This window comes from Nostoc sp. (assembly GCF_036917675.1).
Classification (GTDB): domain Bacteria; phylum Cyanobacteriota; class Cyanobacteriia; order Cyanobacteriales; family Nostocaceae; genus Nostoc.
Window position 1 is genome coordinate 115343 of record NZ_JBALCT010000061.1, and the last position, 57671, is coordinate 173013.

The window sequence follows — 57671 nt, forward strand, 5'->3', positions numbered from 1 at the left end:
AGTTTCTTGGAAGCAAGTGAATCACTACAACATTGTGAAAACTTTTTTGAGCTGTTACCTACCCATTGCTGGTCAAGCAAAATGCTAGCCACATTCTTTTATTCCTGGAAAGCTACACACTTGAAAATGTTAGCTATATATGGGCTATCTTGCCGTTTACAACGTCTTGCTTTAAGCAGAGATACTCAAGAACGGGAACAATTATTTTTAGCTAGCGCTTTCAATGCTGAAACTAGTCACGAAGATTTGGGATTAGACTATGAAGGTGTAACTCACGCTGCACTCTATGAAGATTTGGCTAACAGCTTTTTAGGAAATTACACTTGGCAATTAGATGAATACTGTTTACCACAAGCGCGTGATTTTCAGAAATGGATATATCATAACATGGTGGTAGATGATATTTCCAAAGGGTTACTCACAAATATGTTTTCAGAAATTTATAACCACGGTGAGTATACGCGAGCCTTATTTGCTTTTTCAGAATTAATTGACAAATATTACCACTTTTCCCCTGAAGAAAAAAAGAAAGCTCTGTTCTATATCAGTGTTCATGTTGCAGATGAAACGGAAGTGGCTCACTTTCAAGTAGTTGTCAAAGCCTTGAATGAATATAGCAAAGCTACTAATACTTCAATTGACTATACACAGGCAAAACTTTTGTTTAAGGAGTACCTGACTCGGTTAGGTGCTGTAATGCAAGCATTAACTATAGAGATGAGACAAGAAATAAATGCAGCAAAACATCTGCTATCCGTGTCTTAAACCTCAAGCTCAACATTTTTTTGACAATGCTCAACAAGCTATTACTGCAACTTTAGATTTTCGACGACATCTGTATGCGATCGCTCAAAACAAAAAGCTACGCTCAGAAGCTGTTGAGGATCAAAGTTACCCCACTGAAGTGATTGTGCTCAGACCAAAACAGACTCAAGCGCCTCCTTTACTACTATTGGGCGGAATGGGGCCTTTAGCAGGTTTGGGAGCTTTTGAGGTAGCCTGTCAGATGTTCCAGAACAGTAGGGAAATTCTTCTGTTTCAAGCTTGTTCACTGCCTAATCGGACTACGGCCATTCAACAAAAGACTCAAATTGGTACATCTCAAGAGCCAGATTTGGTAGTGATGCTGGCGATCGCTATCCGAGAAGCGATGCAGTATATTTGCTCTAGTATTGAACCTGTTGAGTTGATCGTTCTGTGCAATGGCGCTCATTATTTCTTACCTGAAGTGATGCAGCAACTCCTGCTTGATTATTCAAAGATTTTTTTCAGACTGCAATGGATCTCTTTGATTGACACTACAATACAGCACTTGCAACAACAAAACTTTTATCAGCCTTTAATTCTATGTACTACAGCAACGCGGCTAGGGTGTGTTTACTCTCGACCACTTCTTGAAGTGGGCATTGTTTATTTAGAACCTAACGATGAGTTGCAATCAATATTAATGCAATCTATTTATCAAGGAGTAAAAACATCTGACTACAATTTCGCCTGTCAAGTCGGTGAACTTTTTTTTACTGAGCTACTCAAGCTCCAGCCTACTGTTGACTGTATCATCGCTGGATGTAGCGAAATTCCCTACTTGCTGGAATGGTTGAAAACTAACTCTTCTAAGCAAGTGAAGGGGTTCTTATCAAAATTGGAAATTATTGATCCTGTACAACTAACTTTGAACAGCAGACTTAAATCCTTGCAGCATTTGGGGACAGTGAGTCATTAACACCAAGAAAAATTAAATAACTCTAATTATGAAAACCAACGATGAATAACCCGTTGCAACAGTTAATTCAGAAACATCATGTCCATCCAAATAACCCCTTTGTAAAGTTCGACAAGAAAGATGTTGAACTATCGGTTCCTGAGCGCTTTCAAAAACAAGTACATATGTATCCTGAGCAGATTGCTGTTAAGACTGGGGAGCAGATGTTCACATATGATGCCCTGAATCAGTTCGCCAATCGGATAGCCAGGGCTATCTTAATCAAGCGCGATCGCCTTCGGCGCAGCGAAGCTGAACGCCAAGCAGAACCGATTGCAATATTATTTGAGAGTGGTGCTTCGATAATTGCTGCAATATTGGGTATATTGAAAGTTGGTAAGTTTTATGTACCACTAGATACCTCGCTGCCACAATCAAGGATTAGCTATATTCTCAAAGATTCACAAGCAGGTTTATTGCTAACAGATAGCAAAAATATCTCATTTGCCAAAAAATTGCAAATCAGCGGCTTAGAAATACTCAATATTGACGAGATAGATTCCAGCATTTCTTGTGAAAATCTAGATATACCTCTGCAACCAGATGATTTTGCCTACATCATTTATACTTCTGGATCAACAGGGCAGCCCAAAGGCGTGATCCAAAACCATCGTTATGTTTTGCATTTGACGATGAACTATACCAACAGCGGTCATATTTGTGCCAATGATAAGCTAGCGCTTTTATACTCCCCAAATTTTGCTGGTGCTGTAAGGGATATCTTCTGCTCGTTGCTCAATGGTGCAACTCTTCTGCCATATGACGTTAAACAAGAAGGGTTAATAGGTTTAAGTAGCTGGCTGAACCAGCAAGAAATAACCATCTTTTTTGCAGTGGCGACTATGTTTCGCCATTTTGTCAACACCTTAACTCAACAAGATAAGTTCCCTAAATTGCGTTTAATTCAGGTAGGGAGTGAGACAGTTTATAAAAAAGATGTAGAACTTTACAAGCAGCATTTCTCTAATGACTGTATTTTTGTTGCCAATTTAGGAGGTTCAGAAATTAGCCCAATTCGGCAGTACTTTGTTGATCGGAAAACAGAAATTATTGGCAGTACTGTACCAGCTGGCTACGCAGTTGAGGATCATGAGGTTTTGTTAATTGATGATGAAGGTAAAGCAGTTGAGTTTAATCAGATTGGTGAAATTGTAGTCAGAAGTCGTTATCTCTTTTGTGGTTATTGGCAAAGACCAGACCTGACCGAAGCAGTACTTTTGAAAAATGTCCAAGAAGAAAATAAGCTGTTATATAAAACTGGCGACTTAGGCTGTATGTTGCCAGATGGCTGCCTTTTGCACTTAGGCAGAAAAGACTTCCAGGTGAAAGTCAGGGGCTACCGCATCGACGTTTCGGAAGTCGAGATGGCATTGATCAATACCAACCTCATCCGAGAGGCTGCTGTCGTAGCATCACCTGATAATCTAGGTTTAAGAGCGTACATTGTGCCGCTCGTTCCTCAACAAGTACTCTCATTCCGAGAACTACGAAGTCTGCTTTTAGAAAGCCTACCAGACTACATGGTTCCCTCAACTTTTATGACTTTAGAAGCGCTACCCCTAACGCCCAATGGCAAAGTTGACCGTTTGGGTTTACCCGCTTTCAGTCAGATCCAAAGAGCGCCGTTAGAAAGTTTATTGCCTCACACTCCTACTGAGGAAATACTGGTTGACATCTGGACTCAAATTCTCAGGGTAGAAGAAATTGGAATTCATGATAACTTTTTTGAATTAGGGGGTCATTCCCTACTTGTTAATCAACTTATTGCACAATTATTTAACGCTTTCTCAATAAATATTCCTTTAGTTACTGTATTTGAATTACCAACGATTGCTCAACTAGCCAAACGTATTGAAAACACTTGTCGGATAACATTAATACAAAAGAATGTGCTTGATAGCACAGATGATTGTGAAGAAGGGATGCTATGAAAACACTTGATGAACTGTTGTTAGAACTTGGTCGCCTCAATATCAAAGTCTGGGTTGATGGCAACAACCTTCGCTATCAAGCACCTAAAGGTATCCTAACTTCAGATATACTGGCTCAAATAAAAATATACAAAACAGAAATTTTAGCATTTCTAAATCAATCAACAATTGAATCACAATCAATTATTAAACCCGTTGATGCAACTATAAAAAATGATGGTTTGCCTTTATCCTTTACTCAACAACAATTTTGGCTACTCCATCACCTAGAAGAGTCAAATTATATCTACAACATGGTGAGGGCGTTTCGCTTAGAAGGAGACCTGGATATTCCCAACTTCGAGCGAGCAATCCAATGTTTGATTGCGCGTCATTCCATTCTTCGGACTGGGTTCAAGGTGGTGAATGGTTCGCCAGTACAGGTCATTACACCTCAGATGACCTTTGACATTCCTGTAATTGACTTGCAGAACTTATCAGAAACTGAGCGTATTTCTCAAGCACAACGACTTCTTTTCCAAGAGCGTACCCGTGCTTTTGATTTGAATCAGTCTCCTGTATGGCGAGTAACTTTAATCCGTCTTCATTCTCAGACTCACTTGTTGATGTTCAATTTGCACCACATTATCTGTGATGATTGGTCAATCCAGATATTTTTGCGGGAATTATCAGCCCTGTATCAAGAAGTTTCAACAGGAAAAACAGCTTCTTTACCAGAACTCCCTATTCAATATACTGATTTTGCTCATTGGCAAAATCAACAGACCACTCTTGAGAATTTTCACCGACAGTTAAACTACTGGCAGCAACAGTTGGCAGACGTTGTGCCTGTTTTGGAACTGCCCTACTTAAGCGATTCTCCTTTAAAGACGCTAGGCGATCGCAATGATAACGTAAAGCAAGCGTTTCAATCTGGTATAGTACCGTTGTCTGTGAGTGCTGAGGTAACTGGCAAGTTGAAGCAGTTAAGTCAACAGTCTGGGACAACCCTTTTTACCACCCTCCTGACTGCTTTCGCTATCTTACTTTCCCGCTACACCCATCAGGAAGATTTAGTTATTGGAACTGGTATTGCTAATCGCACCTCAGCGCAAATAAACCCACTTATTGGTGCTTTTGTCAATACACTTGCCTTACGTATTCAGATTCCTGATAATCCTACCTTTCGAGAACTGTTAACTGAAGTACAAAAGGTTGTTTTAGAAGCGTATGCTCATAGTGAGGTTCCCTTTATTAAAGTTATTGAAGCTCTGAAAATAGATCGCAAATCGGGTAATAATCCCCTTTTGCAAGTGATGTTTACTCTAGAAACTATCAACCAGGAGAAATTGCAACTTCCAGGAGTCATTACAACGGAACTGGAGTTGAATAAACCAACAGCCGGAGCAACCTTTGATTTAACCTTAAACTTATGGGAAACAAATTCAGAACTGCAAGGGAAACTAGAGTACAACGCCTATCTGTTTGATGAAGAAATAATCCAGCGCATCAGTGGACATTTTCAGACTTTGCTAGCAAGAATTGTTGAATCTCCAAATCAGCGTATCGGCAATTTGTCAATACTCAGCGCTACAGAAAGGGAGCAGTTGCTAGGGAAAGAAATACAGGGGATTGAGTCTGAGTTTTTGTGTTTGCATGAGTTGTTTGAAGCACAGGTGGAGAAGACACCAGAAGCTGTAGCACTTAAGTTTGAAGGACAACAGCTAACTTATCGGGAATTGAATCAGCAGGCTAATCAACTGGCACATCACTTGCAAACTCTGGGTGTAAAACCAGAAACATTAGTAGGCATTTGCGTAGAACGTTCACTAGAAATGATCGTGGGTATATTGGGAATACTCAAAGCCGGAGGGGCATATGTACCACTAGATCCCAGTAATCCGCAAGAACGGTTGAACCACATACTAGAAGATGCACAAGTGCAAGTATTGGTAACGAATTCGCAATTACGCAACACTCTAGACCAAAGCAATTTTGTTGTCTATTTAGATAAAGAGGCAGACAAAATTGCTCAGTACTCCCAAAATAACTTAGTCAGTGGTGTGCAGGGTGATAACCTAGCGTACATGATTTATACATCCGGCTCTACAGGAAAGCCCAAAGGAGTATTAATCACTCATCACAATGTCGTTCGGTTATTCAAATCAACGGAAGATTGGTATCAGTTTAATCAAACGGATGTATGGACTCTGTTCCACTCGTTTGCATTTGACTTTTCGGTTTGGGAACTGTGGGGAGGCTTGCTGTATGGCGGGTGTGTTGTGGTTGTGTCTTACGAGGTGAGCCGAGACTCGCAAGCATTCTACAACTTACTGGTTGCTGAGGAAGTAACTGTTCTCAACCAAACTCCATCCGCTTTTTACCAACTAATTCAAGTTGATGAATATTCCAAGACAACAGAAAAATTGAGTTTACGGGTAGTGATATTTGGCGGAGAAGCACTCTCGTTACCTTTGTTGCAGCCTTGGTTTGAGCGGCATGGGGATCAACTACCCCAATTGGTAAATATGTATGGCATTACAGAAACAACGGTTCATGTGACAATCCGTCGTTTAACCCTAGCTGATGTGAAAGCCACAAGTAGCTTAATTGGGCTGCCGATTTCCGACTTACAGATTTATCTTCTGGACAAATACCAACAACCTGTACCGATTGGAGTGGTCGGAGAACTTTATGTTGGTGGAGGTGGTGTGGCGAGGGGTTATTGGCGGCGCAGTGAACTGACCCAGGAGCGGTTTGTACCCAATCCCTTTAGTAATCAGCAGCAAGGGCGTTTATACAAAACAGGGGATTTAGCACGATATTTGCCTACAGGTGAGCTTGAGTATAAAGGACGGATCGATCATCAAGTCAAAATTCGGGGCTTTCGGATTGAGTTAGGAGAAATTAAAGCACTACTTTCTGGGCACCAAGCTGTACAAGATTGTGTTGTACTTGCCAGAGAGGATGAACCTAATAATAAGCGATTAGTAGCCTATATTGTTCCTGACCAAATCCAAGCTTCAACTATTTTCAATTTGGTGCATTTAAGAGAGCAGGGTATACTAGGCGATCGCTCTCTCTATGAGTTACCCAATGCGATGACGATTGCTCATCTCAATAAAACAGAAACAGAATTTCTTTATCAGGAAATATTTACCGATCAATCCTATTTACAACATGGGATTACCCTTGATGAAGGAGACTGCATTTTTGATGTCGGGGCGAATATCGGTTTGTTTAGTTTATTTGCTGCTCAAGCTTGCCCAAAAGTAAAAATCTATGCTTTTGAACCTATTCCCCCTATCTTTGAATTGTTACGCTTGAATGCAGAACTTTACAATCTTGATGCCAAAGTCTTTAATATTGGTCTTTCTGGGGAAACTAAATCTGCTGAATTTACCTATTCTCCCAATGTTTCCGTCATTTCTGGACGCTTTGCTGACGCATCTGAGGAAAAAGAAGTTGTCAAATCCTTTTTGCTCAAGCAACATGCGGGAACAGGCAATGGGACAACTGGATCACAGGAAGTACTGGATGAATTATTAGTTGAACGCTTGCAGAGTGAGCAATTTACCTGTCAGTTAAAAACAATTTCTCAGATCATCGAAGAAAATCAAATTGAGCGCATTGATTTACTCAAAATTGATGTGGAAAAAAGTGAACGGGATGTATTAGCAGGAATTCAAGAAAGAGATTGGTTAAAAATCCAGCAAATTATTGTTGAGGTTCATGATATTAATGGCAGACTTACTGAAATTACGGAGTTGCTGAAATTTCATGGATATGATTTGACCATTGATCAGGACAAATTACTCGAAGCAACCCCCCTCTATAATATTTATGGGAGACGGACAACAATAAAGCAGCGTTTCCCTCAAAAAACGGGATCAAAAAGTATAGGCGATCGCCAATCGACTTGGAACAGTTTAGAGACATATATTCAAGACCTTCGCCACTATCTCAATGAAAGACTGCCTGAGTACATGATTCCATCTGCCTTTGTTGTCCTAGAAAAGTTTCCCTTAACGTCCAATGGAAAAGTTGATAGCCGCGCTCTACCCATACCGGAAAATTTCAAGAGTAGACTAGAATCTAGCTTTATACTACCGAGCACCCCCACCCAAGAAATTTTAGCTAACCTTTGGGCTGCGATTCTCAATATTGAGAAAGTCGGGATTTACGATAACTTTTTTGATTTGGGAGGACATTCTCTGCTGGCGACCTCACTTATCTTCCGAATTCGCCAAGCCTTTGCGATTGATTTTCCCCTGCGGTGTCTGTTTGAAACCCCGACAATCGCCGCCCTCAGCAAGTTAATTGAGTCGTTCAAAGCCCATCCAACACTCAGTTCAAATGGGATTCCCTCTACCATGCTAGCCATGTCTGGCTTAGAGAGAAGCCCATCTACATGTGTGCCACTATCGCTATCACAGCAGGGCTTGTGGTCACTGCATCAATCAGCAAGTACGGTTGCAACTCTCAATAGTTCGACTCTGATGCGAGTTAAGGGTTCCTTCTTACCAGAGGTCGTCGAGCAAAGTTTTAATGAAATTATCCGCCGTCATGAGAATCTCCGCACGGTCTTCACTGTCATCAACGATCAGCCGATGCAGATCGTTTTACCTCACCTGCACCTGCCGTTAGTCTATGAAAATCTACAGCACCTACCCCCAGAGGCGCGTGAGTCGGAAGCGGTTAGTTTGGGAATTAAAATACGTCAGCAGCCCTTCAACTTGGCTGTTGCTCCCCTGATCAGAACTGCCTTATTACAACTGAATCCGGATGAGCATTGGCTGGTGATTACCATGCACCATCTGATCACAGATGGTTGGTCATTTGGTATACTTCTGCAAGAATTAGACGCATTGATGCAGGCTTTCACCAATGGGCGACCTTCGCCCCTGCCAGCCCGATCATGCCAATATGCAGACTTTGCCTTGTGGCAGCAGCAAGTCTACAACGAGTCCGCGATCGCACAGCAACTCAGCTATTGGCAACGCAAACTCGTTGATGACGAGTTACACCCCTCACCAAGTCTGATGCTGTCTAGTAAACAGGCAGGGCACCGTTTTATCCACTTACCTGAGTCTCTCGTTCGTTCGATTGAAGGGCTGGGTCGTTCACAGAGGGTGACGAGTTTTGTCATCTTGTTGAGCGCTTTCAAACTTGTTTTAGCGAAGTGGAACCAACAAAATGAGATTTTGATTCTGGCAACGCTCGGCAACCGCACCGGGCCAGACACAGAGCAGATGATTGGCTGCTTTATCAATGACGTGATTCTGCGATCGCTAATCTTGCCGGAACAGACTGGCTCGACCGTAATTAAACAACTTCAAGAAACTGTCAATGAAGCGATCGAACATAAAGAGGTGCCGCTGCATCGGGTGCTTAACCAGATCCAACACTTACGTCCCCTGAATCTGCTGGCAAGCATTACCATGACCCCCTCGGTTCAAGATCAAATGCCAGGTTGGGAAGCGATCGCACCGGAACAATGGGGCGATATACCAATGGAACTGTATGGCAAAACACCTCCGTTGGAGTTTTACGTCGAATTGTCGAAAACAATCCGAATCAGGGCTAAATATGGTACTGAGAAATTTACAGCAGAGACAATTGATCGTCTATTAAACAACTATCAGGAGATTTTGATGCAGCTTGTTAGCCATCCAGAAATAACTGTTTCAGACCTCTTTAAGACAGTACATTCAAGTCCTATCAAATAGTCCTATGCTAAGAATTCACGTAGCAGGTATTAACTAGGGGGGTGAAAAAGCACTACCCAGATTGGAGATTCAAGAGAAGGCACTGGAGACGAAGTAAAATGAATTCTCTCAATATACTTCATATTAATAACTGGTTTGGCTTAGGTGGTGCATTTATTGCTGCCTACAATCTTCATCAAGGTTTATCCAGAGCCGGTATTCAATCTTTCTTTGCCTACAAAGATGAAATTGATGGTGTGTTTCAGGAAAAAGCTAATAATTTTAAAAATACGGTACAGATTGTCCAAAGAAAAAATCAGTTTATTGATTTAGCAAACTCAATTACAAGACGAATTGGCTTAAATTACGTTGCCAATCCCTCAATTGCTGCTCTTAAACATCAAGCCTGTTATCAGAATGCTGCTTTACTCAACTTTCACCTGCTTCATGATGATTATTTTTCCTATCTCATGCTTCCCTCATTAACGAGAGATAAACCTGCGGTTTACACGCTACATGATATGTGGAGTTTCACGGGACACTGTGCCTACAGTTATGACTGTTCAAAATGGCAAACTGGTTGTGGAAAATGTCCTTATCCTAATGCGTTACCTCCGATTCAACGAGATGCCACATCTCTAGAGTGGAAGTTAAAGAATTGGGCATATCAACACTCCAACTTAACGATCGTGGCTCCTAGTCGCTGGTTGGCTGAATGCGCTAAACAGAGTATGCTCAACTGTTTCCCCATTCATCACATTCCCTACGGAATTGATACAGTAGCCTATCAACCACTCGATCAACAGCAGTGTCAATCTGAACTGGGAATTCCCCAGCATAAAAAAGTTCTCATATTTGGAGCACAAGACATGACCAATCGGCGTAAAGGTGGCGATCTATTGCTCAAAGCTCTTTCTCGCATACCTAAATCGCTCAAAGCTGAAACCGTGTTGCTGACTTTTGGGGATGAAGCGAAGGCAATCTCAAATGCCGCAGAAATAGAAGTACTGCACCTTGGCTATATTAGCAGCGATCGCTTAAAAGCCATTGCCTATTCTGCCGCCGATTTATTTCTGTTTCCAACCCGTGCTGATGTTTGCGGATTAGTCGGTGTGGAGGCAGCAGCTTGTGGTACGCCGACAGTTGCCTTCAATGTTGGTGGCGTTCCAGATTATGTCCGTTCTGGTATCACTGGCTATTTAGCAAAACCTGAAGATGCTGATGATTTCTGTAATGGGATTGTCCAACTATTAGAAAACGTTAATTTACGTGATCGGATGAATCAAAATTGCCGCAAGGTTTCGGTTGAAGAGTACTCGTTAGAGGTGCAAGCCCAGCGGTACGTTCAGTTGTACCAGCAAATTCTTAACTTATAGGGGTAGAAGTAACCAAACTAGCTACTTAAAAACTAAATATTCTGTCGCTTGTGAAGTTTATCTGACTTAGCCTGGCTTGGGCCGATTTTAAGTGATTAATTCATCAACTCAGTTTATGATTCATTCCTCGCAATCACACTATGTACATTTCCCAGAAAACGGTATTATACGCTGCTATTTTCTCGCGATCGCAAAACTTTTCTGTTTACTGAAATTATCAAGCGATCACGTCCTTATAATTCAATACCGTTCAGGTAAGTATTATTTTTGCGTGTAGAGAGCGGAGGTGTAATACCATTTCACGAAATTATTGATACAAATTACTTTTCTTACTTCCCCTGCCTCAAGAGCCTCCCCTGCTCAATAACAGCTTGCCATCTGTATCAATTTTAAGGTGAAACGGTATAACGTCTTTACAAAGCTGTTCAGCTATCAAGGTAAATTTAGAGATACCACTTGGAATGGTTTAACTTGTATCGCAGATATTGGGAGCGTTCCCGAATGAACTTAGCAGCAACACCGCCTACCATTGTGTAAGGTGCCACATCTTTTGTCACTACTGCGCCGGAGGCTACCACCGCGCCTTTACCAATACGAACACCTGGCAAAATGATAACGCAAGTACCGATATAAGCATAATCCTCAATTACGACTGGTGCGCCAGTTGTTTCAAAAAAGGGGTCATCAATATCATGTTGCATCGTATAAATGCGAGTTTCCGACGCCAGATTGACACATGAACCAATAGAGATGCCTTGGCGTGCATCGAAAATGCAATCATGCCCTATAGCTGTATGCTCATCTATAGAAAGTGCTTGAGGATTCATGAAACGAGTGCGCGAGAGGATCGAGCTAGTTTGGGCAAGCTTAACTCCAAAAGAGCGATAGACAAAGTTACGAAAGAAGTGCGACGGTACATAACCCGTTAAGTTGAGTAGATAAGAACTCCAACCATTACAAAACTCTCTGAACCACCTACAAGCTTTTAGCAAGGGAGATAGTAGCTTACTAGTAACTTGTGGCTGCTGTGGCTTGGGGGATACTGTCATTAGCTTATTATCCTAAATTTATGTACTTCAAAAACTCTGGTCGCTTTTACTATTTTTTTAACGTTACTCTTGTAATGATATAATGTTATGTGCTTTATTTTAAATGAAATCACAATTAATAAAAAAATGAAATAGTTCGAGTAGAGAAAGTTCCACCGTTGCACTTAATAAATCCTAAAATAATTATGTAAAGCTACTTGAAAATTTCTCTAGTCCTTATTTGTTTATGGGTTGGTGTTTTTGTAGATTGGTAGCTTTTGAGATGGCTCAATTGTTGCAATCGCAAAATTAAAAAACTGCCTTTTTACTAAAAATTGAATTTTTTAAATACAGAGAAACAAAATATGTTCAATAACAGCAGCATAAGTCAATCTATCTTCTATCCCCGATTTCGAGATTCAGAACCATTAATTGCATCAAAATATTATGCTGAAAAGTATAACTGTGACTTGGCAATCCCTAGTTATCTCGGAATAGGAAGTTGTGTCTGTTATACACCATTACTCGAAGCATTATCTTTAAACAAAGGGCGACTCATAAAATTATTGACTGCTCCTTTAAACTACTATAAAAATGCTCAGGAAAACGGGTATTCCATCTGGGAGAACAATCCATATATTGAGACAATTATCAATGCCGATGACATAGACCCGAATATCATGGTAGAACTGTCCATTGAGTCAGATAATTTTTGTCAAAGCCGTCATATCATAGAAAATATCTGTTTTGCTCATGGACTGCGGCCTCGTCAATTAAGGGGTTCTTTATTTTTATCTCACGCAGAAATGCAGTGGGGATTAAAAACCCTTGCTCACCTCAAACGTCCCGTTGTTTGTATCTGTCCCTATGGGACTTCATCGAGTACTAAAGACTCACCTTGGCACTTAGATTATTGGCTGGAATTAGTCGATTACTTGAAAAACAAAGTAAGTTTTTTACATATTGGCAATAATGACTTTGAGCAAAAGTCGCTTTCTATTTTTGCACCTAAAACAACCATTAGACAAGCAATGGCTCTGATTTGGGCAAGTGATTTATATGTAGGATTTGATACTGGGCCTTCTCATATTGCCACTGCATTTCAGAAACCAACACTGGTTTTATGGGATGCTGTGAGAAAAGCTTCTTTAGAAGAAGAAAAGCAGGAAGGATTTAGCATTGCCCATCTGCGTCGATGGTCTTATCCTCAAAATCAGAATCTAGTTATTCTTGGTGAGAAAAAGAAGGAAGTCCTTGAAGACTGCTTGGAATTCATTCTTGAACAACTCAACTCCTTTAATCGACTCAGTAAACTAATCACGAATTGATAAAACTAAGAGAATGTTTGGAAAATTGTTGTCAGGCATCATCTAAAAATAACTTGAAAAATTTGTAAGAAATCCGTAATATGCAGGTCTTTGTCGATCAATCCTTACGCTCCCACCCCCATCTTGCCGTGTTCGGCTCCAGCAAGGTTGGCAATTATGTAGTAATTACCCCCTTGCTGCGAGGTCTGAAAGAAAAATATCCAGATTGCACGTTGGATTTTTTTGGCAGTGACGTAACCCAAGATTTTGAACTCTATTGTCCCTACATTGATTGGCGCTTTTCTCTGTATAGCGATCGTGATGATATCTTAGTGCAGTTAGCGCAAGTAGTGCATCAACGGCAACAAGTTGCAGGCTCTTACGATTTAGCGATTAATTGTGATGAATTCAGCCCCATCAACCTAGTGATGACAACTGCCCTACGTCCCCTGTATGTGACAGGAGCGGCTTTGACACAAGACTTTCAGAAAAAGCTTGATGGAGGTGAAAATGCGAATTCAATTCAACGCCTCCTCCAGGATCAAGATTGGAATAGTTCTAAATTGGTCAAACGGCATCAAGGCGTGATTCAGAGCAACTACATTGGGGAAATCTTCTGTCGTTTAGCCTATGTTGAAACCGACTTTTTCAAGCTAGAACTGCCCAGTCAGCAACCTAATTTTCCTGTACCTGATGTGCTAATTCATGTGACAGCCACCCGACCTGCTAAACTCTGGCCGATTCACGCTTGGCAGCAAGTTATCCAGTGGTGTGCGGTACAAGGATTGAGTGTCGGTTTAGTGGGTAGTGCGCCGAAGATACAGAAAACGCTATACAATGCAGGTTCTATAGAGGACGAGTTATTACAAACTACTGCTTTGATTGATCTCAGAGGTCAGACATCTCTGTTAGAATTGGCAGGCGCATTTCTTCAAACCAAAGCCTTCATCTCAGTGGATGCAGGGCCATTGCATATTGCAGCTGCGGTGGGATGCCATACAATTGCTCTCTTCGGTAATGATGTTGACGGCGATGGAGCCAGTCCAATACATTTGTGGAAACCAAGACAACCTCACGTACATTTAGCGCTTTCAACCTTCAAATGTACCTTGTGTCAGGAGCATAGTTTTAGCAATAAGTCCTGTCTTGTGCCAGACCACCCCTGTATGAGCCATCTGTCTTCTAAGCAAGTTATCGATTATCTCCAGTGCCTGCTAAAGAAACACGACTAGGACTTACGCATTAACAAAGTGGCAAAAGAGTGGATTGATAAAAAGTATCATCCACTGACTAGGTATCGGACAATCAGAGAAATCAGCAAACCCTCCACAGCACAATGCAATTTGGAACATTACACGCTGTTTTTGTTATCAGAACCAAAACATGGGGGATGTTGTAGATTAGCAGAGATATTAGAAAACGTGTCACACGACAGTGTGAACAGTTTTGGTTCTTCCTGTTCGCGTTCGCCAACGGCATAGATCCGCTTAGAGCGAGTCCGCGAGCGTCATTACGAATTACGAATTACGAATTACGAATTACGAATTAAGTATTGTCCACAACCCCTAAACGCAACGCAATCCGCTTGTATTTCGTTGCATCATAGGGTGTACCTCTGTGCATCACCTGTGAGTTGTCCCAAAAAATAATATCTCCTGGCTGCCAAACATGGGAGTAGACTGGTGTGCAGTCCAGAACAGTCCTAAATAAATCTTGCCAGAAACGTTTTGCTTCCTCTGGTCTATCTTCCATACCAACTGCGATCGCAGTGTCCGAACCTAGATATAATCCCTTTTTACCAGTGACTTTGTGAGTAGACACAATCGGCTGCACTTTCCTCGGTATATCAGTCTCTACATTGATATTCTTATAAAACATTGGTGGTGAATGATACATCGACATCTGTTCTAACTGCTGCTGATGTTGATGATCTAGGTTATTATAAGCCTCTATCATGTCGAGAAACTCTGTGGTATGGGGCTGCCCATTTACACCTTCTGCAGCCAATTCCACACCATAAAGCATGACAACATATAGGGCATTCATATCCAGTCTCTCTGTGCGGGGGACGCCATCTTTATCATGATGCCATTCCCAAGCAATCTTCCCTACTGGTGTTTGAGTAAGTCCCTTGGGATTACCCAAGATAGCCACATATTGGCTTTGGAGGTCTGGACTAATATCGGGATCTAATGTTTTGGTTTGGGAATAGGCAAACATTAAGTCACCAAAGGTCTTCCTGGCAAATTCTTCTAACTGCTTTGCGGTGAGGTGTTGCTGTCTAACTACCACAACGCCATGTTTCCAAAGTGATTCCTTTAATTCACGCGACTCTAGATTTGTGAGATTGCTAAGATTGCAATCCCGCAGGACTTCAACTCCGAGTCTTGGTTGGTGTTTAGTTATTGGAGTCATTGCTATGCAAGTATTTTTGGAGCAAACTATTCCGATCCCAAATAATTATATAAAATTTATGTAAAGTTTAAGTGTTATTAAGCAAAAAAATTCTCGATTAATATATTAATAAAACTTATATATTTAACAAGGTATTTCTTTAACATCAGATTTTTTTGTAAAAAAAGGATATTTGTGACAAAAAAATCTGATGTTGAAATTTAACTTAACAACTATCCGGTGTTTATCTGAAAAATATCGCAATATTCACCAAAAAAATTAGGAGGTTTAAACAATAATTAATTAACTGTTATACACATATTTAAATCTATTATCAATCGCACTTATTAATAATTTAAACTTTTGATAAAGAAAATGATGTAACCTTGTACTTCATGGTAATTAAATAATTACAGCGTCAGTTAAAAAAGTTTAGAAAAAGAAGCAAAATATTTGACCTAATTACTTACCATTTTGGTAATCAATTAAGGGATTTTCAAAAAAGAAATTATCTAATTTTGTAGAGTATGGGTCTCGCCCACACTAACAAAAGGCGGACTTTTAGGTTCAGCCCCCAATCAGTAATTGGATATTTTTCTTGAGAAGTTCCTAAGCAAATAATTAATTTTTTCTAACTTAGATTATGCAAATGGCAAGTAATCTATAAACAACTATTCATTAGCTCTTTGACTGAGGCTGAACTTACGTATTAGTGAGAAATTCAGGAGAGATAAAATGGCAGTTATTTTTGGCACTACAGGAAACGACACTCTAAACGGTTTTGCAGGCAATGACACCTTCAAGGGCAGTAAGGGAAACGACAGCATTAATGGCGGAGATGGCATTGATACCGCAGACTACAGTCAACTAGGTCAAACCATTACCTTGTCGCGTGTCGGAACCATTCAAAAAACTGGGGGATTTGGGCAAGACCAACTCTTTAAAGTAGAAAAGATTATTGCGAATGCTAATGTTGCCAACAACACCATAGATGCATCCCAATCTTCGGCTGGAGTATCTATCACCGTTAATCTGCAAGCCCAAAGTTTGAGTGCCAATAACATTCCTGGTTTGGGAAAATTGTCATTTACTGCGGTCAACTTTGATAATGTCATCGGCACAAATGCAAATGACAGCATTATTGGCGACAACCAAAATAACCAATTATTTGGTAATAATGGCAATGATACACTTGATGGGGGCTTGGGTACTGACATTTTAAATGGGGGAGCAGGTAACGACACTTATATCATTGACAGCGCTAGTGACACGATTATAGAGGCCGCTAATTTAGATATAGATATCGTCCGGTCTTCTATCACCTACACACTGGTTGCGAATGTGGAGAATCTGAGGCTGACGGGAACTAGCGCCATCGACGGGACAGGTAACAGTCTTGACAACTTCATCTTTGGTAATCTTGCTAACAACACTCTGAATGGCGCAGGAGGCAATGACACACTAGATGGTAATTTCGGTAATGATATCCTCAATGCTGGCAACGGCAATGATAGTCTACAGGGCGGACCCGGCAATGACGTACTCAATGGGGGGCCTGGAAACGATATCCTCATCGGTGTTTTCCCCGGTAGTCCGCTTCCACCTGGATTCGGGGAAACTGATACCTTGATTGGTGGCGCTGGGGCAGATAGATTTATCCTGGGGGACGCTGTAAATGTTTTCTACGACGATAACAACACTACGAGTCCTGGTTTTGGGGACTTGGCTATTATTACTGATTTCGACTCTAGTCAAGATCGAATTCAACTCAAAGGAAGTCCACAGGACTACCTGCTGCAAGTTGTTGGAAGCAATACACGAATATTCTTAGACAAACTGGGAGGAGAGCAAAATGAAATCATAGGTCTTGTGCAGGGGGTAGTGGGTCTTAGCCTTGAGAGTAACAATTTCACTTTTATATGAGCGGGAAAATGCTGGAACTCAAACAAATTTTGGAGTAATTCAACTAGGGTATTTCAATTTCTTGACCTTGACAATCACGGGAAATAACTTCTTGAAATCGTCCACGCTTTTCTAAGGCTTTGCGAACATTAGTAGTAAGGCAATCTGAAAGAAAACCTATCACATCAAAAAAAGTAGTCTTGCCACGGGAGCAACGCGATTTGGTGAGGTGCTGAAACCTGGGACGTATACAGCTTGTTTCAGGATGCGTAGGCGCAGCCCGCCGTAGGCATCGCAACTAAAAAACCAGGTTTTGTTGAGAATATAGGGGTATAATTGAGAACCAAACCCCGATCTCACTTTTTCGCGTTGCTCCCTCTTGCCACTACCATTAGGACCAAGAAAAATGGAAAAAGGTTTGATATCTTTTAGGATAATATTTTGGAGAACTCTATAGTTTTTGACTGAAATTTCTTCAATTCTTGCCATTACAAAATCACTTCCATAACTTTGGCCGCATGGTTGCAAAAATATTAACAAAAATAGTAAGGGCACAGTATCCCGTACCCTTACTAAATTTGCAATCAATTAGCTGATGTTAACAATAGCTTAAGAGCTAACTTTCTTAAGCATCATCCAAAGCCGCAATTCCAGGCAATACTTTGCCTTCAAGTAACTCCAAACTAGCGCCGCCGCCGGTGGAGATGTGGCTCATTTGGTCGGCTAAACCAACCTTTTCCACAGCCGCTACTGAGTCACCGCCGCCAATGATGGTAGTTGTGCCAGTTTTGCTAATTTCGGCGAGGGTATGAGCGATCGCTTCCGTACCTGCGGCAAACTTATCAAACTCAAACACACCCATCGGCCCGTTCCAAATTACCGTTTTGGTATCTGCAAGGGCATCTTGAAAAACTTTCACCGAGTCAGGTCCAATATCCAAACCCATCCAACCATCTGGGATATTCTCAATGCTAACGGTTTGAGAATTGGCATCTGGGGCAAAGTTATCTGCTACAACCACATCTGTAGGTAACAGTAAGCTGACACCACGTTCCTTAGCCTTCGCTTCCAAAGATTTCGCTAGTTCTAGCTTGTCTTCTTCTACCAACGACTTACCGACATTCAAACCACGGGCTTTGTAGAAGGTGAAAATCATCCCACCGCCAATGATCAGCTTGTCGCACTTCTCCAGCAACGTTTCAATCACGCCAATTTTGCTGGAAACCTTGGAACCGCCAATAATTGCCGCCAAAGGACGTTGGGGATTTTCAATGGCGTTTTGCAGATATTGCAATTCCTTCTCAACCAAATATCCAGCCACAGAAGGGCTGAGGAATTTAGTCACACCTTCAGTAGAAGCATGGGCGCGGTGTGCAGTACCAAAAGCATCATTTACATAAAAATCAGCATTAGCTGCCAACTTTTTCGCAAATTCTGGGTCGTTTTTCTCTTCTTCTGGGTAAAAACGGACATTTTCTAGTAATAGCACTTGGCCATTTTGCAGGGTGCCAACTTTAGCTGCAACTTCATCGCCAATGGAGTCATCAGTTTTAATGACTTCTTGCCCCAGTAACTCTGAGAGACGCTTGGCAACGGGAGTTAGGCGTAATTTGTCATCCACACCCTTGGGACGCCCAAAATGGCTGGCGAGAATGACCTTAGCACCCTTCTGCGTCAAATCTCTGATGGTTGGTAGAGCGGCGCGAATGCGAGTATCGTCGGTAATGTTGCCTTGATCATCCACAGGCACATTAAAGTCAACCCGTACTAAGGCACGTTTCCCAGATATATCAGCTGCAGATAAACTTGCTAAACTTTTTTTTGACACACCAAACTCTCCTGATTGCCTTTTTGTTATTGTTTTGAAAGTAGAACCATCCAGATTTTACCGGAGTCAGGGGTACCCAAGTGACAGAGATATTTAAGACAGTACTATTTCCTATCGATCAAAGCCGGGAAACGCGGGAAGCTGCTGATGTAGTTACCAATGTAGTCAAAAAATACAGCAGTCGCTTGGTGCTGCTGTCTGTGGTAGAAGAACCACCAAAAGATGCGCCTAGTGCAGATCCGATGGTGTCACCAGAGGTAGTTGCTAAACTGCTGGAAAATGCCCAAGCTTTATTTTCTGGGCAAGGAATTCAATCCGAAACCCTGGAAAGGCAAGGCAAACCAGCTTTTACTATCTGCGATGTCGCTGATGAAATCGGGGCCGATTTAATCATCATGGGCTGTCGGGGGCTAGGCTTGACTGAAGAGGGAGTAAGTGATAGTGTTACCACTCGCGTAATTAATCTTTCTCCTTGCCCAGTGCTGATTGTGCCTTAGCAGTGGGCAGTGCCCAGAAGCCATTGTGTTGCTGAATACTGCTAAATTTGTAGCGATCGCCAATAAAAAGTTCTGCGGTTGTTGCACCAACGCAGCTGGGGAAGGTTGTCCTAGATTCGGTGATGCTAAATACGGGCATCAAGGTTTACTATTAGCCGTGTTCAAAATTGAGCTATCTAATTGAGAATTAAGACCCGATATCATAAAATAGCGTTGCTTCCTACTAAATGGGAGCAATGCTATTTTGTGAGATCATCTTAAAGGTGGTGCGATCGCCGATTAGCAATACCGAGATAAAAGCAATTTTTATTACATTAAAATGGGTGAATGCGTGAATTGTTAATACACCTTAGTGTTATGACTTTTTTGAGTATTATCTAATTTTGTGATTCCGCCAAAAACAATTAACCAAACTACTACAACAACCCAGTGAATTAAAACTATCACAAACAAAGATCCTGTTAGGGCATATGCAACAGTACATATAATTCCTAACAATGAGGCTAAAACCAGAAAAACATGATTGAAAAATGTGGTAACTCCAGCTTTAAAAAATATTTTAGCATTCAATGGATGATACAAAAAAAATAATAATAAACTCACTATTGCCCACAAAGGCCATCTAAACGAATTGCTGATTTCGCTAGGATGAGGAAGCAAAAAAACGCGAAAAAAGAGTTCTTCAACAATCCCAGGTAAAAATAAACAACGCAATATTAACAAGCTTTGATCAATCCAATTCGCAGACCAAAATTGGATCTGTAAAAATCCAAATTTCCAGCCGTAAGCTAGGGCAATAATACTATAAATTATCAGCAGTAAAACAATCACTAACCAATCTTGTAGTGTCGGAACTGCTAAGGACGCTAAAACGCGATTTAAAAGAATTGAAAGCGGTGAAATATTGGTAAAAGGAATCTTAATTTGTCCCAAAAATACTGTTGGTGCAAGGGGTGTAATATTAGGTTGCCAACCACCTACTTGATTGGTTCGTAATACTTGCATAATCGCACCATGTTTTAAAAATATTGCGGCGAGATCGTCGTGTGCAAGTCTAGGCATTATTGTTCGCCATGTTGTCAAACCAGCCCAAATACTACCATCTTGAAATGGTTTCGTCGTTTTTCCTATTCCCGTACCTGCGAGTCTACCTGCTTGACTCTGCCAATCAGCGCGAACTATACCCAAGGGTGCTAATTGTTGTTCCAAAGATTCACCTAATTCAACTAGCTGCTGAAAGCGTAATGCTTGCGGGTGATTGGGGTTTGCGCGTATCCAAGTTTGAATTTGAGGAGTTGTTGCAACTTGGTTTTTAATTGCCAGTATCGTAGCATAAAGTGCTTGGCTTGAGTCTTGGACGCATGAGGTAGCAGGTGATACCATTGCGCCGCCAGTTCCATCGCCAACCCGATAACGAGCCATTGTTACCTGTAATTGCTGCTGGAATTGCTCTAAAGGCGAAAGTTTAACACCATCAAAATCATAATCTTGCGTTACAGGGTCGAATTTGATCAGAATATCTGATACTGGACGTGTTGCCAGCCAACCACGTTGTAAATTACCCATATAATCAGCCCATGTATGCGTTCCGGCAATAATTCCATCAGGATTATGGGCATAAATTTGGTGGTATTTAGTCTCGAAGCGTAATTCGTTAGTAAACTCGTCGCGGACAACTTCAGCGATTCCAAAAGCAAAATGTCCGGTGATAGTATAAGGTACTCCGACTGGTTCAGCTTTACGTCCACCAATTCCACCGAATAGGTGTAGTACAATAGCTTTATTACCTTCTTGCCATTTTGATATAGATTGATTAAGTGAATTTTGTGTTTCTACAGGTTTTAACAGTAGAGTATTGAATTTACCTTTATTTTTATCGGTATTTCGCCAATTTGCCTCTTGGATGTAATTTAGCCCTAATTCTTCACCAGTAATGATTTGACGGGGTTGAATTTGAAACAGAGAACGAGGTGCAAGTGCGGCTACCGTAAATACGCCCTTTGCATCGGCAGCGCCATAAATATACCACCCATCTTCACCCGCAGGAGATTTTTCGATTTGCTGCAAACTTGAAGGAGCAAAATTTCGCGTATCTATTCCTTGTTGGGGAATACGAATAGTTTCTTGAAGACCATCAAACTTATTTGAATTAGGGTTATAATGCTGTACAAAAAAATAATCGCTATACTGCTTTGCTTCTGTGAATAAAATAGTTTTGTAGCTAGATTTCATCGGTTTAATTATTTTTACCAAACCATAAAACCTACCAGTTGCCAAAACAGGTTCGCGTTCAATTTGCAAAATAGATTTTTCTTGACTTGCATCAATAATTGTACTTGAATCTAAAGCAACAATTGCATCATCATCAGGATTTGCACCAGCCAAAGAACGTAAAATGCCTACCTGACGAACTCGATTTAGTCGAAAAGGATGAATGTTTCCTTTTTTTTGACTTTTAATCACTTCTGAATTGAAATTTATATCTCGCGTTACCGCTTGAACGTGAGCAAGCAAATATTTATTCTTTTTCCACTCCAAACGCACAATATTGCCTACCAAATTTTGTGCTGTTGGCGGTGCATATTGCACTTCCATCCATACCCAATCCAAACCATCTTCTAATTGCTGTTTCGTTGGTAAAATTAACCTTCCTACCCAGTCTGCAATAGGTTTATAAAGGTTTGCAGATGGAATTTGTGCAACGGGATAAAAACCAGATTGATTAAAATTTTGTCGAATATGTATCGCGTAATTGTTTTCTTTTTGTACTAGCTGGGGTTGTCTTGGGGAGAGTTGCCACACCGCAATTACTGCTATGAATACTAGCAGTAAAAATATCGTAAATAGTAGCCTTGCTTTTCGACTCAATCCACGCCAAATCATATGTTATCAGCAAGTTTTAGTTGCTGATAATCTTACTCTAATATCCGCTATCGATGTAGAAACGCGAAATTTCGCGTCTCTACACACCCAAAATCACCGCCATAAAACCTAACCGAACCGTATTGAGATTTGCTTTTTTACAGGGATGTGTGTACACCGTAGCAGGTGGGGAGGGGTTCTTGGGGTTGAACAAGTAATCAAGCGGACATAATATGACAGCTTAAAAGCGATAGTTGCGATCGCGCACCCACATACTAACTGGCACTGCCTTACCCTGTGGATCTACTTTCGCCTTCACCACAATGGGTGGTACTTGTCCCCTGCGGGCGCGTTGGGCTTGTAAGTCGTTACTAATCTGCCGCCGTTGGTTTTCTTTGATGTAATATGTTTCCAAGCCGTAGTTAACAGAGCCATCCTGATAAACACCTTTTAAGGCTACCTGATTGGCTCTAAGAGTTGTGGGGCGATCGCTACTTACTCGCAACGGTCTCCAAGCTCTAGGAATACCACGACCAGAGGATAATTGCTCTTGCAAAGTCACGTAGATGTTGGTTCCTTCAGGCAATCTTCTGCCACTTCCCCGACCTTTGCTGACTAACGTCTGCCAACCAGATAGTCTGCTCAAATTTGCGGTACGGGATATGTTGTAATCTAACGCTAAGGTGTTACCTTGCAGCACATTGTTAGGGTTTACAGGTACGGTTTGCAAAATCACCGTTTTGCCCGCCACATCTGTATAAAGCGCTTGGGCTGGTACTGCCATAATTAGCCCTGTTTGCAGCGCCAAGGGAGCTAGTAACCGCCAAAAAGGTAAGGGCTTATTCGATTTTTGTTCAGTAGCAATCAAGTAATCCCGAAAAGTCACCTTACTGGAGAATTCGGCTTCGGGAGACAAGGTTTGATTTTTAGATTCAGAAGAACTATTAGTCATGAGCGTAGTCCTAAAAAGCAGAGGTATTGAGGAGGTCAAAAGTAACGAGATTAGGACTAACGCAGAGAAACTTTAAAAATTTTGACTCACAGAAATTTTGATGATGGGCAGATTTCAGATTTTGCACTACTTCTTACTTGTAGAGCTAGATCCACCAGGTAGGCGACGTTCAAACCAAAGTCCAGCGCTAATTAAAGCGGAACCGCACAAGACAAAGACCAACGACTTAAAAAGTAAGTCGGTGTGGTACTCTTGCACGCGACTGACAATTTGTAGTGTTACTAACAGCATACCGCCCCAAAAGGAACTTCTGCTGCTTAATTTCAATCCTTCTTGAATTAGTCCCCAGGCTAATGTTGCTAGAAGTACATTGAAAATAAAAACACCAAGTTCATCAATCCGGCTGATAGTTTGATGCCAAAAAGGTACTAGGGTAATAAAGGCAAGAAAGGTACTAATGATAGCAGTCGTGAAAATAACTTCGCGGCGCGGAGGGTTATTTCTTTGACGCAGTAGAAACAACCATTGCAATACCGCCAAGCCACTGAGAATTCCCAAATCGATGATCGGCAGAGACTGGAACAAGTTTGTGACATTGGTTGGCTGATTATAACCATAATTTGGAGATTCCCAGACCCAACGAAAAGACAAGATATAAAAGACAATACCGAAGCTTACCAACGCTAAATTACGGGCTAGATATTGAAACAACCTGTAATTTATGCTTGGAAACAGCAGATCATCATAACTCCAGAATAATGCAGGTGGGAGTGCAAAAGCAAAAGACGCCACCCAAGGGGCTATATCAACATAATTTAGCAGTGGCAGGGGATTAAGGTTAGCTTGTAAGGAACTAGCAAAAACAAAGGCTGCTAGACCAAAAATCCAACGCGATCGACAGAAGTAGGCTAAGGGTACAAACACCAGCCATGCCAACAAAGGCAGATGCTGCACTATTAGACGCGACCAAGTTAACTCTCCTGAAGAGTACCATAAGTCTTCTAGTCCAGTCCAGTAACCGATTTCCACGAGGACAATTGACAGAATTCCTAAAGAATTTAAGCACAAACTGAAGGCCATCACTACAACACCCAACCCCCAGGCGAGAAACAGTTGGGAAGTTGAACCGGCAATATTGAACATCTGGGCCATCAGCAGTAAATTTGCACCGAAAATGAAGGCACTTAAAATTAGTAAACCCTCTCCTAATAAGCGTTTGCTTCGTTCTGGCTTCTTCCCTTCAGGTGGTCTCCAAGTGTAAAATCCAGTGATCGCGATCGCAAAAAACAAACTTATCATCAGAATAAATTTGATTTCTCGTGACCCTCCCTGCCAGTTTCCTGCTACAAAGGTAATTATGCCTAAGCATAAAAGTATGCTGCCTATAGTAATGGCGATCGCTTTATTGCGATCGCGTGCAGCAGCTTCCAGGTTTTTAAATTGATAACGTTCTGCTATTTGCTCATATTGCGAAGAACTAATTAATCCTTCATCCCTCCATAGGTGTGCTTCTTTGCGTAATTTTTGCGGAAAATTATCTAAGTTCATGACCTTCTCCGGTGCAGTGGGGTAGCTTGGCCATTGCGATCCCAATGGCGGTCATTATATTTTGAGTATGAAGCCAAAAGCCTTAATTACATTGTTCTTCTGTAACAGTTTTATTTGGATTCTAATACAACGTCCTAATTCGTAATTCGTAATTCGTAATTAACATGGAAAAACCTTCTAATTTATTACTTAAAGTCTCGCGGCGTTTGTTCACTAATCTAGATGAACAAGAAAAATTTATTGAGGCTTTAATGAATCCTCAGCCTTTTTCACCGAGTATTCTTTGGTGTCAAGAGAAGCCAGAGATTTCGCCAATAGCCGTGGAAACACCAACCTCTTGGCAGCCACAATTTATAGACCGCTTATATTTGGGAGAAAAACCAGGTCAGCATCCCTTGCATGAAAAAGGATATTTCTATTGTTTAGATTTTTCTTCGGTGTTTGCAGCTACTACTTTGTTAGCTATTCCTCAGTCAGTGCGTTTAGTTTTTGATATGTGTGCTGCACCAGGAGGTAAAAGCATCTTCGCTTGGAAAGCTTTACAACCTAACTTACTTATTAGTAATGAAGTAATTGGCAAACGTCTGGGAATGCTAATTTCTAATTTGAAACGTTGCCAGATCAGCCCTAGTGCAGTAGTTAATAGAGATTCTAGTATATTTGCCGAAATGTTTCCCGGCTCTAGCAATCTAGTAATAGTAGATGCTCCTTGTACTGGACAATCTTTACTTGCTAAAGGTGAAAAAGCACCTGGATGTTTTCACCCAACTGCTATTAACAAGAGTGCAAATCGACAAAAGCGTATTATAGCTAACTCTGCTAAGTTTGTTTCACCACAAGGCTATCTTGCTTATATGACTTGTACATATTCACCCGAAGAAAATGAGCAAGTTTGTGAATGGTTTTTAGAACGCTTTCCTCATTTTCAGGCAATAGAAATTGCTAATTTATCTAAATATCAATCGCATTTAATTACAATGCCTTGTTATCGGATGTTTCCTCAAGATAGGTTAGGCGCTGGTGCATTTACAATACTATTTAAAAATACTAATGAAGATGAGCGTAAAGAAGTAGATTTAAATACAATATCTTCGCTGTATATCTACCAAAATCTGAAAAAATTAAGTTAATTACATTGTTGGCATATATTTCAATATACTTGGGTTAAAATTTGATCCTCCCTACCCTGCTTAAAAAGGAGGTAATTAGAGTAAGCCTTTTGAAGGGGGATTAGGGGGATATTAATCTCGTTCCCAGTCAGAGACTGGGAATGCAACTGTGAGGCTCCGCCTCTTGTCTAAATTACGAAATTAATAAAAAACCTTCAATAATTAACTCTTATGGATAATAAAGTTTATTTAACCTTTCCGTAACCTAAGTTTAACCAAGATTTATCCGGTATCAGCGTTAGACTTTTTGAAATAAACATTATACAAAAAAGCTAGACCGTATAGGGTGCAAATTAGATGAGTCCAAAAGTCAGCAAAGTGTTTAACCAGTCTGGGGTGATTCCTTATAGAGTGAACAATGGTAAAGTCGAAATATTGCTAATCACGACCCGTAACTTTCAAGATTGGGTAATTCCGAAAGGAGATATTCCTAATGGTATGAGTCCGCCCGCTTCAGCAGCCAAAGAGGCGTGGGAAGAAGCAGGGGTGATTGGGCAGGTAGATGCGAATGAACTGGGCACTTACAAGTACCGCAAACGAGGCAAAAGTTACTGCGTTAAGATGTATTTATTACCAGTCGAGATGCTAAGTGAAGATTATCCAGAAGCAAGTAAAAGAAAACGGCAGTGGGTAGAAGTGCCTAAAGCTATCAGGATGGTTAAGTTTAATTCACTCAAACGAATTCTTAAAGGTTTTTTCCAGGTAAAATCTCACTTTTGTGCATTACGATGTTAAGTAAGTGGGCAAGAATAAATCAAACTATGTTACGCAATGTAAAACTAACAAAAGGTTTGTAGTAAGCGATGGAGCCGCTTACTACAAACCTTTAATTATTCACACCCACTTAGGAATAAGAATTAAATAATATACAATTTATGTCCCTGGCTTACCTCACCCTCAATCCCTCTCCTTTGTAAGGAGAGGGATCGTCAGACAGGATGAAGTTTGCATTTTATTTAATCCACGGTCTTTACTTAAATCCATAATAAAGCTACCCAAGTTTTTATACCGATAATTCCATCAGCTTGCAATCCTTTAGAGGTTTGGAAACTAACAATTGCATTCTTAACTGACTCAGAAAAATGCCCGTCAATGACATCAGTATATAATCCAATATCTTTTAATTGCTGTTGTAATTGTTTTACTTTTAGTCCAGAATCTCCTAGCTGAAATCCATTAAATCTATTCAAATCGGCTCGACCACTAACACCTGGTACACCAGATATATCACCTTCATATTGATGGATTAGGTATTGCCCCTGCCAAGCACTAGGAATAGTTGGAACCTTAGTTCCATAGTGGGCAATCCATAACGGATAACTAGCAAAATCAGATGGATTGCCAAGTTCTGTCCAGAAACTGGGGAAGGTATAAATGATTGGTTTGATTGGTTTTTTTGTTTGTTGTAGAAGGGCTTTTTCCACCTCTGCTAACCACTGCTTCGCTGCATTAATTACAGCTTGGCTATTTACTTTATCATTTACCTCTACATCCAGAACTGGTGGTAAGTCTCCAGGTTCTAATTTCCCCAACGTTTTTAAGAATTCCTTTGCTTGCTGAACCGGGTCAGATGTATGGGGGTGAAAGAAATGATAAGCACCCCGAATAATACCAACAGTTTTCATCGTCTGCCAGTGATGAGCAAAAGCAGAATCTTTGATGCTAACTCCCTCTGTGGCTTTGACAAATGCAAAAGTTTTACCAGAGTTTTTTACTGCTGTCCAATCTACTCTGCCGTCTTGATCGGCAACATCAATTCCTTCCATAGAATTTTTTAACCTTTTTATACAGTACAATACTGAACTTATCAGAAGCTCTGATCAAATTTATGCTATTTCTGGATGTTTGAGTAAATTCCATAAATTTACTAGGGTTGAGTGCCAACAGATCGCACTGGGGTCACTCTAACCTTGCCCGTACAAGGCTTGATTTCTTCTGTGAGGGTAAAGTGCTGGTAAGCATTAGGAGGCGTGATTTCAATTTTACTAGACATTGGGCAGTGTTTCTCTGGAGAACTAATGTGGTTATATGCTATCTGAAATGAGGCTTGTTTCCCAGAAGCTAGAGTTACTTGTTGTCGAGGTTGCTGACTCGAAAAGTAAGTGTCCTTCGAGCGGATAACTTTAACCCCTTCCAAAGGCTGACCTTTTGCATCCAGTAGTGCCAATCCCGGATAACCGTTGAGGGTGCAAGGGGATGAGGCGTTATTGGTGAAGGCGTAGGTGAGTGCAACATTCCCAACGCCAGCATCTTGGGAGACTCGGCGCACTGACAATTGGCTAGTTTCACACCGCGTCGGATTCGTGGCAATAGTGGCTTCAGGGGTAGAATTCTCTATACTTTTTGCAGTCGGTGTAGGTGTTGAGGTCAACACAGTTTCCTTAGTCGCTTGCTCAGTGCTTGCTGGCAAGGCTTGCGGCTGTTTTGTAACAGAGGAAGAACCGACACAGCCAGTTGTCACCGCAGTCAGGAGCAACAACATACTGCTTTCCAGAATTAGAATTCGCATATATTTTTTGTCTCTAGTGAACTACTTACACTGATGCTTTACATACAGTATAAGTTTCCAATTTCACAAGGGTTAGCGTTGCTGTGTATATACCATTTCAACAGCTTATCCATCTTTTCGGGCAAGGTGAACAGCAGAAAGAAACGAGAGGTGTACACTGTCTCCAAAGTTCCTCAGCTTTTCCCGCAATCCTGCAAATAGCAACTCCTTCGCCTTTGGCTCCAGTCTCCTAAAGGTACTTAATAGCTTAAGGTAGTCATCGATGCTGTATGTAACCTCACACGCGATTTGCTCAGTCACCAACTCCTTAAAATAACCAGAGTCTAGAATGTCTTGTTCAAACCCTCTCAAAATTTCCGCTTGAGTTTTGGCACCTTCATACCGGACAAGTGAAGGAGCATAGGCTTGATACACTTCCTCGATCGCTTGGTAAACTTCGTATTTCGGTTCAGGGGTCAGATTCCATAGCAGGATGAGAAACCCGTTGTCGCGTAATGCCGTCGCTGCCTTGCCATACCGAATCTCTGACGGTATCCAGTGAAAGGCGTTAGCAGATAGAACGGCATGGAACTGTTTTGCTTCCACTTCCCACTCCTCAAATGAGGTGTTCTGGATTGCAACGTTTGGATAGGTTGCACAGTTGCGTTGTGCCAAATGACAAAAATCCTGGTTTGGCTCAAGACACGTCATTGAAAAACCAAATTGAGCAAAAGCTACCGTCGCATTTCCTGGACCACAACCGACCTCAAGAATCGATGCATCTGAGGAAAGTTGGGCTAAAACGACGGACCGCTCGATCAGTTCCTTTGGATATTTTGGTCTGGCGTTGTAATAAATATCAGCAACGGGAGAATACCAATTCCTTCGCTGTTCTAAATCTATAGAAGCTCTGGCATTTATTTCTTGTTTAGAGTCTTGCATAAGCTAGTTTTATCAGCTTTTGAGTCCAACTTCATTTTATTTCGTTTCGTGGATCAAAGACCAATTCAATATTGATTGTCGCTATACTGTTTGCAAGATTACCATCAAACAAAGTAGGTACTGCAAAATTCCCTCGCATCCTGGTAAAGATTGCCTTGTCGTGGGTTTGATTTTATATCCCCGTCCCCGAAGCTAAGTATTCAACCGAATTCAATATTATCTGTTGCTTCAATCAAAGCACTGCAAATTCCTGGTTCACTCATCGAATGTCCGGCATCAGGAACCACAATAAATTCTGCTTCTGGCCAAGCCCGATGTAATTCCCAAGCTGATATCATTGGGCAGACTACATCATAGCGTCCCTGAACAATTACAGCCGGAATATGGCGGATACGGTCTACATTTAAGAGTAATTGATCTTCTGTTTCCAAAAATCCCTTATTCATAAAGTAATGGCATTCAATACGTGCGAAAGCTGAAGCAAATTCACTCTCGCCAAACTTTTGCATGAGTTCTGGATCTAAGAAAAGTCTACTTGTACTAGCTTCCCAAATTGACCAAGCACGCGCTGCTGTTAATTGAATTTCTAAATCTGGATCGGTCAAACGTTTGTAATATGCTGCGATCAGATCATCACGTTCATCTTTGGGAATTGGTTTGATATATTCTTCCCAAGCATCAGGAAAAATATAGCTAGCACCCTCTTGGTAAAACCATCGTAACTCTTTCTGCCTCAGCATAAAAATACCACGCAGAATTAGCCCCGTGCATCGAGAGGGATGGGTTTGACTGTAGGCTAATGATAAAGTGCTACCCCAACTACCACCGAAGACTGCCCACTTTTCTATACCTAAATGTTGGCGCAGTTTTTCGATATCACTGACTAAATCCCAAGTGGTATTTTCTCGTAATTCAGCATGGGGCGTACTTTGGCCACAACCGCGCTGGTCAAACATCACTAACCGCCATTTTTTTGGGTGGAAATATTGGCGATAAAAAGCTGGACATCCACCACCAGGTCCGCCATGCAGCAAAACGATGGGTTGACCTTGCGGGTTCCCTGACTCTTCAAAATGAATGGTATGAAGATCGGAAACCTGTAAACTACCTTCTAGATAAGGTTTAATCGCTGGATAAAGTTCTCGCATTTTCGATATTTTATCAGTAATGTTGTCATTGCGATCGCTTGCATAAATCAAATAATCTCGATACCCATGATACAACCCTCCAATGAACTTCCACCTAAAGGGCGATCGCACAAACTGAGAATCATTACAGCATTGCAAACTTGGGCTGCTACTCCCGATGGAATCTCAACAATTGTGCTAGCTAAGATGGCATTTAAAATGGCGATCGCATCGGCAATTTCTTTTGAAATTGCTCAGGCGTTGCGATGGAAGTATCCTTTTTATGCAGCGATCGCCGCCATCATTGTGATGTCATCTACTCATGGCAGCACTTTGTTATTAGGAATTCAGCGAATAATTGGAACCGTGATTGGTGCTATAAGTGGAGCCATCTTTGCGGTTGCACTGGGTAGCAATTTCGGGTCACTGGGAATTAGTGTATTTTTGACCATTTTTCTGACTTCTTATTGGAAATTCAATGAGGCGGCGAAATTGGCGGGGTATGTGTCAGCGATCGTCATTTTGAGTCACAGCCAATCTCCTTGGCTGTACGCTTGGGGCAGGTTTCTCGAAACCCTCTTGGGTATTGGTGTGGCACTGTTGGTAAACAATTTTATTTTTCCTGCCTCGGCTGGAGTCGAACTGAGGCGTTGTCTGTCGCAAACGCTAACTGATTTGGAGCAGTTTTATGAGTTGGTTGTGGACTCTGCCTTTACAGGAAACTACGATCGCCCCCGTGTGGATAAGTTGAAAATTAGTATCATTAGTTCACTAGGCAAGGCGCGATCGCTATGGCAGGAAGTCAGGCAGGGACAGACAAACGAACCGCCAGAAAAACGGGTAAATGAAGCCTGGGAGTTTCTCATCCGCCGGATTTGGGAACACATCTTGACAATGGAACATACCGTACTTGCTAGAGGGCAGGATACTTTCTGGCAAATTCTTTCACCTGAAATTACCCAACTGGCACTGGAAACGGAGAGTGCAATGCTCACTCTAGCAACAGCTGTCAAATCGCACCAGCCTAGTTTATCTTTGTCAGCAATGGAAGTTGCAATCACCAATGCTACAGAGCAATTAAATCGGTTGGAAGAAATTAAACAGCAAGATTACCCAATGGATGAGATACTCCGGTTTTTCACGTTCTTTTATACAATGGAAGAGGTGGGCAGAAAACTGCAAAAAATGGCAGGTACGCTAATTAACAAATGAAGAGTGCTGATATCTTGCACCATTCTCGATGAGCGAACTAGCCTGCCTCAGACTTAAGTCTGAGGCTAATAGCCCAAGTCCACTCAAGTGGACTAAAACCGTTTACTAGTCGTCTTTAGACGACTTTAGCTATTAGCCTAGTAATTCATTACTAGGCGATTGTTGGGACTAGTGCAAGATATCAGGAGTGCTGAGTTGAAAGACCGCCCACAAGGGGTGGGGCAAATACTTGTGTGTGAAAGTACCGAGTATTCTTCTTCTTACTCAGCACTCAAAACTTTTAGAAGGTGAAAGTTGTTCTCAGCGTACCAATGATTGCATCATCGTTGTTGCCGGGAAGTTGACCAGGATTGGTTAACCAAATTACCCCAGGAGTAATAGAAATGTTGTCGGTGACGCGATACTTATAGAAACCTTCAAAGTGGTATGGTTTATCACCAGTATTACCTCCAACATAAGGTTCAATACCTGCGAAAATTCCTAAGACATTGCCCTTCTTACCTAAGTCTGGCAGGGCTACCCCAAGTCCATAACTCCAAACTTGACTATCATCATTAGCACCAACGCCTGTGATGTCGCTGTAAACCGCAAAGCCACTAATTGACAGTTTATCACTAGGTTTAAAAGCAGCCTCAAAGCCGTAAGAATTACTTGAATATGGATTGCCACCAGCAACAAAGTTAGCTTGTGCAGTACCGACTATACCAGTTGTTGTACTCGCGGAGCCTGCATCGAATAAAACAGTACCACCATTATGATAACCGTGGACGTAGGTTGCAGCTAAGGTGATGCGATCGCCTAGTTTTAAGTTAAACTGTCCTAAAGCAGCATAGTTACCCTCGAATAAACCCGTATTTAGACCAGGGTTATTCGCTTGAGATGCCAAGTAACCCAAGGTTAATGAAGGTTCAAAGCTACCGCCACCTTTACCAAAGGCTAAGTTAACGCCGATACCAGCACCACCGCCAATGCGATAGATTGGACTTTCAGAAGCAAAGGTAGACAAAGCACCATTACCGCCATCATAATCCTCAAAGTATGGATTGACGGTAGGAACGTAATCGCTCTGAATACCTCCACTAGCAGCTATGTAAACTTGGGAGTTGCCAATGGGAAAGTAATAGGACAACCAGTCTATATAAACACTGTTGTTGTTGGAAGGGGACAGGCTATAGGTTTGAGTCCCTTCAAATGTGCCACCTGGTAAAGCCAATCCAATTGCATTACCAGCTGCAAGCCTAGTATGCAAAGTATCTTTACCTGTGAAGCTGGTTTGCAAGTCTAAACGCACCCTGTCTTGGAAAACAGTGTTGTTCTTGTCGTTGTCGCCAAAGTTGTCCGTGACAGCGAAAATTGCTTCACCAACCAACTTGGTTGTAGTGGAAAATTGATTTGCTTCTAGTTCAGCACTCCGTGTTTCGACAGCATCTACTCGACCACGCAGAGTTGCTAGTTCTGCCGAGAATTCCTCTTGCAAACGCTGGAGGGTCGTCAAATCCTGTTTTGACACCAAGCCAGTAGTTGCTGTCGCAATCAGTTCATTAACTCGGTCTAAACAAGCATTCAAACCTGCGGCAAATTCATAACGGGTCAATGCTCGGTTGCCACGGTAAGTGCTATTGGGGTATCCAGCAATACAACCGTAGCGTTCAACCAGGGATTGTAAAGCTTGGAATGCCCAGTCAGTCGGCTGTACATCAGAAAACTGAGAAACTGATGTGACTTGAGACAGTGAATTCTGGTTCTCGCTTTCACTGCTATAGCGGTTAACCTCTTCTAAAACGTTATTATCATCAGTCTTTTGGGCAACCAACTGCTGATTAACTTTTGGTTTCTCTGTTTGAATGAATATTGAAGCAGTAGAGGCTATTGGTGCTTCTGTCTGAGTAGTTTTTGCCTTTATATCTTCATAAGAGCCTGTTACTTCAGCAGCCATAGCCTTAACGCAAACCAACACCGTCACTCCCAAAACTACTGGACTTAGTACCAGAGTTTTCCACAACAGATGAGACATTTTTTTATTTTCCTTTCCCAAAAAAGACCCGAAATCAGTGGGTTCAAGAAAAAGAGAACAAGTAGTTATTCTACTTGTTGGAAATCTTACCAGATTGCAGTCAACTAAGATATGTCTCACAAATTTTTTTCATCCTCTTTTTTTGGCGAAGGTATTGATTCAATATTTAATTTTTCAACCATAAGTTTGCCGCAGCAGTTTTCAACCATAAAGTTGCCGTTGCGGCAAAGTTATGCTTGAAATCACATATTGGCGACTACTGGTAAGGACTTCCGAAAATGGACGTAACTGGATTCGAACCAGTGACCTCTACGATGTCAACGTAGCGCTCTAACCAACTGAGCTATACGTCCTTAACCACACGATTTATAATCATAGCATAGATTTTCTTGACAAACCAACATAGAGGGCGGAAATTAAGCAAACTCTATTTCCTAGATGACCCTAGTGTATGATTGATAAGGTTATTCGGTTCTGGTGGGAGTCAGCTACCAGAGGTAAGGGGGAAAAATCGGTGCAAATCCGGCGCTTGGGAGCAACTGTGAACCAATTTGAGAGTAATCTAAAATCCAAATTTGAGTGAATCAGCATGCCCGCCGAAATAGATTTATCAATTTCACATATCTGCGAGGTACAGATGACTACTGTAAATATTTCCCCAACTAGTCCCTTGAATGTTGCTGACCATACTTTATTTGTTTGCAAAACTTGCGCTAGCGTTTGGCAAGATGGAAAACGCTTAGGTGAAAGTGGCGGTCAAAAACTTCTACACCAACTTCAGCAGCTTGCACAAGATTGGGACTTACGAGATGAATTCTCAATTCAAGAAGTTGAATGCATGAGTGCTTGTAATCGTTCCTGTGTAGTTGCCTTTGCTGCCAAAGGGAAATTAACATATTTATTTGGTGATTTAGCTTTTGATGGTAGTGCTTCTGCGGTACTAGAATGTGCTAATCAATACTATTTCAAAGCAGATGGTTTATTGCCTTGGTCAGAGCGTCCAGAAGCCCTGAAAAAGGGCATTTTGGCAAAGATTCCACCTTTATCTTAATGATCCGCGTTTTGATTCTGGGTGGGACGGGAGATGCCGCAGAACTAGCTGCGAGAGTGGCGACTATCCAAGGGTTAGAAGCAATCACGTCTCTAGCCGGTCGCACCCGTAAACCATCAGTTCCGTTGGGCGATTTACGGGTTGGAGGCTTCGGTGGTGTGGCTGGATTGGCTAGCTATCTGCGAGTAATGGAAATCGACTTATTAATTGATGCAACCCATCCTTTTGCTACTCAGATTTCCTGCAATGCGGCAGATGCTGCAACCGAAGTCAGAGTACCCCGTCTGATGTTAATTCGTCCGCCTTGGCAAAAAGTAAGTGGCGATCGCTGGATTGAAGTTGACAGCGTTGCAGCCGCAGCAGCATCTGTAGCAAACCAGGCACAGCGAGTATTTTTAACAGTCGGTAGGCAAGAACTCGCTGCCTTTGCTCACTTAGAAAAAATTTGGTTTCTGATGCGGATGATTGACCATCCTACGGATGATGCTTTAGTACCACCGGGAATGATATTGTGCGATCGCGGGCCCTTTACCCTCAATAATGAGAGACAAATCCTAATTCATCACAACATCGATACCATCGTCAGTAAAAATAGCGGTGGCGATGCCACAAAGCCCAAGATTATTGCGGCGCGAGAACTGGACGTGAAGGTTGTTATGGTAGATCGTCCAGCCATACCGCCAGGAGAACAAGTTACTGATGTTGATGGTGCTTTGGCATGGCTATTTGACAAGTTGCATAACTATTGCTAATCAGACAAGGAAAAAACCAACTGCCGCATTACAGCAGTTTTTATTTATTTTAGGACTTACGCAAAACTACACGCGCTCAGGGGCAATTCATGAATTGCCCCTACGGGAAATCAGGGCTTTGACTGCCTTTTGGCGTAAGTCCTGTATTTGAATCACATCTGTCGTCGGGGCATAGCATTGCTCATGCATATAAAATGTAAGTAATTAGTAGTAATTGTTAGCTTTTCGCGTACTGTTAATTAACCTTCTCCAATAGCCGCGATCGCACTCACAACCTCCATGAAAAATCTAGCTCTACTATGTGCCATAGTCCTCGCCACCACATCTGGATTAGTTTTCGGGACAATGCCATCTGCCTCTGCTTTAAGTTGGAACTGGAATTATTCTGGTATTGGCATCGCGGCGAACGGTACTTTCACTACTAATGACACCCCTAACGATTTGGGTTTTTACCTGATTTATGGAATTACTGGTACACGAAATGGTGAAACAATTACAGGTCTGCAAGCCGCCGGAACTCCAATACCGGGAAACGAACCTTTTGATGTTGACAATTTAATTAGTATTAATACTCAGGAGTTAACGGGTGATGGTTTTGGGTATTCCACTTCGACAGGAAATCATTTTAGCTCATTGTTTGCTAGTTTTTTGCCGACACCAGGTTATTTAGAGGTTTTTTCTGCGCCGCCAATCATACCAGGTTTTGAAAATTTGGGATTGGAAGATAGTGAATTACCCATTAGTTTTTCTGCAACCATCGTCCCTTAATCCACCTCTATCCTTAGCTTGCATGGATGGACATTCTAATTACCAAATTATTCTCAGTATTGTGAATTCGGATGACTTTGAACACAGACGTGCTATAATCTGAGAGACTAAGGGCGCGTAGCTCAGTGGATAGAGCAACAGATTCCGGTTCTGTGGGTCGGGGGTTCAAATCCCTCCGCGCTCGTACCTGTACATTAACTAATTATTTGTCACTGTTAACAGATTAATGTCATATTTAACTAATTGATGTCACTGTTAACATATTAGCTGTCACATTTATATACTGCTATATGTTTATAAGTATGACAGTATTATCCTTGTGATGTTTATAAGTATGACAGTATTATCCTTGTCCATCTAACTTATAACCGAATGAATTACTCACTAATAGAGCCAGAGGTCATTCCCTCCAAACAAAGAATCTGTTGCTCTATCCTTTCAACCCAACTCAAAACTGTCAGCTTGGCATCAAATTGAGAACCAGTCACAAAAAGTCGATAAAGCTTTTAAAGTAATCTAATACCGAGAAAGAGCTAATTTACGAACAAGATGGTATATATTTTTTCAACCCGCCTCTAGCTGGAAGGAGTGTTGAAACGCTGCATAATTTCTCCTGATAACTCTATTGCATCATTTTCTTTCAACCCGCCTCTAGCTGGGAGGGGTGTTGAAACCAAGTTGTGCGATCGCTTTATCCCCTGCAAACTTTTCACTTTCAACCCGCCTCTAGCTGGGAGGGGTGTTGAAACAACTAAGAACTCCACTCTGGAGTTTCCAAGCTAAAATTGAAATCTTTCAACCCGCCTCTAGCTGGGAGGGGTGTTGAAACCCTAACTGAGTTGAGCGTTGAATTTTGGTCTTAAGCCTTTCAACCCGCCTCTAGCTGGGAGGGGTGTTGAAACACAATGCTTCGCCTAGCTGAATTCGGTGCGATAGCTTTCAACCCGCCTCTAGCTGGGAGGGGTGTTGAAACCATACAGATGCGAAGGATAGTGCTGTGCGATAGTCTCTTTCAACCCGCCTCTAGCTGGGAGGGGTGTTGAAACCAACGATGCCGACGATGACCCTCTTCAGTGCCTAGACTTTCAACCCGCCTCTAGCTGGGAGGGGTGTTGAAACATTAACGGTTTGTGTTGCAATACCAAGACCTAGCTCTTTCAACCCGCCTCTAGCTGGGAGGGGTGTTGAAACCCTGCGCTTCAAACTCTTGATTTACCAATAGTTATAAAGGCATTTTTGTCACGTCTCCCAAAATCGCCCATCAGTTAATACTTAAAAAAGTAAATCAACTGACACATTAAAGGCTATAAACCTTATTAAACAAGCGATTTAAAGTTTTGGCAGGAGTCCCAGGGAAATCGCCCCCGCTTTACCATGCCAAAAAATAATTAAGGTGGGTTCCTCCTTGGTCGGAGGTGATTCAGTAGCCACCACTGCGGTAAACCCGCACCTCTATTACTGGGGGCGCACCTTATTCCTGTCCGCAAGGGACAGCAGCATCAAGGTGGGCAGCTACCAGGGTCAGAAAGCAAGACTGTTTAATAGCAGTCAAACTAACCCAAATTTACACAGCACAGAGGCTTGTAACAAGCATGAACTGCGGCGCTGTTGAATTTCCTTATTTTATTGTCAAGGTTCGGTGTTTTGTCAATCAGTTTATTTTGCGGGAATGGTAAGCAGCGATCGCTAATTCTTTCGCTTTCTCTTGTGGACTACCTCGAATTGGCTGTTTTGACTCCTCTATAACAATTCCAGCCTTAACAGCTGACGAGTGAATATTTGCCATCAATCTGCCGTAACTCCATTGATGAACGCTAACTCGGTACTGTTTGGCATACTTTTGTTGAACTTCTATTAAGTCTGATTTTTGTTCAGCTTTGGCTTGAATCTCGCTTTGAACTTGCTCTCGCATATTGTCCAATTTAGGTAGAACAATACTTCCAGCAGAGTATGTTTGGGCGATCGCCACAATCTCTTGAGCTATCAATCTGTCTACATACTGTCCTAACTCTGATTCTCCGAATTGATTTGGTGCAGCTAGTGTTTGAGCTACTTGGCGTTGATGAGATAAGGAGTGTTTTTGTTGTCGCTGTCTATTTAGTAATCTGTAATTATCACCAATTATTTGTTTAATACTGCGCTGGGTAAGCACTTTACCTGTAGAGCCATTAACTACTGCTACTGTTGCAGGCTTTTCTAAACCAAGGCTAACACCAACAAGAATATCAGATTGCCCTTTATATAAGGGTTTGCTTGGACGGGGAAAGGGGTTATTAATTTTGGCTAATGTAGAGTTTTTCCTTTTTATATAAGCTAGCTGTTTTTCATTGAGGTCGTTCTTGGCTTTAGTTTTGGTGATAGCCTTAGCAACTTCTTCTGCTTTTTCTTCTCTAACTAGGTTTGTTCCTTCATCTGTCCACAGACGAGTATCTACAGAACAGTAAAGAATTAAATGGTTAACATCCCAAGGTTCGCCTTTGTCTTCCTCTTCCTGCCAAGCAATGAGTCCACTTCGGAGAGTGAAGAGGCTACTAGAGTGCTTCCCTTTACCGAGCCGTTTGATTTGCTGGTCTTCATAGAAACGTTGAAACCAATGGAGTTGGCGAGAATCACAATATATTTGAAAAGTATGTTCGCTAAGACCATTGAATTTCAGACAGATACGCCCATTTTTGTTTTGAAACCAAGTCATATCTTCGTTGGTTTAAAAACTAACTGGAAAAGGCACTCTACTAGATTTTTTTAATAGACTGTCTTGCCATGATTTCACCTCAGCTTCATTACTAGGAAATTTCTGAGTAGCAATCATGAGAGTTTCTAGCCATTTCGCATCTGTTAAATCTCTTCCTTTAGGAATTCGAGCAGCTAGCTTCTCTGTAAGACGTTCAATTTGAATTTCTACTTTGCGCCGACGCTGGGCAAATTTTTTGGGATCTTCTTCTTTATCACTTACTTTGCATCCATTTTTAAGCAAATAGCTGATAGCGCAACGGCTGAGATTATCTTCTGTATTTTTGTAAGCTTCAAATAGACTCTTGGAGACGCTGCGATCGCTATCTGAATCTTTGGATTTTTTAGTTTTTTGCCCTTTCTTTCCTTTGACTGGTTGTGGTTCAACCATGTCGGACTGGGGTGTAACTTGAGCCAGAATTTCAGCAGCTTTGATACGAAGACTTTCTAAGTTAACACCACTAGCTTCTACTAATTCAGTATCACTTTTGAGCATTTCCAACCAGCGAATTTTGCCTTCCAGTTGGTACTGCAACCTTTTCATCAGTGCTAACCAAGATTTGTAGATGTAGTTAACTCTAGTGATCGCACTCGTGTAAAACCGTCCTGGTTGACCAATAAAGCGAGAGTCGGTTTTGAGTACTGTACACAGTTGCTTGACTTTCCCAGTAGGTATTTTTCCATTTTGCCGCCAGGTTTCAAAGTCAGGATGTTGAGCTACTTGAAGCAGTAACTCATTAATCAGTGGTGTGTTTTTATCTGCCATGAGCTTCCATAGCTGTTGGCGAGTAACAACACTAGCGACAAGACGACACTGGATCGTGTTTTGACTCATCGATTTTAAATTTAAAAACATATTATGTTCAATAATACCATATATGTTAAATAAAATGCTGTGCCTAAAATGATTTCATGCAGGAAACTTTTTTTACGAGTAAACAAGCTGCTGAAATCACAGGCTGCACTCTGCGCCAGCTCCAGTACTGGCGAGAAAAGGGTGTAGTTATACCTGTTATCGGTGAGACTGGGATAGGGCGTAGTATTTATTACTCAAAGCCGAATTTAATGGAACTGGCAGCAATGTTATATTTTTTGTCTATGGGGCTAAATTTCGATGTTGCTACTACTACGCTTAAAACATTGAAAGATAAGGAACCAGAATTATTTGAATCTGGTAAAGGTACACGGTGGATGCTCCGACGAGGCAATCACAAGCGATCGCTCGAACTTGTAGAGTTTGAATTAGAACAAGCGATCGCCCAAATAAAAGCAGGCCAACCTGTAATTCCAGTATGGTTGGATACCATACACGAGCGTATAGCCAGCAAGTTGAAAGATTAGACTTAAGCAAATTGGAACTGTTTTGGAGTGTTTCTCAACAAGAGCTATACTGGCAAAGCATTAGTGTCGGAATTTCAGCATCTACTATGGGCAAACTCACGCTGCCGCAACTCGAACGTCATCTTTTTTCTGCTGCTGATATTCTGCGCGGCAAGATGGACGCTTCGGAGTTCAAAGAATACATCTTCGGGATGCTTTTTTTAAAACGCGCCTCGGATGTCTTTGAGCAGCAGTATGAGCAGATTTGGCAGCAGAATTTGCAAAGGGGACGCACAGACGAAGACGCGAAAATCAGGGCAGAAAGCCCCCTCACTTACAAAGAAACTTTCTTTGTGCCAGAAAAGGCGCGGTGGGCATATATTCGTGATGAGCTACATAAAAACGTAGCTGATGGATTAAATAAAGCTTTGGCAGCACTTGAGGAAAGTAACCAAGCATTGGCGGGTGTACTGGGACACATTGATTTCAACCGTCAAGTTGGTAGAAGTCGGATTCCTGATGTCAAGTTGCGCGAATTGATTAAACACTTCAATAAATATCGCTTACGAAATGAAGATTTTGTATTTCCTGATTTGCTGGGTGCTGCTTACGAGTACCTGATTAAAGAGTTTGCAGATTCAGCCGGGAAAAAAGGGGGCGAGTTTTATACGCCGCGTGAGGTGGTGCAGCTGATGGTGCGCCTGTTAAAACCCCAACCTGGGATGTCAGTTTACGATCCCTGCTGTGGTTCTGGAGGAATGTTAATTCAGTCCAAGCAATATGTAGAAGAATGCGGTCGTGATGCCAGAAATTTAGCATTATACGGTCAGGATAATAACGGCGGCGTATGGGCAATTTGCAAAATTAATATGCTGCTGCACGGCATTCGAGATGCAGATATACATAATGACGATACCCTCTTTAATCCTTTGCATATTGCTGACGGTGAACTGATCCGCTTTGACAGAGTAATCAGTAATCCGCCTTTTTCTCAAAACTATAGCCGTGAGGGAATGCAATTCCCTGGACGCTTTACACATGGTTATTGTCCTGAAACTGGTAAAAAAGCAGATTTGATGTTTGCCCAGCACATGTTAGCTGTTCTCAAAACTGATGGGATGATGGCGACGGTAATGCCGCATGGGGTGCTGTTTCGCGGCGGAGAAGAAAAGAAAATTCGGGAGAGTTTCATTAAAAACGATCAATTAGAAGCGGTGATTGGCTTACCACCCAATTTGTTTTATGGCACAGGTATCCCCGCCTGTATTTTGGTGATGTGTCCACAAGGGGCGAAACCTGTAGAACGTCAGGGAAAAGTTTTGTTTATTAATGCTGATGCTGAATATTATGCAGGCCGCGCTCAAAATTATTTGCGTCCTGAGCATATCGAAAAGATTTCCTGGGTATTTGAAAATTTTGTGTCTTTACCCGCATATTCGGCAGTAGTAACTAAGGAAGAATTAAAAGACAACGATTACAACTGCAATATCCGCCGCTATGCTGACAACGCGCCACCGCCAGAACCGCACGATGTACGGGCGCATTTGTTGGGGGGAATTCCTAAAGTAGAGGTAGAGGCTAAGTCAAATCTATTAGCCGCACATGGGTTTGATGCAACTAGGATTTTTGTGGAGCGCAATTAATTATGACAGCTTTAACCTTACAATTACCTCCTAATCTGCAATTTACTGATGAGGAATTTGCACAAATTGTAGCTGTGAATAAAGAATTAAGGTTGGAATTGACTGCTGAAGGGGAATTAATTATCATGGCACCTACTGGTGGAGAAACGGGAAACCGTAATTTTGAACTGTATCTTGATTTAGGAGTTTGGAACCGACAAAATAAGCTCGGAAAAGCTTTTGATTCTTCTACTGGGTTTAAACTTCCCAATGGTGCAACTCGTTCACCTGATGCTTCTTGGGTAAAAATAGAAAGATGGGATGCTCTTACACCAGAACAAAGAAAGAAATTTCTCCCTTTGTGTCCTGATTTTGCAGTGGAATTAGTTTCTGAAACTGATGATGTGGAAGATACTAAAGCTAAGATGCAGGAATATTTAGCAAATGGGTTAAAACTTGGTTGGTTAATTAATCCTAGAGATAAACAAGTAATAATTTATCGTTCTAATCAAGCACCAGAAGTTTTACAAGCTCCTACAAGTTTATCGGGTGAAGATGTTCTTCCTGGTTTTGTTTTAAACTTACAGCATATTTTTGCATAGATGACTGATTATATTGATTTTATTTCTACTATTACTGAACGATCGCAAATTAAAACTTTTATAGAATCTGATGCTGGCGTTCAACAGCAAGAAGGTAGACTATATAGTGTGTTTGCTGCTTGGTGGCAAATACACTCTGCCAGTTTGAGTGAGTTGCCTAAAACTAAAAAGGTGATGGAACTCCGCACTGAGTTTTGGAGTTCTTTTGTAGATACTTTAACACCTGTGGGGCTACTTGACCGCTTTAAAGTAGCGGGTGTGGTTGCTAGTTGGTGGAATGAACAAAGGTATGAACTCAGAACTTTATCAGAGTCAGATTTTGGCGGTTTGGTTGATAGTTGGGTAGATACAATTAAAGATGCTTTAGAGCAAGATGAGGATGAGAAGAAAAAGCAGGCGAAATTTGACCCTCTAAATCATAAATTGGTGGCGCGGTTGATGCCGGATTATTTACAAGATATTGATGAGGCTGAGGCGAAAATTGCGGAATTAGAACAGCAAAAGTCAGCTTTTGAGCAGGGAGAGGAAGCTGAGGCTGATGTTGAGGAAGGGGAAGAATCAGAAGCAGTTAATATTGTCAAGGATTTAGAGACAGACCTTAAGTATATAAAAAATTCGATAAAAGAGCCAAAGAAGGAACTCAAGATTTTAAAGAAGACACCTTTATTGAATGGGAGTAAAATTGCTGAACTTGAGGTTTTTATTGCAGAGAATGAAGCGGAAATTGCCGAAATAGAAGCCCAACTGGAACCTTATAGGGAAATTGTTAAACAGTTGAAGGAAGCGAAGGCAGAATTAAAGACATTAAAGAATGAATTGGTGAAGCGTTTGGACGCTGCGCGGGCTGATTTGAGTGATGAAGATTGTCGAGATTTGGTGTTAGCCATTTTCAAAGATGGGTTAATTGCTGAATTGGAGCGATATGTTACCGCGCACCGTCAGCAGGTGATTGCTGCGGTAGAAAATTGCTGGGATAAGTATCGGGTGACGTTGCAAGATATTGAGACGGAACGGGATGCAGCAGCGAAGAAGTTGAATGAGTTTTTGCAGGGGTTGGGGTATGCATGACGTTTTGGTTGAGAATGAGGAGTTTAAGGATTCGCCTTTGGGGAAGATTCCAAAGGATTGGGAAGTATGCGCCATAGAAAATAAACTTCAACAAATTATTGATTATCGAGGTAAAACTCCCGAAAAAACTAATTCCGGTGTTCCTCTAATTACTGCTAAAAATGTTCGTGATGGATATTTAGATCCAGAACCGCGTGAATATATTGACGAAACAAATTATGACATCTGGATGAGACGGGGATTTCCAAAAGCTGAAGATGTTCTGTTTACAACTGAAGCTCCTTTAGGAAATGTTGCAAGAGTTCCCAGTTATAAAATTGCTTTAGCTCAACGTCTTCTTACACTTCGCGCTAGCCCTGAAGCACTTGATGCTGGTTATTTATTTTGGTTACTGAATTGGTCTGAGTCTCGCCGAAGATTAGAACAAAAATCAACAGGTTCAACAGTATTAGGAATTAAACAATCAGTATTCCGCAAGATTTTCTTTCGATTTCCGTCTTTATCTAAACAGCGACGTATTGCTGAGATTTTGGATACGGTGGATGAAGCGATCGCACGCACATCTTCCCTTATTATAAAACTTAAACATACCAAAGCCGGACTACTGCAAGACTTGCTCACATGCGGGTTAGATGACGATGGCAAATTGAGAGATTTACAGGCACATCCTGAACAGTTCAAAGACTCACCACTGGGACAGATTCCGAAAGATTGGGGAGTTGTGCAACTTAGTGAAGTAACTACCATTGAAAATGGTACAACTCCATCAAGAGAAGAGTATAAATTTTGGAATCAAGGAACAATTCCTTGGTTAACTACTGGCAAAGTTCATGAACGTATTATCATTCAATCGGATGAGTTTATCACTAATTTTGCCTTACAGATATGTAGTTTGCGTCTTTTGCCTGTAGGAACAATTCTCGTTGCAATGATTGGTCAAGGAATTACTCGTGGTAAGGTTGCTTATTTAGCTTTTGAGGCAGCAATAAATCAAAATTTTGGTGCAATTCTTCCTTGTTATTCATTTAATTGTAAATTTTTATTTCATTACCTTGACGTTAATTACGAGTATGTCAGAGGCTCAAGTCAAGGTAGTAATCAGCAAGCTTTAAACTGTTCTGTCGTAGGAAAACTACAAGTTATTTGTCCACCAATAGATGAACAAAATGCTATTTCGACAGTAATTGATTCTTATGACACTCATATTTCCACAGAAGAAGCCTACCTTAACAAGCTCAAACTTCAAAAACAGGGGCTAATGCAAGACTTATTAACTGGCAAAGTGCGAGTTAGCACAATCAAATAATCCCACAGTATGAGCCAGAAGCTAACACCAGCAAGAGTACCAACACCAGGAAAAATTTTAAGTAGAGAAATAGAAGTGCGTGGCTGGACACAGAAATACTTAGCAGAAATGATGAATTGTGCAGTTCTAACCATCAACGAAATTATAAAAGGAAAGAAGGAAATTACACCAGAAATAGCTATGAAATTGTCGCAAGCCTTAGATACGACTCCTGATTTTTGGATAAATCTAGAGGTTCAGTATAAACTTCATCTTGTAAGTAAAGATAACAAAGTTAACTAATTATGTTTGAATTTAAGCAAGGCAACCTGTTAGAAGAAAAAACCGAAGCCCTAGTTAACACAGTTAATTGTGTCGGTGTAATGGGTAAAGGGATTGCCTTGCAATTCAAGCAGGCTTATCCTGAAAACTTTCGTCTATATAAACAAGCCTGTCGCGCTGGTAAAGTACAGCCAGGACAGATGTTTACAGTAACAACAGATAGCTTGTTAAATCCCAGATATATCATCAACTTCCCCACAAAACACCATTGGAGAAATAATTCAAAGATAGAAGATATTCAAAGTGGACTGGTGGCTTTAGTGCAACAAGTACAGGAATTGGGTATTACATCAATTGCAATGCCAGCATTAGGATGTGGTAATGGTGGCTTGAAGTGGGCTGATGTTAAGCCACTGATAGAATTAGCCTTCGCTCAACTACCAGATGTACAGGTAATTATTTTTGAGCCGTTACCCCAAACTAGCACAAGATAGTGAGCAAGCGATCGCCCTGGTACATGAATGGAGCGAAAGAAAGCGCTACCTATTTAAAGCCCAGCATATTCGCAAAGCTTGGCAGCGTTTGTATGAGCAAAATTGGCTAACTGCCACGGAGATGCAATAAAAATTATCAATTTAAGAATGATTTTTTATTTTCTTAAGTTTAGGAACTGCATAAACCGAATCATTTGCAGCCCGACCAACTACAAGAAAGTTCTCCTCTCCAAGACACTCTTCCGGCCATGTAGAGCGCTTTATAGGACGTAAATCAATTTGTAAATTAGCCTTGTCGCCTGAAGGAAGCTGATTAAATTGATGCAAACTTAGTAATTTTTCATAGCTGGGGAGTTGGTGAGTAATCAAAAAAGCAATCGGATAAAACTTAATCATATTAAAAAAACCACTTGTTTGGAGGTTTCCTCTTACGGCTGGCATTGCAAAATCCCTGAGTATACTAATTGTTTCATAAGGATAAACCCAATAAAAAATATGAATATCATCAGGAATCGGCAACGACGGATCTAGAATAGAAGGTCTTACAACCGTATCTATAACGACTTCATCCGTCTCTGTTTTCGCTGCAAGAAGATGACCTAAAACAGAACGCATAATTGCATTTGGATAGCATTCAACCTCAAAAGAATCTGGCAGAATTACGCTACTTCCAACAAAACTTTCAATTTTCTGACTAAAGTCACCTAAAGCCCAATCATATCTATTACCCAATTTGTTATTACAATCGCTGCATATTGTCTTATAACTTACTCCATTTTGAGACATTCTGGGACGAAAGCCGCGTTCTCCAATCATTTGATAAAACAGCTTAGAAATAACTGTATTTTTAGCTGGAGGACAAGCTTGAGGAGGCACATGGTCTTCCGATAATTCTTTCTCTAGTTGGCAGATATTACAAATTCTGTCTTTCTTTTTAAACTTTTCAACAATCGATTGTCTAGAATTTTTCATAATATTAATTAGATACGGTAATAACTATGCTCAGTGTATTTGATTGGTTATAGCTTGACCATAAGCACTATTAATAGTACATTTATACCATTAAATTATAGATGTAAAAAAAGAAACGGATGTTATAAAGGTAAAACAAGTAGCTAAAAATGATACTTTTTAGTATTGAAATAAAAGTATAAATACTGAACTACTGCCCAAAAACAAAAATAATGCCAGAAAGCCCAGAATTTACTCATGTTGAAAAACCAACTATTGATCAACTCATCAGCATGGGTTGGCATTATCTGGAAGGTAACTGGAACGACCCTCAAGTTACCGAACGAGAAAACTTCAAGCAAGTTCTACTGACAGAGCGCCTCAAAGCTGCTATCAAACGTATCAACCTGGATGACAACGGTAATCCCTGGCTTGATGATCTTCAAGTTCAAACCGCAGTTAGTCAGTTAGAACGCCTGGGTGCAAATAGATTAATGGAAGCTAACCAAGCCGCCACAGAATTACTACTCAAAGGCACTACAGTTTTAGAGCAAGATGGTAAACAGCATACGGTACATTTTATTGAATTTGACCCTGAACATTGCGATCGCAACAATTTTTTAGCCATCAATCAATACCGAGTAGACCCGCCTTGGGCAACAGGTAATCGGGGGTTTATAGTCACAGACATGGTACTACTTGTTAACGGCATTCCTTTAGTAGTGATTGAATGCAAAAGTCCCAATCTAGATAACCCGATAACTGAAGCAATTCAAGACTTATTGAAATATTCCAACCAACGGGGTAGCAGTCAACCAGAAGGCGCTGAAAGATTATTCCACTACAACCTGCTGATGATAGCAGCATCGAGAGGACGGGCAACAGCCGGAACCATCAGCGCAAATTATGAACATTATGTTGATTGGAAAGATACCATTCCCAGCCTCCAAGCGGAAATTGCCGCACAATTAGGTGCTTCTGAATTGAATTCTCGCCAAACCCTCATCGCCGGGATGTTGAAACCAGCTAATCTTATCGACATCCTGCATAATTTCACCTTATTTAAAACTAGCGGCGATCGCACCATTAAAATAGTTCCCCGTTACCAGCAATATCGCGCAGTATACAAAGCATTGCACCGACTCCAACACAACCAAACCCGCGCCCAACATGGCACAGATGACCAACGCGGTGGTATTATCTGGCATACCCAAGGTTCAGGTAAAAGCCTGACAATGGTTTACTTAATTCGGAAAATTCGCACCATCCCAGAATTACGCCGCTTTAAAATTGTGGTTGTCACTGACCGCCGAGACTTAGAAACACAACTTGCAGATACCGCCATCCTCACTGGGGAACCATTACAAAAAGCTAAAAAGGTCAAAAAGCTAGAACAATACTTGCAACAACCAGGCGCTGGCTTAGTCTTCGGGATGATTCAGAAATTTAAAAGTGGCGAAGATTCTGAGGAAGAAGCAGAAATTGAACCAATTCCGAAAAACCTCAATCCTTCCAAAAATATCCTAGTGCTAATTGACGAAGCACACCGTTCTCACGCCAAAACCCTCCACACCAATTTATTAGAAGCTTTACCTAACTGTGTCCGTATCGGCTTTACTGGCACACCCATTGTCAAAGCTGCCAAAAAAACCACGCTGCAAATTTTCGGTTCATTTATCGATGAATACAATATCCGCCAATCCCAAGCAGATAAAGTCACTTTGCCCATTGTCTACGAAGGATTAGAAGCTAGAGGTACTATTACTCAAGGTGATGACCTCGACCAACTTTTTGAAATTATCTTTGCTGATAAAACTCCAGAAGAACGGGCGCAAATTAAAGCTAAGTATGCGACTAAAACCCAAGTTGGCGAAGCACGAGAACTAATTAAAGCCAAAGCTAAAAGTATGCTGCGTCATTATATTGAGCGCATTTTAGCAGGAGGCTTTAAGGCACAAGTAGTCGCCTCTACCCGTCTCGCCGCAGTCCGTTACCAAGAGGGATTTGTGGAAGCGCAACGGGAAATAGTACAGCAGCTAGAACACCGCGCCCCCATTCTGCAAAGTCTCGATACTGAGGCTTTAGAATCTCTTGATGCCGAAAATCGTTTTTTTGCTCAAGCACTCCCTCATCTTGAAACTATACGCAAGCTAGAATTTGCTGCTGTCATCTCTGGCGATAAAGGAGATTATCCAAGCTGGAAAAAGTGGACAGATAAAAGTCAACAAGAAATTAATATTGAGAAATTTAAAAAGTCTTTAGACCAAGATAGTTTAGCGATTTTAATCGTCAAAAATATGCTATTAACGGGTTTTGATGCACCGTTAGAACAAGCCCTATATTTAGACAGGTCACTAAAAGAATACGAATTGCTGCAAGCGATCGCTCGTGTTAACCGAGTGTATAATGATAAAAAAACAGAAGGGTTAGTAGTCGATTATTACGGTGTTGATATCGCTACTGCACTCTCAGTTTACGAGAATGTTGATACAGAATTAGCCTGGTTTGATATTCGTGCAGAATTGCCAAAATTGCGCGACAGACACCAGCGAGTTATTGCTCTATTTACTAAAAATGGCTGCACAATTGATGATGTAGATGCTTGTGTAGACTTGCTCCTAGATGAACGGCTCAGAGTTGAATTTAATGAATATTTCCAAGATTTCCTCAACACTCTTGATACAATACTGCCGCGTTCAGAAGCACGTCAACTCTATAATTTTGTTCGAGATGCCAAAAAACTTGGCTTTATTAAAAAAGCTGTTGCTGACCTCTACAGAGATGAAAAACTGAACATCATTAGCGCCAAAGAGAAAGTTAGGGCATTAATAGACCAATATATTGAATCGCAAGGTATTGACCCAAAAGTGCCACCGATTGATATCATGTCATTGGATTTTAAAATCCATGTCCAGCGCCATCGCTCAATTAAAGCACAAGCCGCAGAAATGGAATTCGCTGCTCGTCACCATATCAGCGTAAATTATGAAGAAGACCCAGTTTACTACAAAAATTTAAGTGAAAAACTCACAGAAATCCTTGAATCTTTGGCTGATAACTGGGAAGAAAAAGTTGAAGCGTTGCGGAAGTACATCGAACAAATCCAAGCTGGCCGTACTACAGATGAGACTGGATTAGATCCTAAAACTCAAATGCCATTTCTCAATATTTTAGGTGAATATTCCCAAAAACAACTCCCCGAACTTGCTCAAACAACTGTGGAAATTGTCGAACATATCCGCGAAGAAGTACGACGGGTAAATTGGGGTAGCCAAATAGTCCAAGAAGATTTGAGAAGGTGGATAGCAGGTTACTTGGATGAGCGCGATTTAGTAAGTTACGACCAACTAGAAGAAGTTGCGGATAAATTAGTCCAACTAGCTAGGAGAAATCGTGATAGTTTAATGGTATGACAAGCATAACCTTTGGCGACCTGAGTTTTGAAATTCGCCACAGTTCTAAACGCTGTACCGTAGGTATTACCGTTGAACGTGACGGTCAATTAGTCTTAGCTTCTCCCCCAGAAGTGCCAATAGAAACATTAGAAAAAATTGTCAGCGAGAAACGTTACTGGATTTATAGCAAACTTTTAAAAAAAGAGTCATTAAATCCAACCGTCAGCATTAAAGAATACGTATCAGGTGAAGGTTTTTACTATTTAGGACGCAGCTATCGCCTCAAAATAGTAGAGCTTGAACAACAGCCATCTCTAAGACTATATCAAAGCCGCTTTGAGTTACAGCGCCCAGCACAAGCTCAAGGACGAGAACACTTTATTCAGTGGTATCGGGAACACCTTCAACCAATTGTAGAACAACAAATTGCCACACTGATTAAACGAGTCACTACTTCACCTAATTCAGTGCAAGTACGTGAGTTAGGGAATCGTTGGGGTTCTTGCGGACACAAAGGGGATTTATATTTTCACTGGCGAGTAGCAATGCTACCACGAGCGATGATTGAGTATTTGGCAGTTCATGAACTGGTGCATCTAATTGAACCGCATCACAGCAATGCATTTTGGCATAGGGTGGAGCGGATTGTGCCAGATTATCTTGAGCGGAAGCAGTGGTTAGCTGAGAATGGGGCAATTTATAACCTTTAGAAATATGTGAAATGATAGGAGCGATCGCATTTAGACGAAGTTGAAAAAATGTGTCAAGTTTCTACAGATTTTTGATAATTTCTCATTTCTGTAAATCTCATAAAACACCTCTGGCAATGTCCATCTATCCACAAAGCTGGAATTTTAAACCTTGCACCACAGTTAGGACATTCTGAAAGCAAGCTTAACTTGTGGCGATCGCATCCCAGTGTCACCTTCAACTGCCACTCAATTTTGTGACAAGGCGACTCGATATAACAAGCAGCACATAACCGAATAGGCTCCATTTTCATTCCCACCCCAGCAGGTGGTAACATCTGCACTAACCTATCGACATCAATCCCCACTACAACAGCCAATGCTTCCAACTGCTGGCTAGCAGGAAGGGGATTAAAGCGAAACTTTTCCCAGCGTGCGATCGCACCCCCAAGTCCTGCGGCTTTACCTAACCCAGTAGGGGTTAAATCATTTGCCTGTCGAAAGCGTCCCAAAAAATGACTCAGGCTTTCTCCTTGATATGGTTGAACTCTAAACAGCCAAGGCTTAATATTTTCCACTTCCATCATTTGTACTCAGCAGCTACTTCCTTCAAAGTTTCCAAGTCAATTTTTTGCAGTCCCTTTTTTAAAGCCCGAATTGCAGTCTCTCGGAGAATCATATCCATCAAACCGATATAACCTCCAGTTGCTTCCCCTAACGTCTTCAACATCGTTTTACTCGAAAGGTTGGAAGCAACTGGCAATTTCAGTATTTGTTTCTCCCAAATATCCACCGTTCGCTTAAAATCTTCCCCTGACATCTTTCCAAAACGGTGACAAGACCGAAAACGGTTATAAACCTGCTCATCGCGCTTAATCACTGCATCTAAGCGGTCAGTTCCTACCAAAATCACTGCTATTTCCAACCTGTCAAAAATATCACGCACTTCAGCAAAAGTTTTCGGCTTAAAGCGATCGGCTTCATCAATAATCAACATCTCCACTCCGCAACCTTTAAGAACCCGCAGTGTTCTATCTCGAATTTCTGCCACTGTTCCTTTAGTTACCTGATATTTCAAATGCTCCATAATTACCCCAAAGAATTCCTTAGCACCGCACTCCTGAGGAATTTGGATATAAGCCACAGGTACAGTTGGAGGTTTTCCTGCAACTTGAGAGGGTTTATTCCTAAGCCTATAGGCATCACAACCCATTGTTTTTCCCGTTCTCGACTCACCTACCACACGCCCAGATTGTCTTGATTGCCGCTTTCCTTCCAACCAATCATGCAGAATTTGCACTTGTTCAAGTGGGACAAAACCTTTACGATTTAATCGTTGAATCTCCGTCTGTAATTTTTCACTATTAACGGGAATATCACCCAATTGTTGAGCGACTGCTTGAGCTTCTTTTGAAGTCATTTTCTAAAATCCGTAATCTTCACGCATTTGTTCGTAATCAAAAACTTCCGGCATCTCTGGCTCAGGTTCGCTATCAATAGATACTGCCTCTACTGATGACTCTGGCTCAACAGGTATAAGTTGTTTAGATTTTTTGACCTCAGCCTGTTCTACTTTCTGACGCTCTTTTTTAGTTTTCTTTTGAGTTTGGAATGTTTCGCGTTCTCTAACTTCAGCTAAAATTGAGCGATTGTTCACAGCCTTACCCGCTTCTCTGACCTTACGGCTGCTAGCTTTTGCCTCATCTAGAGATAGTTCCTCTGTCTGCAAATCTTGAGCATACGCACGAGCAAGAAATACCTCTTTATTCCCTTCTGTGCGGTAAACCAAAATCGTTGTGATATCTCTGGGGTCATATCGCAACACAACACTTTCCCCCGCGTAACCAGCTAAGAGTTCACCTCGATACATCAAGTTTTCAAATTGCAGATATCCCCCGCGTTGAATTTGTCGCCGTGTTTGCTTCATTAAGCAAATATCCAAATCCCTCTCGGAAAGTAAATCAGGGGAAGCAATTAAACCAGATTCCCAACGTTGAAATCTTGTCTGGTCGCCCATTCGAGCGTCAAGTCGCTGGTTATAGTTATCAACGATGTAACGCACCAACATTTGCTCTAATTGCCGCAACGTTAAGCAAGCTTCTTTCTCAGCTTCCTCTGGTCGCTCTTGAACGTTTGAACCTGTGTATCCTTGTAAAGTTGAGAATAATTCTGTGTTTAGAGTTTTAAATGGACGTTCGACACTACCACCTTCAGATGGGCGATCGCGCAAATGACAAACAAATCCCAACTGGACTCCTATTTGCTGTAAATGGTTTGAACGAAAATCTATACCCCCATCCGTATAAAAGTGTTGCGGCAAACCAGAAGTACCCCATTCTTCGTGAAGTCCATATTCTGAACCATATTGTTTGGGCAAAATTGCATGACGTAGCGCCAAAGCTAGAACCTGAGAACTTGGTGCATCGTAGCCCAAGTTAATCCCCATAATACAGCGCGAATAACTATCAATAACCGTTGTTAACCAAGGACGGCTAAGAATTTTGCCATGCTGATCTACTAATAAAACATCAACACGGGTATGGTCACATTGCCAAACTTGGTTACTATGTTCTATCTGTAAATCTTTTCCGTCGCGGGTTTTAACTGATAAGCGCGAACCACGCCAACCCGGACTGCGAATACTTTTAGCTTGTTCAATTTTATCTATTAACGGTTGTAAAATTCGGTAAACCGTCATGTGGGAAGGAGGCTTAACTCCCAGTTGATTAGCCTTTGCCTTGGCTCTGATAAATACCTGTTGGCGAGTCATCCTTTTACTTCCCTTATTACCCTCCCTATAAGTATTCAAAATAAACTCTTGCCAGTTTTCATCAACTCGGTGCTTCCCTTTATCCAGGCGTTGATTTTGCGCCAGTCCAGCCAAACCCTCCTGTTCCCATTTCTCTACTAGCCGTCGTACTGTACGTACTGACTTACCAAGTTTTTCTGCCGCTTCCTTGAGCTTTTGAGTATATGTAGTGCGATCGCTATTTTCTAAAAGACTTTGAATCACCTCCATTTTCAGCAAAGCTTCATCTGAAAGTTTAGAAACTATAACGTTTGCTTCAGCAAGATCGTTACTAACATCTGCGGAGGTTGCCCAAGTTGTAGAAGATTCTGTATTCTGCATACTATGTTTTATCAAAACATGGTTGTATTATACTAATATGTTGACAAATAATTTGTTAATTTATGCAAAACCATTATTTTCCAGGTTTCTGGGAAGTGACAATTAAAATGCGAAATTTCAGCTATTTGACATTTAATTTATTAATGCTGATTTGGAGGGGTATTACTGTCTTCAATAGCAAAACCCCTGATATAATCCTTGCCATATCAGGGGTTTAGGTATTTTGAAGTTTATGACAATATTTTGTTAAATTGACAAATAATTAGTTAATGTACAACCTTTGTAAGACTCACCACATCATCGAAAGGTTATGTCAACTGCGTAGGCGTAGCCCAACCTAGGCATCGCTAACTAAAATCTGTTTGTACAAAGCACGAACCATTACCCGGACAAATATTGGCAAAGACATTACAGCTATTTTTACAGGTAAATAGACCACGCGGTAGGGGCACAGCATTGCTGTGCCCCTACGACAGATGTGGTTCAAATACTTGAATTCTGCTGTAATTTTTCATTTCCTTGAAGATAAAAAATTAAAAATTTTTTAAAATTCTCATCTGACTCCAGGCGATCGCAAAGGATGCAAAGATAAAGATAAAAAAGTAATATTGTTCTGCCAGTCTAACGTAGTAGGATTGTTCAAGTGAAAGGGTACACCTTGCGGGACGAGTAGCCATCGATCGCTAGCAGGCACCCTAAAATGAGAACAAAAGACGATTCCTAAAACAAGCACACTCCATGCGTATTTCTCTAAATTGGCTGCGCGAACTAGTAGAGATAAAACTTAGTCCAGAAGAATTAGCCGAAACCCTGACAATGGCGGGGTTTGAAGTTGAAGATATTGAAGATCGCCGCACTTGGGCAAATGGCGTGGTTATCGGGAAAGTGCTTGAGCGTCAACCCCATCCCAACGCCGATAAATTGAGTGTTTGCCAAGTAGATATCGGTGCTGATGAGACTTTAAATATTGTCTGTGGTGCTGCCAATGTGAAGGCAGACATATATGTGCCAGTGGCAACTACGGGTACTTACTTACCCAACATCGATTTAAAAATTAAACCTGCGAAACTGCGTGGTGTCGCATCTCAGGGGATGATTTGTTCTTTAAAAGAACTCGGTTTGCCCACTGATGTAGACGGAATTCATATTTTTACCCAGGAAAATTTACCATTGGGTAGTGACGTGCGTCCGTTGTTGGGTCTAGATGATGTAATTTTAGACCTTACCGCAACAGCTAATCGCGCTGATGCTCTGAGTATGGTAGGCGTAGCACGGGAAGTAGCAGCTTTAACAGATGGAAAGTTGAGCATTCCTGAACCTAGTGAAGTCTCTATTATCAAAAGTAAAGGAAATTTAGCTTTAAAAATTGCCGATACCCAAGCTTGTCCTGCATACATTGGTACGGTAATTGAACAAGTCAAAATTGCTCCATCTCCCGAATGGTTGCAACAACGTTTACGGGCTGCTGGAGTACGTCCCATAAGTAATGTTGTGGATATTACTAACTACGTTTTGTTGGAATGGGGACAACCACTACACGCCTTTGATTGCGATCGCCTACAATCTGTTGCAGATGGTGAAAATTTAACAATTGGCGTTCGTTTCGCCACTCCTGGAGAATCCCTCAAAACCCTGGATGGACAAACTCGCACCCTATCAACCCAAAATTTGTTAATTACTGCTAACGACAAACCCGTTGCATTAGCGGGAGTCATGGGTGGAGAAGAAACTGAAGTCCATCAAGGGACTAAAAGTCTAGTTTTAGAAGCAGCTTTATTTGATTCTGTGTCAATTCGCCGTTCTTCCCGCAGTGCAGGCTTAAGAAGTGAAGCTTCTGGCAGATATGAACGGGGAGTTAACCGGGCTGAGTTGGAAATAGCTAATCGCCGCGCCTTATCCTTAATTAGCGAATTAGCTAGTGGAATTCTAGTCCAGCAGGAAATTGCCGACACCCGCCCCCATCCTTCTACCTGGAGTCGTTCTATCGCACTGCGTTTAGACCGAGTTAATCAGATATTGGGGCCAATCGATTTGGAAGAGGACACAGGTGAACTCCAAGAACAAGATGTTGAGCGCATCCTGACTGCATTAGGATGTCAGTTGACTCCTTCAGGCAATGTCCCAGGAGAAGATAGCACCCATCAACCCACATGGTCAGTTTCTGTCCCACCCTATCGTTACCGCGACTTAGAGCGAGAAATCGATTTAATTGAAGAAATCGCCCGTCTCTATGGTTACAACAGATTCTGTGATACTTTACCAGAAAAATCGGAAGGTGGTTATCTGCCTTTAGACGAGGAACTGATTCGTAAGTTACGGGCTTTCTTCCGGGCTGAAGGTTTGACAGAATTAATTCACTATTCTTTAGTCAAACCAGGAGAAGACAGACCGATAGTACTGTCAAACCCCTTATTTGTCGAATATTCAGCGCTAAGAACCGATTTGATATCTGGGTTGATTGACGCCTTTCAATACAATTTAGAGCAAGGTAATGGTGCCCTTAACGGCTTTGAAATCGGGCAAATTTTCTGGCGCGAAGAAGACGGTTTGCAAGAAACAGAAGCCCTTGCTGGGATTGTGGGAGGCGATCGCTCTCTAGGCAAATGGGCAAAAAATGGACGCGAACAACCCATCACCTGGTTTGAAGCCAAAGGCATTTTAGAAAGTGTATTTCAGCAACTTGGCTTGGAAATCGAATTTCAACCCGATCGCCGCGACGATCGCTTACATCCAGGACGCACCGCTTCTCTGTGGATTCAGGGTAACAGACTGGGTATTTTTGGGCAACTCCATCCCCAATTGCGACGAGAAAAAGGCTTACCAGAGTCCGTTTATGTTTTCCAGTTGGATTTAGATGTGCTTTTAGATTCTCTAGGACAAGATGAAATCCTCGTCCCAACATTCCAGCCCTATTCTACCTATCCAGCTAGCGATCGCGACATCGCCTTTTTTGCACCCGTGAAAATCTCAGTTGCCGAAATTCAAAAAGTAATTACCAAAGCTGGTAAAGATTTACTCGAATCGGTGGAATTATTTGATGAATATCGTGGCGAAAATGTCCCCCAAGGACAGCGAAGTTTAGCATTTCGCTTAATTTATCGGGCTAGCGATCGCACCCTCACCGAGGCAGAAGTTGAACCAGTACACAATAAAGTCCGCGAAGCCTTGGTGGAAAAATTCGGCGTCAATTTGAGAAGTTAGAAACGCGATTAATCGCGTCTGTACAGGAGTTTTTTGGTCTAGTTCCCAGGTTAAACCTGGGAATACTCTATTTGAGACTCTGGTATTAGCTTTGGGATTAGAAGCAGCAGTTTTAGCAGTAGATTAATTGGGGCGATTAGAGTTGTTTGAAACCCTAGATTTAAACATTGAACTACATAAATATAATTGCCTAACCCATTTCACGAAAACCTTGATACACATAGATTTCTCGTAAGGGCATGGCATTGCCATGCCCTTACCAACGTATTGAAATGGTATTACAGCTATTTTCAGGTAAATGAACC

At 41.5% G+C, this 57671-nt stretch carries 43 protein-coding genes, 2 tRNA genes, 2 pseudogenes and 1 CRISPR repeat array (1 of these 48 cut by a window edge); of the genes and pseudogenes, 28 read left to right on the forward strand and 19 right to left on the reverse strand.

Features of this window, described 5'->3' with window-relative positions; genetic code table 11:
• The 5 genes from V7K31_RS23325 to V7K31_RS23345 all read left to right on the forward strand — a co-directional run.
• Positions 1 to 765 carry the 3' portion of a hypothetical protein gene (locus V7K31_RS23325; RefSeq protein WP_335097168.1) on the forward strand. 96 nt of this gene lie to the left of the window's left edge, so 765 of the gene's 861 nt are visible here — the last part of the coding sequence; its start codon lies beyond the left edge, outside the window; it ends in the stop codon at positions 763 to 765.
• Positions 734 to 1723, forward strand: coding sequence for a hypothetical protein (locus tag V7K31_RS23330; protein WP_335097170.1), 990 nt, complete (start codon positions 734 to 736; stop codon positions 1721 to 1723). The genes V7K31_RS23325 and V7K31_RS23330 overlap by 32 nt, the downstream gene beginning before the upstream one ends.
• A gap of 41 nt (positions 1724 to 1764) precedes the next feature.
• Positions 1765 to 3693, forward strand: coding sequence for a non-ribosomal peptide synthetase (locus V7K31_RS23335; protein ID WP_335097171.1), 1929 nt, complete (start codon positions 1765 to 1767; stop codon positions 3691 to 3693).
• The gene (locus V7K31_RS23340) at positions 3690 to 9401 is read left to right on the forward strand and encodes an amino acid adenylation domain-containing protein (RefSeq protein ID WP_335097172.1); all 5712 of its coding nucleotides are present in this window, start codon (positions 3690 to 3692) and stop codon (positions 9399 to 9401) included. Before V7K31_RS23335 ends, V7K31_RS23340 begins: the two co-directional genes overlap by 4 nt.
• Positions 9402 to 9499: 98 nt before the next feature.
• Complete coding sequence (locus V7K31_RS23345) at positions 9500 to 10756, forward strand: glycosyltransferase family 4 protein (RefSeq protein WP_335097174.1); 1257 nt, start codon at positions 9500 to 9502, stop codon at positions 10754 to 10756.
• A gap of 443 nt (positions 10757 to 11199) precedes the next feature.
• Here the strand turns inward: V7K31_RS23345 and V7K31_RS23350 are convergent, their stop codons facing one another.
• Complete coding sequence (locus tag V7K31_RS23350) at positions 11200 to 11805, reverse strand: acyltransferase (protein WP_335097176.1); 606 nt, start codon at positions 11803 to 11805, stop codon at positions 11200 to 11202.
• A 344-nt stretch (positions 11806 to 12149) separates the two neighbouring features.
• On the opposite strand from V7K31_RS23350, the gene V7K31_RS23355 reads away from it, so the two are divergent.
• The 3 genes and pseudogenes from V7K31_RS23355 to V7K31_RS23365 all read left to right on the forward strand — a co-directional run.
• Positions 12150 to 13112 carry a glycosyltransferase family 9 protein gene (locus V7K31_RS23355; RefSeq protein WP_335097178.1) on the forward strand — a complete coding sequence of 321 codons (963 nt, stop codon included), beginning with the start codon at positions 12150 to 12152 and terminating at the stop codon, positions 13110 to 13112.
• 80 nt (positions 13113 to 13192) lie between these two features.
• Entirely contained in the window at positions 13193 to 14323 is a 1131-nt protein-coding gene (locus tag V7K31_RS23360) for a glycosyltransferase family 9 protein (RefSeq protein WP_335097180.1), read from the forward strand.
• 72 nt (positions 14324 to 14395) lie between these two features.
• Positions 14396 to 14539, forward strand: a pseudogene (locus V7K31_RS23365) (IS701 family transposase); the annotation flags it as partial.
• A gap of 97 nt (positions 14540 to 14636) precedes the next feature.
• Here the strand turns inward: V7K31_RS23365 and V7K31_RS23370 are convergent.
• The gene (locus V7K31_RS23370) at positions 14637 to 15506 is read right to left on the reverse strand and encodes a TauD/TfdA dioxygenase family protein (RefSeq protein WP_335097182.1); all 870 of its coding nucleotides are present in this window, start codon (positions 15504 to 15506) and stop codon (positions 14637 to 14639) included.
• Positions 15507 to 16220: 714 nt separating this feature from the next.
• Between V7K31_RS23370 and V7K31_RS23375 the strand changes: the two genes are divergently transcribed.
• Positions 16221 to 17408, forward strand: a complete 1188-nt coding sequence (locus V7K31_RS23375; RefSeq protein WP_335097184.1) for a calcium-binding protein — start codon at positions 16221 to 16223, stop codon at positions 17406 to 17408.
• 159 nt (positions 17409 to 17567) lie between these two features.
• On the opposite strand, the gene V7K31_RS23380 is transcribed toward V7K31_RS23375, so the two are convergent.
• Entirely contained in the window at positions 17568 to 17876 is a 309-nt protein-coding gene (locus V7K31_RS23380) for a hypothetical protein (RefSeq protein WP_335097186.1), read from the reverse strand.
• 136 nt (positions 17877 to 18012) lie between these two features.
• Entirely contained in the window at positions 18013 to 19215 is a 1203-nt protein-coding gene (locus tag V7K31_RS23385; protein WP_335097188.1) for a phosphoglycerate kinase, read from the reverse strand.
• An 89-nt stretch (positions 19216 to 19304) separates the two neighbouring features.
• On the opposite strand from V7K31_RS23385, the gene V7K31_RS23390 reads away from it, so the two are divergent.
• Entirely contained in the window at positions 19305 to 19712 is a 408-nt protein-coding gene (locus V7K31_RS23390) for a universal stress protein (protein ID WP_335097228.1), read from the forward strand.
• On the opposite strand, the gene V7K31_RS23395 is transcribed toward V7K31_RS23390, so the two are convergent.
• The 4 genes from V7K31_RS23395 to V7K31_RS23410 form a co-directional block, all read right to left on the reverse strand.
• Positions 19675 to 19854, reverse strand: coding sequence for a hypothetical protein (locus tag V7K31_RS23395; protein WP_335097189.1), 180 nt, complete (start codon positions 19852 to 19854; stop codon positions 19675 to 19677). The two genes, V7K31_RS23390 and V7K31_RS23395, sit on opposite strands and share 38 nt — an antisense overlap.
• 197 nt (positions 19855 to 20051) lie before the next feature.
• On the reverse strand, positions 20052 to 22595 hold the full coding sequence (locus V7K31_RS23400; RefSeq protein WP_335097190.1) for a CPBP family glutamic-type intramembrane protease: 2544 nt from the start codon (positions 22593 to 22595) through the stop codon (positions 20052 to 20054).
• 220 nt (positions 22596 to 22815) lie between these two features.
• On the reverse strand, positions 22816 to 23526 hold the full coding sequence (locus tag V7K31_RS23405; RefSeq protein WP_335097191.1) for a GDYXXLXY domain-containing protein: 711 nt from the start codon (positions 23524 to 23526) through the stop codon (positions 22816 to 22818).
• Positions 23527 to 23652: 126 nt separating this feature from the next.
• Positions 23653 to 25074, reverse strand: a complete 1422-nt coding sequence (locus V7K31_RS23410) for a DUF2157 domain-containing protein (protein WP_335097192.1) — start codon at positions 25072 to 25074, stop codon at positions 23653 to 23655.
• Positions 25075 to 25238: 164 nt separating this feature from the next.
• Here V7K31_RS23410 and V7K31_RS23415 point away from each other — a divergent pair, with 164 nt between their 5' ends.
• Together V7K31_RS23415 and V7K31_RS23420 are read left to right on the forward strand one after the other, a co-directional pair.
• Complete coding sequence (locus tag V7K31_RS23415) at positions 25239 to 26204, forward strand: RsmB/NOP family class I SAM-dependent RNA methyltransferase (protein ID WP_335097193.1); 966 nt, start codon at positions 25239 to 25241, stop codon at positions 26202 to 26204.
• Between the two features lie 336 nt (positions 26205 to 26540).
• Positions 26541 to 26978: an NUDIX hydrolase gene (locus V7K31_RS23420; protein WP_335097195.1), complete on the forward strand. Its 438-nt coding sequence runs from the start codon at positions 26541 to 26543 to the stop codon at positions 26976 to 26978.
• A gap of 239 nt (positions 26979 to 27217) precedes the next feature.
• On the opposite strand, the gene V7K31_RS23425 is transcribed toward V7K31_RS23420, so the two are convergent.
• The 4 genes from V7K31_RS23425 to pip all read right to left on the reverse strand — a co-directional run bounded on the left by V7K31_RS23425 (position 27218) and on the right by pip (position 30821).
• The gene (locus tag V7K31_RS23425; protein WP_335097196.1) at positions 27218 to 28009 is read right to left on the reverse strand and encodes a GH25 family lysozyme; all 792 of its coding nucleotides are present in this window, start codon (positions 28007 to 28009) and stop codon (positions 27218 to 27220) included.
• Positions 28010 to 28110: 101 nt separating this feature from the next.
• Positions 28111 to 28752 carry a DUF4232 domain-containing protein gene (locus V7K31_RS23430; protein WP_335097198.1) on the reverse strand — a complete coding sequence of 214 codons (642 nt, stop codon included), beginning with the start codon at positions 28750 to 28752 and terminating at the stop codon, positions 28111 to 28113.
• Between the two features lie 105 nt (positions 28753 to 28857).
• Complete coding sequence (locus V7K31_RS23435; RefSeq protein WP_335097199.1) at positions 28858 to 29673, reverse strand: class I SAM-dependent methyltransferase; 816 nt, start codon at positions 29671 to 29673, stop codon at positions 28858 to 28860.
• Positions 29674 to 29873: 200 nt separating this feature from the next.
• A complete protein-coding gene (pip, locus tag V7K31_RS23440) occupies positions 29874 to 30821 on the reverse strand; it encodes a prolyl aminopeptidase (RefSeq protein WP_335097230.1) in 948 nt (315 codons plus the stop codon).
• A 66-nt stretch (positions 30822 to 30887) separates the two neighbouring features.
• On the opposite strand from pip, the gene V7K31_RS23445 reads away from it, so the two are divergent.
• Positions 30888 to 32012 (forward strand): FUSC family protein, encoded by a 1125-nt coding sequence (locus V7K31_RS23445; protein ID WP_335097200.1) that lies wholly within the window; start codon positions 30888 to 30890, stop codon positions 32010 to 32012.
• 280 nt (positions 32013 to 32292) lie between these two features.
• On the opposite strand, the gene V7K31_RS23450 is transcribed toward V7K31_RS23445, so the two are convergent.
• A complete protein-coding gene (locus tag V7K31_RS23450; protein WP_335097201.1) occupies positions 32293 to 34026 on the reverse strand; it encodes an iron uptake porin in 1734 nt (577 codons plus the stop codon).
• Positions 34027 to 34305: 279 nt separating this feature from the next.
• Positions 34306 to 34379, reverse strand: a tRNA-Val gene (locus tag V7K31_RS23455).
• A gap of 284 nt (positions 34380 to 34663) precedes the next feature.
• Between V7K31_RS23455 and V7K31_RS23460 the strand changes: the two genes are divergently transcribed.
• From V7K31_RS23460 to V7K31_RS23475, 4 genes are all read left to right on the forward strand, one after another.
• Positions 34664 to 35077 (forward strand): DUF1636 family protein, encoded by a 414-nt coding sequence (locus tag V7K31_RS23460; protein WP_335097232.1) that lies wholly within the window; start codon positions 34664 to 34666, stop codon positions 35075 to 35077.
• On the forward strand, positions 35077 to 35829 hold the full coding sequence (locus V7K31_RS23465; protein WP_335097203.1) for a cobalt-precorrin-6A reductase: 753 nt from the start codon (positions 35077 to 35079) through the stop codon (positions 35827 to 35829). The genes V7K31_RS23460 and V7K31_RS23465 overlap by 1 nt, the downstream gene beginning before the upstream one ends.
• Before the next feature lie 279 nt (positions 35830 to 36108).
• A complete protein-coding gene (locus V7K31_RS23470) occupies positions 36109 to 36597 on the forward strand; it encodes a PEP-CTERM sorting domain-containing protein (protein WP_335097204.1) in 489 nt (162 codons plus the stop codon).
• Between the two features lie 111 nt (positions 36598 to 36708).
• Positions 36709 to 36781, forward strand: a tRNA-Arg gene (locus tag V7K31_RS23475).
• A 377-nt stretch (positions 36782 to 37158) separates the two neighbouring features.
• Positions 37159 to 37788: a CRISPR direct-repeat array (repeat unit 37 nt; unit sequence CTTTCAACCCGCCTCTAGCTGGGAGGGGTGTTGAAAC).
• A gap of 460 nt (positions 37789 to 38248) precedes the next feature.
• Here the strand turns inward: V7K31_RS23475 and cas12k are convergent.
• Positions 38249 to 40162: pseudogene (gene cas12k, locus V7K31_RS23480) on the reverse strand (type V CRISPR-associated protein Cas12k).
• A gap of 77 nt (positions 40163 to 40239) precedes the next feature.
• Between cas12k and V7K31_RS23485 the strand changes: the two are divergent.
• From V7K31_RS23485 to V7K31_RS23520, 8 genes are read left to right on the forward strand one after another with little or no spacing between them, the layout of a single operon-like run.
• The gene (locus V7K31_RS23485) at positions 40240 to 40668 is read left to right on the forward strand and encodes a MerR family transcriptional regulator (protein WP_335097206.1); all 429 of its coding nucleotides are present in this window, start codon (positions 40240 to 40242) and stop codon (positions 40666 to 40668) included.
• Entirely contained in the window at positions 40620 to 42290 is a 1671-nt protein-coding gene (locus V7K31_RS23490) for a type I restriction-modification system subunit M (protein ID WP_335097208.1), read from the forward strand. The genes V7K31_RS23485 and V7K31_RS23490 overlap by 49 nt, the downstream gene beginning before the upstream one ends.
• Before the next feature lie 2 nt (positions 42291 to 42292).
• Positions 42293 to 42871 (forward strand): Uma2 family endonuclease, encoded by a 579-nt coding sequence (locus tag V7K31_RS23495; RefSeq protein ID WP_335097209.1) that lies wholly within the window; start codon positions 42293 to 42295, stop codon positions 42869 to 42871.
• Positions 42872 to 43939 carry a hypothetical protein gene (locus V7K31_RS23500; protein ID WP_335097210.1) on the forward strand — a complete coding sequence of 356 codons (1068 nt, stop codon included), beginning with the start codon at positions 42872 to 42874 and terminating at the stop codon, positions 43937 to 43939. It begins immediately after the preceding gene.
• Positions 43932 to 45245: a restriction endonuclease subunit S gene (locus V7K31_RS23505; RefSeq protein WP_335097211.1), complete on the forward strand. Its 1314-nt coding sequence runs from the start codon at positions 43932 to 43934 to the stop codon at positions 45243 to 45245. The genes V7K31_RS23500 and V7K31_RS23505 overlap by 8 nt, the downstream gene beginning before the upstream one ends.
• A 9-nt stretch (positions 45246 to 45254) precedes the next feature.
• Positions 45255 to 45527, forward strand: a complete 273-nt coding sequence (locus V7K31_RS23510; protein ID WP_335097212.1) for a HigA family addiction module antitoxin — start codon at positions 45255 to 45257, stop codon at positions 45525 to 45527.
• 2 nt (positions 45528 to 45529) lie between these two features.
• Positions 45530 to 46000, forward strand: coding sequence for a type II toxin-antitoxin system antitoxin DNA ADP-ribosyl glycohydrolase DarG (darG, locus tag V7K31_RS23515; protein ID WP_335097214.1), 471 nt, complete (start codon positions 45530 to 45532; stop codon positions 45998 to 46000).
• Positions 45969 to 46130: a hypothetical protein gene (locus V7K31_RS23520; protein WP_335097215.1), complete on the forward strand. Its 162-nt coding sequence runs from the start codon at positions 45969 to 45971 to the stop codon at positions 46128 to 46130. Before darG ends, V7K31_RS23520 begins: the two co-directional genes overlap by 32 nt.
• Before the next feature lie 11 nt (positions 46131 to 46141).
• Here V7K31_RS23520 and V7K31_RS23525 read toward each other — a convergent pair whose 3' ends face one another.
• Positions 46142 to 46972, reverse strand: a complete 831-nt coding sequence (locus V7K31_RS23525) for a hypothetical protein (RefSeq protein ID WP_335097216.1) — start codon at positions 46970 to 46972, stop codon at positions 46142 to 46144.
• A 212-nt stretch (positions 46973 to 47184) separates the two neighbouring features.
• Here V7K31_RS23525 and V7K31_RS23530 point away from each other — a divergent pair, with 212 nt between their 5' ends.
• Both V7K31_RS23530 and V7K31_RS23535 read left to right on the forward strand, forming a co-directional pair.
• The gene (locus V7K31_RS23530) at positions 47185 to 50364 is read left to right on the forward strand and encodes a type I restriction endonuclease subunit R (protein ID WP_335097217.1); all 3180 of its coding nucleotides are present in this window, start codon (positions 47185 to 47187) and stop codon (positions 50362 to 50364) included.
• Positions 50361 to 51056 carry a M48 family metallopeptidase gene (locus V7K31_RS23535; protein WP_335097218.1) on the forward strand — a complete coding sequence of 232 codons (696 nt, stop codon included), beginning with the start codon at positions 50361 to 50363 and terminating at the stop codon, positions 51054 to 51056. The genes V7K31_RS23530 and V7K31_RS23535 overlap by 4 nt, the downstream gene beginning before the upstream one ends.
• A 53-nt stretch (positions 51057 to 51109) precedes the next feature.
• On the opposite strand, the gene V7K31_RS23540 is transcribed toward V7K31_RS23535, so the two are convergent.
• The 3 genes from V7K31_RS23540 to V7K31_RS23550 are packed head-to-tail and all read right to left on the reverse strand — an operon-like array spanning position 51110 to position 54165.
• Positions 51110 to 51619 carry a TniQ family protein gene (locus tag V7K31_RS23540; RefSeq protein ID WP_335097233.1) on the reverse strand — a complete coding sequence of 170 codons (510 nt, stop codon included), beginning with the start codon at positions 51617 to 51619 and terminating at the stop codon, positions 51110 to 51112.
• Positions 51619 to 52455 (reverse strand): TniB family NTP-binding protein, encoded by an 837-nt coding sequence (locus tag V7K31_RS23545; protein ID WP_335097219.1) that lies wholly within the window; start codon positions 52453 to 52455, stop codon positions 51619 to 51621. Before V7K31_RS23545 ends, V7K31_RS23540 begins: the two co-directional genes overlap by 1 nt.
• 3 nt (positions 52456 to 52458) lie before the next feature.
• Positions 52459 to 54165 (reverse strand): Mu transposase C-terminal domain-containing protein, encoded by a 1707-nt coding sequence (locus V7K31_RS23550; RefSeq protein WP_335097220.1) that lies wholly within the window; start codon positions 54163 to 54165, stop codon positions 52459 to 52461.
• 738 nt (positions 54166 to 54903) lie between these two features.
• Between V7K31_RS23550 and pheT the strand changes: the two genes are divergently transcribed.
• Positions 54904 to 57366, forward strand: a complete 2463-nt coding sequence (gene pheT, locus V7K31_RS23555; protein WP_335097221.1) for a phenylalanine--tRNA ligase subunit beta — start codon at positions 54904 to 54906, stop codon at positions 57364 to 57366.
• Positions 57367 to 57671: the final 305 nt, after the last annotated feature.

Bases quoted from the DNA above. Each gene is read 5' to 3' on its own strand.
- V7K31_RS23490 (WP_335097208.1), top strand. From the start codon at position 40,620: ATGGTTGGATACCATACACGAGCGTATAGCCAGCAAGTTGAAAGATTA.
- V7K31_RS23400 (WP_335097190.1), bottom strand. From the start codon at position 22,595: ATGATTTGGCGTGGATTGAGTCGAAAAGCAAGGCTACTATTTACGATA.
- V7K31_RS23510 (WP_335097212.1), top strand. From the start codon at position 45,255: ATGAGCCAGAAGCTAACACCAGCAAGAGTACCAACACCAGGAAAAATT.
- V7K31_RS23340 (WP_335097172.1), top strand. From the start codon at position 3,690: ATGAAAACACTTGATGAACTGTTGTTAGAACTTGGTCGCCTCAATATC.
- pip (WP_335097230.1), bottom strand. From the start codon at position 30,821: ATGCGAGAACTTTATCCAGCGATTAAACCTTATCTAGAAGGTAGTTTA.
- V7K31_RS23495 (WP_335097209.1), top strand. From the start codon at position 42,293: ATGACAGCTTTAACCTTACAATTACCTCCTAATCTGCAATTTACTGAT.
- V7K31_RS23505 (WP_335097211.1), top strand. From the start codon at position 43,932: ATGCATGACGTTTTGGTTGAGAATGAGGAGTTTAAGGATTCGCCTTTG.
- V7K31_RS23525 (WP_335097216.1), bottom strand. From the start codon at position 46,972: ATGAAAAATTCTAGACAATCGATTGTTGAAAAGTTTAAAAAGAAAGAC.
- V7K31_RS23530 (WP_335097217.1), top strand. From the start codon at position 47,185: ATGCCAGAAAGCCCAGAATTTACTCATGTTGAAAAACCAACTATTGAT.
- V7K31_RS23360 (WP_335097180.1), top strand. From the start codon at position 13,193: ATGCAGGTCTTTGTCGATCAATCCTTACGCTCCCACCCCCATCTTGCC.
- V7K31_RS23545 (WP_335097219.1), bottom strand. From the start codon at position 52,455: ATGACTTCAAAAGAAGCTCAAGCAGTCGCTCAACAATTGGGTGATATT.
- V7K31_RS23330 (WP_335097170.1), top strand. From the start codon at position 734: ATGCAGCAAAACATCTGCTATCCGTGTCTTAAACCTCAAGCTCAACAT.
- V7K31_RS23345 (WP_335097174.1), top strand. From the start codon at position 9,500: ATGAATTCTCTCAATATACTTCATATTAATAACTGGTTTGGCTTAGGT.
- V7K31_RS23470 (WP_335097204.1), top strand. From the start codon at position 36,109: ATGAAAAATCTAGCTCTACTATGTGCCATAGTCCTCGCCACCACATCT.
- V7K31_RS23375 (WP_335097184.1), top strand. From the start codon at position 16,221: ATGGCAGTTATTTTTGGCACTACAGGAAACGACACTCTAAACGGTTTT.
- V7K31_RS23430 (WP_335097198.1), bottom strand. From the start codon at position 28,752: ATGCGAATTCTAATTCTGGAAAGCAGTATGTTGTTGCTCCTGACTGCG.
- V7K31_RS23405 (WP_335097191.1), bottom strand. From the start codon at position 23,526: ATGACTAATAGTTCTTCTGAATCTAAAAATCAAACCTTGTCTCCCGAA.
- V7K31_RS23370 (WP_335097182.1), bottom strand. From the start codon at position 15,506: ATGACTCCAATAACTAAACACCAACCAAGACTCGGAGTTGAAGTCCTG.
- V7K31_RS23410 (WP_335097192.1), bottom strand. From the start codon at position 25,074: ATGAACTTAGATAATTTTCCGCAAAAATTACGCAAAGAAGCACACCTA.
- V7K31_RS23380 (WP_335097186.1), bottom strand. From the start codon at position 17,876: ATGGCAAGAATTGAAGAAATTTCAGTCAAAAACTATAGAGTTCTCCAA.
- V7K31_RS23445 (WP_335097200.1), top strand. From the start codon at position 30,888: ATGATACAACCCTCCAATGAACTTCCACCTAAAGGGCGATCGCACAAA.
- V7K31_RS23535 (WP_335097218.1), top strand. From the start codon at position 50,361: ATGACAAGCATAACCTTTGGCGACCTGAGTTTTGAAATTCGCCACAGT.
- V7K31_RS23420 (WP_335097195.1), top strand. From the start codon at position 26,541: ATGAGTCCAAAAGTCAGCAAAGTGTTTAACCAGTCTGGGGTGATTCCT.
- V7K31_RS23415 (WP_335097193.1), top strand. From the start codon at position 25,239: ATGGAAAAACCTTCTAATTTATTACTTAAAGTCTCGCGGCGTTTGTTC.
- V7K31_RS23450 (WP_335097201.1), bottom strand. From the start codon at position 34,026: ATGTCTCATCTGTTGTGGAAAACTCTGGTACTAAGTCCAGTAGTTTTG.
- V7K31_RS23460 (WP_335097232.1), top strand. From the start codon at position 34,664: ATGACTACTGTAAATATTTCCCCAACTAGTCCCTTGAATGTTGCTGAC.
- V7K31_RS23425 (WP_335097196.1), bottom strand. From the start codon at position 28,009: ATGGAAGGAATTGATGTTGCCGATCAAGACGGCAGAGTAGATTGGACA.
- V7K31_RS23355 (WP_335097178.1), top strand. From the start codon at position 12,150: ATGTTCAATAACAGCAGCATAAGTCAATCTATCTTCTATCCCCGATTT.
- V7K31_RS23550 (WP_335097220.1), bottom strand. From the start codon at position 54,165: ATGCAGAATACAGAATCTTCTACAACTTGGGCAACCTCCGCAGATGTT.
- V7K31_RS23350 (WP_335097176.1), bottom strand. From the start codon at position 11,805: ATGACAGTATCCCCCAAGCCACAGCAGCCACAAGTTACTAGTAAGCTA.
- darG (WP_335097214.1), top strand. From the start codon at position 45,530: ATGTTTGAATTTAAGCAAGGCAACCTGTTAGAAGAAAAAACCGAAGCC.
- V7K31_RS23465 (WP_335097203.1), top strand. From the start codon at position 35,077: ATGATCCGCGTTTTGATTCTGGGTGGGACGGGAGATGCCGCAGAACTA.
- pheT (WP_335097221.1), top strand. From the start codon at position 54,904: ATGCGTATTTCTCTAAATTGGCTGCGCGAACTAGTAGAGATAAAACTT.
- V7K31_RS23335 (WP_335097171.1), top strand. From the start codon at position 1,765: ATGAATAACCCGTTGCAACAGTTAATTCAGAAACATCATGTCCATCCA.
- V7K31_RS23500 (WP_335097210.1), top strand. From the start codon at position 42,872: ATGACTGATTATATTGATTTTATTTCTACTATTACTGAACGATCGCAA.
- V7K31_RS23540 (WP_335097233.1), bottom strand. From the start codon at position 51,619: ATGGAAGTGGAAAATATTAAGCCTTGGCTGTTTAGAGTTCAACCATAT.
- V7K31_RS23435 (WP_335097199.1), bottom strand. From the start codon at position 29,673: ATGCAAGACTCTAAACAAGAAATAAATGCCAGAGCTTCTATAGATTTA.
- V7K31_RS23485 (WP_335097206.1), top strand. From the start codon at position 40,240: ATGCAGGAAACTTTTTTTACGAGTAAACAAGCTGCTGAAATCACAGGC.